Origin of the sequence: Martinezella calliandrae, assembly GCF_030272695.1 — a bacterium.
Lineage (GTDB): Bacteria > Pseudomonadota > Alphaproteobacteria > Rhizobiales > Rhizobiaceae > Rhizobium > Rhizobium calliandrae.
This window is the reverse complement of the sequence record NZ_JARFYN010000045.1, coordinates 1-57,390: the sequence shown is the minus strand read 5'-3', so window position 1 is coordinate 57,390 and position 57,390 is coordinate 1. Positions and strand designations below refer to the sequence as shown.

45 protein-coding genes and 5 pseudogenes are annotated in these 57,390 nt (G+C 57.6%); 41 read left to right on the top strand and 9 right to left on the bottom strand.

The window, feature by feature from the left end; translation table 11 throughout:
- The first annotated feature begins 203 nt into the window (after window positions 1–203).
- The 13 genes and pseudogenes from PY650_RS26800 to PY650_RS26740 all read left to right on the top strand — a co-directional run bounded on the left by PY650_RS26800 (window position 204) and on the right by PY650_RS26740 (window position 13,855).
- Window positions 204–1,397, top strand: a complete 1,194-nt coding sequence (locus PY650_RS26800; protein ID WP_285882623.1) for a hypothetical protein — start codon at window positions 204–206, stop codon at window positions 1,395–1,397.
- Between the two features lie 23 nt (window positions 1,398–1,420).
- A pseudogene (locus tag PY650_RS26795) lies at window positions 1,421–1,657 on the top strand (helix-turn-helix domain-containing protein); the annotation flags it as partial.
- Window positions 1,658–1,755: 98 nt separating this feature from the next.
- Entirely contained in the window at window positions 1,756–2,928 is a 1,173-nt protein-coding gene (locus tag PY650_RS26790) for a M48 family metalloprotease (RefSeq protein ID WP_285882622.1), read from the top strand.
- A 144-nt stretch (window positions 2,929–3,072) separates the two neighbouring features.
- The gene (locus PY650_RS26785) at window positions 3,073–3,510 is read left to right on the top strand and encodes a DUF6932 family protein (RefSeq protein ID WP_285882621.1); all 438 of its coding nucleotides are present in this window, start codon (window positions 3,073–3,075) and stop codon (window positions 3,508–3,510) included.
- On the top strand, window positions 3,507–4,949 hold the full coding sequence (locus tag PY650_RS26780; RefSeq protein ID WP_285882620.1) for an XRE family transcriptional regulator: 1,443 nt from the start codon (window positions 3,507–3,509) through the stop codon (window positions 4,947–4,949). The genes PY650_RS26785 and PY650_RS26780 overlap by 4 nt, the downstream gene beginning before the upstream one ends.
- Window positions 4,950–4,959: 10 nt before the next feature.
- Window positions 4,960–5,562 carry a DUF4186 family protein gene (locus PY650_RS26775; RefSeq protein WP_285882618.1) on the top strand — a complete coding sequence of 201 codons (603 nt, stop codon included), beginning with the start codon at window positions 4,960–4,962 and terminating at the stop codon, window positions 5,560–5,562.
- A complete protein-coding gene (locus PY650_RS26770) occupies window positions 5,559–6,599 on the top strand; it encodes a radical SAM family protein (protein WP_285882617.1) in 1,041 nt (346 codons plus the stop codon). The genes PY650_RS26775 and PY650_RS26770 overlap by 4 nt, the downstream gene beginning before the upstream one ends.
- A gap of 2 nt (window positions 6,600–6,601) precedes the next feature.
- Window positions 6,602–7,936 (top strand): hypothetical protein, encoded by a 1,335-nt coding sequence (locus PY650_RS26765; protein ID WP_285882616.1) that lies wholly within the window; start codon window positions 6,602–6,604, stop codon window positions 7,934–7,936.
- A gap of 430 nt (window positions 7,937–8,366) precedes the next feature.
- Window positions 8,367–8,909 carry an AAA family ATPase gene (locus PY650_RS26760; protein ID WP_490390932.1) on the top strand — a complete coding sequence of 181 codons (543 nt, stop codon included), beginning with the start codon at window positions 8,367–8,369 and terminating at the stop codon, window positions 8,907–8,909.
- Window positions 8,906–10,168: a DUF763 domain-containing protein gene (locus tag PY650_RS26755; protein ID WP_285882627.1), complete on the top strand. Its 1,263-nt coding sequence runs from the start codon at window positions 8,906–8,908 to the stop codon at window positions 10,166–10,168. Before PY650_RS26760 ends, PY650_RS26755 begins: the two co-directional genes overlap by 4 nt.
- A gap of 470 nt (window positions 10,169–10,638) precedes the next feature.
- Entirely contained in the window at window positions 10,639–11,826 is a 1,188-nt protein-coding gene (locus tag PY650_RS26750) for a DUF262 domain-containing protein (RefSeq protein ID WP_285882614.1), read from the top strand.
- On the top strand, window positions 11,823–12,911 hold the full coding sequence (locus tag PY650_RS26745; RefSeq protein ID WP_285882612.1) for an AAA family ATPase: 1,089 nt from the start codon (window positions 11,823–11,825) through the stop codon (window positions 12,909–12,911). The genes PY650_RS26750 and PY650_RS26745 overlap by 4 nt, the downstream gene beginning before the upstream one ends.
- Window positions 12,908–13,855: a hypothetical protein gene (locus PY650_RS26740; protein ID WP_285882611.1), complete on the top strand. Its 948-nt coding sequence runs from the start codon at window positions 12,908–12,910 to the stop codon at window positions 13,853–13,855. Before PY650_RS26745 ends, PY650_RS26740 begins: the two co-directional genes overlap by 4 nt.
- Before the next feature lie 309 nt (window positions 13,856–14,164).
- Here PY650_RS26740 and PY650_RS26735 read toward each other — a convergent pair.
- Window positions 14,165–14,281: pseudogene (locus PY650_RS26735) on the bottom strand (transposase); the annotation flags it as partial.
- An 89-nt stretch (window positions 14,282–14,370) separates the two neighbouring features.
- On the opposite strand from PY650_RS26735, the gene PY650_RS26730 reads away from it, so the two are divergent.
- Window positions 14,371–15,927, top strand: coding sequence for an ISL3 family transposase (locus PY650_RS26730; RefSeq protein ID WP_285882610.1), 1,557 nt, complete (start codon window positions 14,371–14,373; stop codon window positions 15,925–15,927).
- A gap of 51 nt (window positions 15,928–15,978) precedes the next feature.
- Here PY650_RS26730 and PY650_RS26725 read toward each other — a convergent pair.
- Window positions 15,979–16,122: pseudogene (locus tag PY650_RS26725) on the bottom strand (IS5-like element ISNeu3 family transposase); the annotation flags it as partial.
- A 1,025-nt stretch (window positions 16,123–17,147) separates the two neighbouring features.
- Here PY650_RS26725 and PY650_RS26720 point away from each other — a divergent pair.
- A complete protein-coding gene (locus PY650_RS26720; protein WP_285882609.1) occupies window positions 17,148–19,217 on the top strand; it encodes an NERD domain-containing protein in 2,070 nt (689 codons plus the stop codon).
- A 67-nt stretch (window positions 19,218–19,284) separates the two neighbouring features.
- Window positions 19,285–20,487, top strand: a complete 1,203-nt coding sequence (locus PY650_RS26715) for a hypothetical protein (RefSeq protein ID WP_285882607.1) — start codon at window positions 19,285–19,287, stop codon at window positions 20,485–20,487.
- A 188-nt stretch (window positions 20,488–20,675) separates the two neighbouring features.
- Here PY650_RS26715 and PY650_RS26710 read toward each other — a convergent pair whose 3' ends face one another.
- The gene (locus PY650_RS26710; protein WP_285882606.1) at window positions 20,676–21,029 is read right to left on the bottom strand and encodes a hypothetical protein; all 354 of its coding nucleotides are present in this window, start codon (window positions 21,027–21,029) and stop codon (window positions 20,676–20,678) included.
- A gap of 208 nt (window positions 21,030–21,237) precedes the next feature.
- On the opposite strand from PY650_RS26710, the pseudogene PY650_RS26705 reads away from it, so the two are divergent.
- A pseudogene (locus PY650_RS26705) lies at window positions 21,238–21,465 on the top strand (SOS response-associated peptidase family protein); the annotation flags it as partial.
- Here PY650_RS26705 and dinB read toward each other — a convergent pair.
- Window positions 21,462–22,502, bottom strand: coding sequence for a DNA polymerase IV (gene dinB, locus PY650_RS26700; RefSeq protein WP_285882626.1), 1,041 nt, complete (start codon window positions 22,500–22,502; stop codon window positions 21,462–21,464). The pseudogene PY650_RS26705 and the gene dinB overlap by 4 nt on opposite strands.
- Before the next feature lie 422 nt (window positions 22,503–22,924).
- Here dinB and PY650_RS26695 point away from each other — a divergent pair, with 422 nt between their 5' ends.
- From PY650_RS26695 to PY650_RS26665, 7 genes are all read left to right on the top strand, one after another.
- Window positions 22,925–23,686: an ImuA family protein gene (locus PY650_RS26695; RefSeq protein ID WP_285882605.1), complete on the top strand. Its 762-nt coding sequence runs from the start codon at window positions 22,925–22,927 to the stop codon at window positions 23,684–23,686.
- On the top strand, window positions 23,601–25,124 hold the full coding sequence (locus PY650_RS26690; protein WP_285882604.1) for a Y-family DNA polymerase: 1,524 nt from the start codon (window positions 23,601–23,603) through the stop codon (window positions 25,122–25,124). Before PY650_RS26695 ends, PY650_RS26690 begins: the two co-directional genes overlap by 86 nt.
- Window positions 25,121–28,390 carry an error-prone DNA polymerase gene (locus PY650_RS26685; RefSeq protein WP_285882603.1) on the top strand — a complete coding sequence of 1,090 codons (3,270 nt, stop codon included), beginning with the start codon at window positions 25,121–25,123 and terminating at the stop codon, window positions 28,388–28,390. The genes PY650_RS26690 and PY650_RS26685 overlap by 4 nt, the downstream gene beginning before the upstream one ends.
- A gap of 411 nt (window positions 28,391–28,801) precedes the next feature.
- Complete coding sequence (locus tag PY650_RS26680) at window positions 28,802–30,349, top strand: hypothetical protein (protein WP_285882602.1); 1,548 nt, start codon at window positions 28,802–28,804, stop codon at window positions 30,347–30,349.
- Window positions 30,350–30,358: 9 nt separating this feature from the next.
- A complete protein-coding gene (locus PY650_RS26675; RefSeq protein ID WP_285882601.1) occupies window positions 30,359–31,417 on the top strand; it encodes a caspase family protein in 1,059 nt (352 codons plus the stop codon).
- Window positions 31,404–33,185, top strand: coding sequence for a hypothetical protein (locus PY650_RS26670; RefSeq protein WP_285882600.1), 1,782 nt, complete (start codon window positions 31,404–31,406; stop codon window positions 33,183–33,185). Before PY650_RS26675 ends, PY650_RS26670 begins: the two co-directional genes overlap by 14 nt.
- A gap of 162 nt (window positions 33,186–33,347) precedes the next feature.
- Window positions 33,348–34,106 (top strand): hypothetical protein, encoded by a 759-nt coding sequence (locus PY650_RS26665; protein ID WP_285882599.1) that lies wholly within the window; start codon window positions 33,348–33,350, stop codon window positions 34,104–34,106.
- A gap of 1,022 nt (window positions 34,107–35,128) precedes the next feature.
- On the opposite strand, the gene add is transcribed toward PY650_RS26665, so the two are convergent.
- Window positions 35,129–36,058, bottom strand: coding sequence for an adenosine deaminase (gene add / locus PY650_RS26660; protein WP_285882598.1), 930 nt, complete (start codon window positions 36,056–36,058; stop codon window positions 35,129–35,131).
- A 12-nt stretch (window positions 36,059–36,070) separates the two neighbouring features.
- Here add and PY650_RS26655 point away from each other — a divergent pair, with 12 nt between their 5' ends.
- The 3 genes and pseudogenes from PY650_RS26655 to PY650_RS26650 all read left to right on the top strand — a co-directional run bounded on the left by PY650_RS26655 (window position 36,071) and on the right by PY650_RS26650 (window position 38,861).
- On the top strand, window positions 36,071–36,475 hold the full coding sequence (locus PY650_RS26655) for a Maf family protein (protein WP_285882597.1): 405 nt from the start codon (window positions 36,071–36,073) through the stop codon (window positions 36,473–36,475).
- Window positions 36,445–36,762 (top strand): non-canonical purine NTP pyrophosphatase, encoded by a 318-nt coding sequence (locus tag PY650_RS37480; RefSeq protein WP_432761591.1) that lies wholly within the window; start codon window positions 36,445–36,447, stop codon window positions 36,760–36,762. Before PY650_RS26655 ends, PY650_RS37480 begins: the two co-directional genes overlap by 31 nt.
- A gap of 1,161 nt (window positions 36,763–37,923) precedes the next feature.
- Window positions 37,924–38,861: pseudogene (locus PY650_RS26650) on the top strand (hypothetical protein).
- Here the strand turns inward: PY650_RS26650 and PY650_RS37475 are convergent.
- The gene (locus PY650_RS37475) at window positions 38,809–39,072 is read right to left on the bottom strand and encodes a hypothetical protein (RefSeq protein WP_432761590.1); all 264 of its coding nucleotides are present in this window, start codon (window positions 39,070–39,072) and stop codon (window positions 38,809–38,811) included. The pseudogene PY650_RS26650 and the gene PY650_RS37475 overlap by 53 nt on opposite strands.
- 23 nt (window positions 39,073–39,095) lie before the next feature.
- Complete coding sequence (locus PY650_RS26640; protein WP_285882595.1) at window positions 39,096–39,467, bottom strand: phage portal family protein; 372 nt, start codon at window positions 39,465–39,467, stop codon at window positions 39,096–39,098.
- Between the two features lie 400 nt (window positions 39,468–39,867).
- Between PY650_RS26640 and PY650_RS26635 the strand changes: the two genes are divergently transcribed.
- From PY650_RS26635 to PY650_RS26600, 8 genes are read left to right on the top strand one after another with little or no spacing between them, the layout of a single operon-like run.
- A complete protein-coding gene (locus PY650_RS26635; RefSeq protein WP_285882594.1) occupies window positions 39,868–41,256 on the top strand; it encodes an ABC transporter substrate-binding protein in 1,389 nt (462 codons plus the stop codon).
- A gap of 57 nt (window positions 41,257–41,313) precedes the next feature.
- Entirely contained in the window at window positions 41,314–42,270 is a 957-nt protein-coding gene (locus tag PY650_RS26630; protein WP_285882592.1) for a carbohydrate ABC transporter permease, read from the top strand.
- Window positions 42,271–42,281: 11 nt separating this feature from the next.
- Window positions 42,282–43,142 carry a carbohydrate ABC transporter permease gene (locus tag PY650_RS26625; protein ID WP_285882591.1) on the top strand — a complete coding sequence of 287 codons (861 nt, stop codon included), beginning with the start codon at window positions 42,282–42,284 and terminating at the stop codon, window positions 43,140–43,142.
- A complete protein-coding gene (locus PY650_RS26620) occupies window positions 43,139–44,080 on the top strand; it encodes a ribokinase (RefSeq protein ID WP_285882590.1) in 942 nt (313 codons plus the stop codon). Before PY650_RS26625 ends, PY650_RS26620 begins: the two co-directional genes overlap by 4 nt.
- Complete coding sequence (locus tag PY650_RS26615; RefSeq protein ID WP_285882589.1) at window positions 44,077–44,850, top strand: SDR family NAD(P)-dependent oxidoreductase; 774 nt, start codon at window positions 44,077–44,079, stop codon at window positions 44,848–44,850. Before PY650_RS26620 ends, PY650_RS26615 begins: the two co-directional genes overlap by 4 nt.
- Window positions 44,843–45,637, top strand: a complete 795-nt coding sequence (locus PY650_RS26610) for an HAD-IIA family hydrolase (protein ID WP_285882588.1) — start codon at window positions 44,843–44,845, stop codon at window positions 45,635–45,637. Before PY650_RS26615 ends, PY650_RS26610 begins: the two co-directional genes overlap by 8 nt.
- A 33-nt stretch (window positions 45,638–45,670) precedes the next feature.
- Window positions 45,671–46,786, top strand: coding sequence for an ABC transporter ATP-binding protein (locus PY650_RS26605; protein ID WP_285882587.1), 1,116 nt, complete (start codon window positions 45,671–45,673; stop codon window positions 46,784–46,786).
- Between the two features lie 59 nt (window positions 46,787–46,845).
- A complete protein-coding gene (locus PY650_RS26600) occupies window positions 46,846–48,600 on the top strand; it encodes a phosphoenolpyruvate hydrolase family protein (protein ID WP_285882625.1) in 1,755 nt (584 codons plus the stop codon).
- On the opposite strand, the gene PY650_RS26595 is transcribed toward PY650_RS26600, so the two are convergent.
- Window positions 48,597–49,301, bottom strand: coding sequence for a hypothetical protein (locus PY650_RS26595; RefSeq protein ID WP_285882586.1), 705 nt, complete (start codon window positions 49,299–49,301; stop codon window positions 48,597–48,599). The genes PY650_RS26600 and PY650_RS26595 overlap by 4 nt on opposite strands.
- Before the next feature lie 82 nt (window positions 49,302–49,383).
- Between PY650_RS26595 and PY650_RS26590 the strand changes: the two genes are divergently transcribed.
- From PY650_RS26590 to grpE, 6 genes are all read left to right on the top strand, one after another.
- A complete protein-coding gene (locus tag PY650_RS26590) occupies window positions 49,384–50,568 on the top strand; it encodes a Tm-1-like ATP-binding domain-containing protein (protein WP_285882585.1) in 1,185 nt (394 codons plus the stop codon).
- Window positions 50,555–51,382, top strand: coding sequence for a phosphoenolpyruvate hydrolase family protein (locus PY650_RS26585; protein WP_285882584.1), 828 nt, complete (start codon window positions 50,555–50,557; stop codon window positions 51,380–51,382). The genes PY650_RS26590 and PY650_RS26585 overlap by 14 nt, the downstream gene beginning before the upstream one ends.
- A gap of 36 nt (window positions 51,383–51,418) precedes the next feature.
- On the top strand, window positions 51,419–53,155 hold the full coding sequence (locus tag PY650_RS26580) for an FAD-dependent oxidoreductase (protein ID WP_285882583.1): 1,737 nt from the start codon (window positions 51,419–51,421) through the stop codon (window positions 53,153–53,155).
- Window positions 53,156–53,983: 828 nt separating this feature from the next.
- A complete protein-coding gene (locus PY650_RS26575) occupies window positions 53,984–55,573 on the top strand; it encodes an amidophosphoribosyltransferase (RefSeq protein WP_285882582.1) in 1,590 nt (529 codons plus the stop codon).
- A 9-nt stretch (window positions 55,574–55,582) separates the two neighbouring features.
- Window positions 55,583–56,263 (top strand): HAD family hydrolase, encoded by a 681-nt coding sequence (locus tag PY650_RS26570; protein WP_285882581.1) that lies wholly within the window; start codon window positions 55,583–55,585, stop codon window positions 56,261–56,263.
- A 113-nt stretch (window positions 56,264–56,376) separates the two neighbouring features.
- Window positions 56,377–57,015: a nucleotide exchange factor GrpE gene (gene grpE / locus PY650_RS26565; RefSeq protein WP_285882624.1), complete on the top strand. Its 639-nt coding sequence runs from the start codon at window positions 56,377–56,379 to the stop codon at window positions 57,013–57,015.
- 9 nt (window positions 57,016–57,024) lie between these two features.
- Here grpE and PY650_RS26560 read toward each other — a convergent pair whose 3' ends face one another.
- A complete protein-coding gene (locus PY650_RS26560; RefSeq protein WP_285882580.1) occupies window positions 57,025–57,324 on the bottom strand; it encodes a DoxX family protein in 300 nt (99 codons plus the stop codon).
- Between the last annotated feature and the right edge of the window lie 66 nt (window positions 57,325–57,390).

Here is a 57,390-nt window from a genome sequence, read left to right as displayed (position 1 = left end):
GCCGCACATGTAGAGTTCGAGCTGATCGCGTTCCTTACGGCCGAGCATCGGAAGGCTCCAGAGAATCAACGATAACTCAATTGAATCAGATACATGAGATTTTTTCAACAGCCCCTTACTGAAACCCTGCCACCAAATCGGCCACACGTACCTTGCCGAATTGATAACTCCACGGCAGCATAAGAAAAACTGGAGGGAGCATCATGAAACGTAAGATCGTGCATTGTATCGCAGCCTCTCTCATATCATTCGCCGGGATCGCGGCGGCTGCCGAAAATGAAATTCAGCTCGGTGATGCGCAGCGCATCACTGACCTCTATTCTTTCCCGAATAATTGCAGCAATGTTTGCTACCGCTCATGGTCCCTTGAGCACACTGTCGAGCACTATCTCAATGACTCCCTAAGACGTGACGGGTTTTCGTCGACCACGGCCACTGTCTCTATGGAAAATGGGAGCTATATCGCAAAGTTGACTGGGCCTGAACCGATCGGTTTCGTAGATCGGTATGAGGCGTTTCTCGGGTTGGGCGACGTTGCGCTGGCGTTGGCACGCGGTTTCAATAGCGCTGGCAAATGGCGCTACGACTGGCGCTTCCTCCTGCCGCTCGGCCTCCCGATGCTGAACAACCGCTCGCTGGAAGTCATGGACTTTCCGCCGCTCACGCTCGTTCTTGAGAAGCAGGACTATCTCAACTCGAACACGACCAACCGATGGACAAGCCTGCTTGGTGAGAACGGAATTCCGAAGAGCGACTATGAGCTCTACGGCGCAATCCTTGATGTGGTGCCTGTCGCAGCACCTGCAGGTGATGGGCAACGTTTGGACGAGTCCGGAATTTACAATGGCACATTCGATACCTACGGGGTACCGCTGCTTAACCTTTGGACAAAAACGGCAAATGCACCAGAGGCGAAGCCGATCATGGCACTCGGGTCTCCGATGCGAAGCTGGTTCAAGCGCCTCTTCAACGTCAATCTCGGGATTCTCGACGTGAAGCAGATTAAGCTTCCGGACGGGCGCACCGCCAATATCATGGGAACCAATCATCCGAGCTACTTCTTCTACGCTGCGAACAAATTCACCGATGGGCCCGACAAGGACGAAAAGAACTTTGCGCTTGGTCTTGAGGTGATGAAGCAAGACATTGTCGCCGCCTGCTGGCAGGCGGAGATGGGCAAGGCTCCTGCTTCCGATCCCATGGCTATGAAGGCGACCTGCACCGCGAGGTGGGCGGGAGCCGATAAGCGGCTCTGCGTGCTCGTCGAAATGCAGGCTTACCGCAAGACCGAGGATGAGGCGACGCAGTTCTGCGAGCAGCGCACATTCCCAAGCCCCTTCACGCCTTCGCGGGCTGAGCTGAATAACGTTGAAGCGGAATTCAACGCCCTGCAATAAGCCGGCGGCCCCCGATTTGGCCTCAGGAGCATGACCGATTGGCGCTCGCAAAGCAGATGGAGCGCCCCCGGTCGGCCGGCGCTCGACGTCAAATCTGGCGGGCCTGATCGAACTGGTGATGTCTCGGCCGCTGGTCTCGGCCGACATGATCGCCGAGACACTCAAGGTGACGCCGCGGGCGGCGCTGAGGATGGTCGAGGAGCTTGGGTTGCGCGAGATGACGGGGGAGGGGGAGGTTTCGGGCATGGGGCATTCTGTGAGCACCAAGGATGCCAACCGTCTCTCAACGAGTGTTCTTGCGTAGCGAGGAAGATAAATCAGCCAAACAAGTCGGAAAAGTTGTTTGGTGAGGAGCACAATGAAGGGCGGGAGAGTGGAACATTCGAATAAGGTTGCTGCCGTTGACCTGTGGAAACAGATGTTGGACCGGGCGCGGAAGAACGATTGGTCTGCATTTGATGATCCGGACCATTTACCGAGTGATACTGAGAGGGCAGCACGCGTGGAGGCCTTTCAAGCCGCCGGTTGGAGAGCCGACGAGATTGCGGCTATGCAAAGCCGGACACACGAGCGTGCATTGGACGCCCCGGTCACCAGCCCCGGTGTAAGTCGGCATTCCGAGGTGATGTTGGCCCGCGTGGTTGATGCACTGCTCTCCGGGTTATCGCCGGCGCAACATGCTGTCGCGCAAAGCGCACATTTTGTGGTGGAGCCTAAATCGGGACCACTAATTTCTAAAATCAACGTGGTGATGACCGATCAATCCATAATTGCGATGGGTACGCATTTCACGCGGTTTTGCGGTCTGGTCGCTAGGGCATATGTGCGAACCTGCAACCTCCTGCCGTTTGAGACGGGTATTGGCTACAACGAGAAGGGACTTCGACAGCAACTACGACGCAGGCCTGATCTGGTGAGATACTGGTGGCGAATTTTCACTTCTTATGCGCTGACCGGCACGCACATTTTGACGGATTTTCGGCCGTCGACCCGAGAAGAAGTGCTCCTAATGGAACAAATGGCAATTGCGATGGAGATATTTGGCCTTGCGCATGAGCTCGGACATCATTGTCTGGATCATGGAAGGAGCTTGGAAGGTCAGCTCTCGCCGAAGGAAGAAGAGTTCGAAGCCGATCTGTTTGCTGTAAAACTTTGTGAGAAGATCGAAGCCACTGTCGCTTACAAGGCGATTCAGGGATTTGAACTGCAAAATCCTTATCTCTGGACCGGGGCCGGGGGAGTGCTCCTTTTGGGCGCCATTGAGCTGTTTCGAAAGGTGAAAGAGAAGATCTTTCACAACCCTCGTTTCGATACTCATCCTGATTTCCTAGATCGGGCGAACAAAATCATGCACCGTCATATACTCGACGTGGGATTACACCAGTCGACGGTCGACTTTTGCAGTTCCGCGATGAATGTTCTCCGATGCATAATGTTGGAATTGGAGCCGATCATGGAGGTTTGGCCATTCCACGAATTCGCGTCGCGGATGCCCGACGACTGGGAGATCGCCCAAGAGCGACCTTACTGATATCGCGCCCTAAGCCGATTTTCAGCACTGACCTTATGACGAGCCACATACTAACATTTTCGGGGATTTGTCGCCTGCCGAGCTCGGAGCTTTGCGGAGCGGACCCGGATTGACACTCGCGGAACACAACGATATTGTTGTGTCATGTTTCCACCGATCGACTCATCGACTGGTTATCTTCCCCCAGGTGTCCACCAGGCCACTTGGCAAGAAGTGCAGCTCTATTTCTCAGGCAATGAACAACGCCGACGTCTTATAGCTGGCCTCGGTGCGGCGCTTAAGAATTTGTCGACTGCCGGCTGCAGGATTGTGTTGTTAGACGGCAGCTTCATTTCACAGAAGGAACTTCCCAGTGACTATGACGGTGCTTGGGATACGACCGGCGTGAACCCGGATCTTCTCGATCCCGTCCTCCTGGACTTCAAGGACCAACGCGCAGCGATGAAGTTCAAATATGGCGGTGAGCTCTTCCCGGCATCTTGGCAAGCTGCTCCAGGAGTAACCTATAGGGAGTTTTTTCAAAGTGATCGCAATGGCGTGCCGAAGGGCGTGGTGGAATTGAATCTAAGGAGTCTGCCATGATCACCAACGAACGGCAGTTTAAGATTACCCGCTCGCAGGCTGAGAAGTTTAAGAAGGCGCTGACCGAGTTTTCCCTTCAGGGCAGAGCGGGAGTCCATCCGCGTCTTGTACAGGCTGAACGAGACGCGCTTGAGAGCCAGATCGCCGATCTGGAGCGGGAGCTTGACGAGTATGAGAGCCTGAAGGCTTCGGATCTTTCGGTGATCACCCTCGATTCGTTCGAAGGGTTGGCCGAGGGCCTCATCAAAGCACGTATTGCATCGGGCCTTAGCCAGAAGGACCTCGCTGATCGGCTCAATCTTAAGGAGCAGCAAATCCAACGTTATGAAGCGGATCGATACAGCTCGGCAAGTCTGCAGAGACTGCAGGACGTCGCGAACGCAATTGGCGTGAGAATCCGCAATGACATCCTGTTGCCGTTGCCTGCGATTTCTGTCGACAGCCTCTTCGCGAAATTGCGTCAGGTCGGTCTTGATCGCGATTTTGTCCTTACGCGGTTGCTGCCGCCGGCGGACAATGCCCGCTTGTCGGGAGAGGTTAAGGTTGAGGATCAAGGCCAAATCCTGCAGAAGGCCAGTGAAGTTCTGCAGCGGATATTCGGCTGGACACGGGAAAATCTGCTCGGGGCCTCTGCGCTACAGGCGCCCCACCTTGCGGCCGCCCAGGCGCGCTTCAAGATGCCTGCAAACCGGTCTCAAAGAACTACGACAGCTTACGCTGCCTACGCACACTATCTTGCGGTGACAGTGATGCGTTCTTGTGCAGATCTTCCCAGTGGGCAGATCCCGCTGGACCCCGGCGTATTTCGCGAATCGGTGATTAAGGCGTATGGCGAGTTCGAGCTTCGGTCTGCGCTTCACTATGCATGGGACCTTGGCGTCCCGGTGTTGCCGCTTCGCGACCGAGGTACATTTCACGGTGCATGCTGGCGTTACGATTACCGCAACGTCGTCGTCTTGAAGCAAACCTCGCGTCATGAGGCGCGCTGGCTTTTCGATCTCTTGCACGAACTCTTTCATGCTGGTCAGCAGCCTGATGCGCCCACTTTGGAAGTTATCGAGGCGGATGAGACGTCGGCCGAACGACGAAACTCTGACGAGGAGATCGCCGCGAGCCAGTTTGCAGGTGACGCAAGCCTGAACAACCAAGCGGAAGAATTGGCGCAGGCTTGTGTCGAGGCAGCTCGTAATTCGGTACCGAGACTGAAGACCGTCGTTCCGGAAATCGCCGCGGAATACGGTGTCAGTGTCGGCGCCTTGGCAAACTACCTGGCCTTTCGGCTTTCCTGGCAGGGCATCAACTGGTGGGGTGCTGCAGCCAATCTCCAGTCGGATGACAGTGATCCTTGGGTGACCGCGCGAGACGTGTTCCTTGAAAGATTCCCCGCCAAGGTTGAAAGTGAAATAGATCGCAATTTGCTTGAACGCATCCTGCATTGAGGAGTCTTCGATGAGCGAATTCAAGAAACCCGAGCCGCTTAAAATCAGCTGCACTGCTGTTGATTGCGACAACGACCTTCACTGCTTCAAGCAGCTTAAGAAAATGTCGGATGAGCAACGAGGAAAATGTCGAGCGTGCGAGGCCGATCTCGTCGATTGGTCGCGTTTGAAGCGGCGAGACCTTGGCGATGCGGCACATACTTTCGAGGCTCTGCAGCACGAGCTCATCCGACATCACTTCTTCCACAAGGAGATCGACGAGGGTGCTGATCGCCATGCTCGCAGAAAGGGGCGGCTGGCGTTGTTCGAGGCCGTTCGGGCGCGCCTCGAAAAGTATCTCGCTCCAGCAGAGCCAGCCCGAGATGGCCGTCAGACTCCGATGAGTGGGAACGCCATTTTTTATGCGCAACACGCTACGGCAACTTGCTGCCGGACATGCTTGGAATACTGGCATGCCATTCCAAAAGGTAGGCCGCTCACAGAAGAAGAACTGACCTATTGTCAGGCGCTCATCGAAATGTTTCTGAATAAGCGCCTGCCGGGGCTGAGCGCATCCCCAACGAAGGTCCCACCTCGGAGCCGGGCAACTGCGGAGGCAGCGGCCCTCCTATGACGCCAGCTCTTCCTGTTAAGCCGATCGACACCGAAAAATTCGCCGAGCGACTGCGTGCTCGCGCGATCAATGTTCAGGAACGAAAGATCCTGATTTCGCGCTTGTCCGGATCGGATCAGGAAGTAGATCTTACCGCGCCGACGAACTGCGACGGCTACGGCCGGATCCGCCACTTCAAGTTCCAGACGTCGGAGAATTGGCCACCAAATCCTCTGCCGATCATCCCGGCCTGCTCTGCGCTTGGTATCGTCGAGCCGCCGGCGATGATGACCGCTCAGGTCTTTCAGAACGCCGCATGCGCCTGGCGCTGTTGGTATTGCTTCGTTCCCGATGCACTCCTCAAAGCCGATCTCGCTCGCTCGTCATGGTTCTCCGCTGACGAGCTCGTCAAGCTTTACGCTGAAATTCCCGAACGGCCGACCGTCATCGACCTCTCCGGAGGTTCGCCAGACCTCGTTCCCGAGTGGACGCCGTGGATGATGAGGGCGCTAAAGGATCGCGGCCTTGATCAGTCAACCTACCTTTGGACCGATGACAATCTGAGCACGACATATCTTTTCGACAAGCTGACCACGGACGACCTAGCGCTCCTGCGCAGCTATCGAAATTATGGACGTGTCTGCTGCTTCAAGGGCTTCGATCCCTATTCGTTCGCATTCAACACCAAAGCCGCTGAGAGTGATTTTGCCAATCAGTTTGCCATCATGCGGCGGCTGCTCGACCTTGGCCTCGATCTCTATGGATACGTAACCCTAACCTCGCCTCGTGGTCAGGGTGTGGCGGCCGGAGTTCGCAGCCTCGTCGACCGGCTTCAGGAACTCGATCCTCATCTGCCGCTCAGAACAATTCCACTCGAGATACGAGTTTTTTCGCCGGTCGGTGCGCGGCTCGCCGCAAATGACGAGCGCCAAATAAGTTTGGCTGTCCAGCAGGACGCGATCGCAGCATGGAATGAGGAAATAGAGAAGCGCTTCAACGTTGAAATGCGAGCGCTTCCGATTGCGTCTGTGCCCTTGGAGATACGAGGAGTTCGCTGACAATGACGCGGGTTTGGGCAAGTGCTGATTTCGAACAGCGAATTGACGAGCGAGTACTCGCCCTATCGTGCCAGCCAGCCTTGACTTTTCACGCCCTGCTGAATGCGCTTCCAAGCGTCTATCCCACGGTGGTGCTTCAATCGATCAGCAGGCTATCCGAGAGCGGTCTGATTGACCCGAACATGGTAGGTGCCTTGCAGACCCAGGCAAGCGTTCGGGACGATACCATGCGTGTCACTCGCACGATGCTTCCCCTGCCGCATCCGGTCGAATATGAATGGAGATTTTGTCCGGATACATCGCAGCATCTTCTGGAAGTCGCCGATGAAATGGCGTGTACCGGGACTCCTATTATTTTGTTTGGGACGCCTGGCGTTGCTGTCGAAGCGCTCCATCTTCCGATCAATCGCAGGCTCATCTTCATCGGTGAGAACAACTCTGTCACCCAGAGGCTCAAGGCGTTGAATGATGCTGCGGAGCAGGCATTGAATCTCCAATTTTGCGCGTCGCCCTATCCGCAAATGGGGGCAGGGGCCGTTATTGTGGATCCCCCTTGGTACTTGGATTTCGTCAAGCCCATGCTCGCAATCGCGGCCCATACAGTCGGCGTGGGTGGTCTCGTGTTCATCAGTTTGCCCCCAGAGGGTGTGAGACCATCCGCAGCCGAAGATCAGGCAACACTGATCCGACGCGCGGGCCGGCTTGGACTGCGCTTGCATTCGGTGAAGCCCCTTTCCCTTCACTACGAGACACCATTCTTTGAGCAAAACGCTCTATCTGCCGCCGGGATAGGCGCCGCGAGACGGTGGCGCCGCGGTGATCTCTTCATCTTCGAGAAGGTTCGGATAGCTACGACCGATTCCAGTCTTTTCGTCTCCCGCAAGCGTGAATGGAGTGAGTTCACGATCGGCCGGATGCGTCTTTTTGTGCGGCGAAGCGCTCCGGCGCGCTGCTCCTCGGCGCTCAGTTCGCTGGTCGAGGGAGACATCTTGCCGACGGTGAGCCGACGAGATCCGCAACGGCGAAATTCGTCGGTGGTAACGTCAGGAAATCGTTTCTTTGCGTCAAGCAATCCGGAGCTCGTCGCCGAGGCGGCTTTGTCACTGTGCAAAAGCGAATTTAACGGTGGTTCTCGACAGCCTTTGTGGAGTAACAACATCGAGGCTGCGGAGGTCGAGCGTATTGCGGACGTTCTGAAGAGGCTTTCGGACCAGGAGGCAGCGGAAGAGCGCGCGACGTTGCCTTCGTCGCCTTTCTCCGAGGGCCTCACATGCAAATACGGTTCGACCAACTTCTCAAAAGGACTGCCGGAAGTTCGTTCTGGGCCGACTACATGAGGTCGGCGAGCAATGACCCATTTCTCTGCGGGGTTCATTTAGCCGTATTTTCTCAGCCCTATCTGGACTTGGTTCTGAACGGCGAAAAGAAGATTGAGTCCCGCTTCAGCCGCAATCGGTGTGCACCGTTCGATGAGGTCCTGGAAGGCGATATCATCCTCCTCAAAGAGGTCGCTGGCCCAATATGCGGCGTCGCACTGGCGAGCCGCATATGGTATTTCGATCTTGAGAACGAACCGATTGGCTCGATCAGGCAGACATACGGCAGCGCTATTCTCGCAGCTGACGAATTCTGGTCAGAAAAAGAAACGTCGTCTTTCGCCACGCTCATCGAACTCGAAAACCCCTCAGCGATAGAGCCGCTCCCATTCGACAAGCGGGATCGCCGTGGCTGGGTCTCGCTTCGCCCCCGACAGCTGGAGCTATTTTGATGGCATTGGTCGTCTGTTTCTCCGGCAAAATCGGAAGCGGAAAGTCTTCGGTTATCGCGTCGGTAGGCGACAAACTTCAATGGAAACGAACAGGGTTTGGCCAATACCTCCGCGCGGAAATCCTCAAAGTAGGCGGTGACCCAAATTCCCGGGAGGCGCTCCAAGACGTGGGACAGCGTCTCGTGGAATCAGATCCTGACGGCTTTTGCCGCGCGGTACTCGAGTTTGTCGACTACCGCGCCAGTGAGGATTTGCTCGTTGACGGCATACGGCATGTCGACATCTTCAGTCGGCTAGAGCAGATTGTGTCGCCGGCTGCGGCAAGGCTAATCCATCTGTCCGTGAGTGAGGACGTTCAGCGCCGCCGAGTGCAATCTCGTGCGGATGCTGCGGATCTTGACCGTGCAGGCGCCCATGTCGTCGAAGCAGATCTTGCGCAAAGCCTTCCGGATCGCGCTCATGCCGTCATCGACGCCGAGGCGCCATTCGAACAGGTGGTTGAAGCTTGCCTTAGCCAGATCAACGGTTGGATCGCATCATGACCCAACGGACGGGCAGCGCGGACCTGCCTCTCCACGGTGGTCGGGTTCCCGCATGGCTTGGCGAGCGGATGACCCGCCTTGGGACGATAATAGCGGAGGCTATCGTTCTCCACTATGGGCGCGACGAGTTTCTTCGCCGGCTTTCCCATCCCTTCTGGTTCCAATCATTCGGCGCTGTTATGGGTATGGACTGGCACTCTTCGGGGATAACGACGAGCGTTCTCGGAGCGCTCAAGCGAGGCTTATCCGCTCGGGGGGACGACCTCGGCATATACGTCTGTGGTGGACGCGGCGCTCAGTCTCGAAAGACACCCTCAGAACTGCTTGCAATTGCCGACCGCACCGGTTTCGATGGTAATCGGCTCGCGTCCACAAGCCGCCTCGTTGCCAAGGTGGACAGTGCAGCAGTCCAGGACGGCTTCGACCTTTACTTGCACGGTTTCATTACGACGACCGACGGAAACTGGGTCGTCGTCCAGCAAGGGATGAATGGTGAGCGACGCCAGGCAAGGCGATATCACTGGCACTCAGAGGGTTTGAAAAGCTTTCTGAATTCCCCTCACGCCGCAATTGAGGGACGTGAACAGGGACTGATCATGAATCTCGCCGATACAAGGGCGAGTACCTCGAGGGACGCACAGCTCGAGCTCCTGGACAAACTTGGTCCCGACAAAATAGCTGATGAGTTCTACAAAATAACAGGGGAAGATCGGCCGCGTCCGATGATGGTCGAGCCCCAGTTGTCTCTGCCCCATCTGGTGATGCCGATGCGGCACGATGTTCGAGAGTGTGATGTAAACATGGGGCGGTTGCATGGCAATCTTGCGGCTGCAGCCGACCGCGGGCCGAAGGACTTTGCAGATCTGCTGCTCACCCCGAATGTTGGCCCCCGAACCGTAAGTGCCCTGGCGATGGTTGCCGAAGTCATTCATGGGGCGCCCTGCCGCTTTTCTGATCCAGCTCGCTTCTCCCTTGCCCACGGTGGAAAGGATCGGCACCCTTATCCCGTTCCAATTAAAATCTACGATGAGACAATCCGAGTGATGAAATCGGCGGTGAAGAAGGGGCGGCTAGGCCAGCATGAAGAATTGCTTGCCATAAAGCGTCTTGACGACCAGGCCCGACAATTGGAGCGCTACGTGACAGGGCCTGATCTCAAAGAAATCATCGCGGGTGAATTCCGGCATTCGGCTGAGTTTGGAGGTCGGTCCATATTTGGACATGAAGTCGATCTCGAACCAAAAGTTTGTGAAGAGTAGAGCCACGATCGGCGTGAGCATCGATCTTGAAGTCCTTGTCCGACGAGTTTTCACTATCCCGGATCGGGGCATCCCCTCATCGCCATAAGTGGCCTGCTGCTATCCATTGGGGGACCACCAAATGACCAGGCGCTTTGGTCGACGGCGGATAGACAGATTGTGTGCGATCGTATTGCCTTCGACAAAAGCATGGTTGCGCTCGCTGCATCGATAGTGGCAACCTCCAGCTTTCGAATTCGAAACTGAACGCTGCACGAGGTCGAGGTAGATGTAAGCGAGGAGACCGATTAGACTACCGGCCCGGTCTGGAGCGCGTTCATTTCAGTCAGGTCAAGGTCACATCGGGCTGCTTTGGAATAATTTGCAAATTTCTGCAGTGCGGCAAGAGTGGTGGTTTTGCCGAGGGTAGCCTTTATCTTGTAGGATGCACTAATCCAGAATACAAAGTCTTACCAATTGAGAAGAGAATTATGAGCGCAGCGCAGCCCGAAAACGCCAACGATTTGTTTGCCCCGTTGACGACCCAATTTGAGGTTGCCGTCGAGCCGGAGGAAACGGAGACTGAGGGCGTGAAGCCCTGGGATCCGAAACAGATTCGTATCACGACAAAGAACTTCACGATTCGGGAAATCTACAGTCAGATTGAACAGGACGAACTCGATTTGGCGCCCGATTTCCAGAGAAGCTTTGTCTGGAAAGACCGCCAACAGATCAGATTGATCGAGTCGATTTTGCTCGGTATTCCATTGCCGGCATTTTATTTCAATCAGGACAAACACGGCGCCCACCAAGTCATTGATGGCGTTCAGCGGCTAACAACCGTCAAGCTCTTTATGTCTAATTCCCTGTCACTTCACGATACGCACCTTGAATATCTGAAGGATCTCGAGGGACTAACGTATGATACTTTGGAGGCTCCTGTTCGGAGACGATTTGCTAGCACGCAGATTGTTGCGCATGTGATTGAGCCGCAAACTCCGGACGAAGTTAAGTATGACATCTTTAACAGGGTGAATACCGGGGGCAGCCCGTTGACTGCTCAGGAGATTCGCCACTGTATGAGCAAAACAATCTCTCGCGACTTCTTGAAATCGCTCGTCGAGCGCGACAGCTTTGACAGGGCGACAACCTTTACCTTCTGGACGAAAGATCAGGCGGGGGTATTGGTCCGAGACAATCAGAGAATGGCCGATCGTGAGATGGCGCTCAGATTTTGTGCGTTTCGATCCGTGCCAATCGCGGAATATGAAAAGGCCGCCAGTCTTGATGGCTTTCTGCTTGATTTCACGCGTCAGATAGATGCGGCCCGAGCGGACCTCCTGTCGCCCGTGAATCTATTTGCGCTCGAGGCTGCATTCGAGCGGTCAATGCAGAACTGTGCCGCCATTCTTGAAGAAGCAGCTTTCCGCCGCTGGCCACCGAGTGCGTTGAGACGCGGCCCGATAAACCGCGCAATTTTTGAGGCCCAGGCGCTAGCTTTGGCTGAGTATGATATCCAGCAGCTGTTACCTCATAAGAGCGAGATCGTTACCGCTTTCCGGTCCCTATTTGACGACCCCAACTACGACAGTGCGGTTCGAGCGGGAACGGGTGATGTTCGAAAAATTGAGCGTCGTCTAAATATGACCCGGGAGCGCGTCGAGGCGATCGTAGGATGATCACCTCACTCTCGATTCGCGATTTTAAAAGGTTCAAATCAGAAACTCTGACATTTCGGCCGCTCACAGTTTTAGCGGGGCAAAACGGTTCGGGAAAAACGTCGACCATTCACGCGTTATTGCTTGCTGTGGCAGCGAGCCAGCGCGGCGACGGGATCGCCGAATTAAATGGCCCATTCGGCCTTGAGCTTGGATGGTTTGAGAGCCTGATCAACAGAAACGCAGCGGATAGCTACTTCTCTGTAGAGATTGAGCAAACCGGAGGGCAAAGGGCTTCGTGGACGTTTGAGGAAGGAGACACCGAACTCTATGCGTCCGTGACTCTTCCTTTTACGGGGGGCGAGACGTTTTCTCATGGCTCCGCGTCACGATTTCAGTACCTTGGTGCCGAGCGACTGGGACCCCGGATCGTGCAGTCGTCCGCCGCCCTACCCCGGGACAAGCTTCAGGTAGGTTGGCAGGGACAATACACGGCTCAGGTGATTGAGAAATTGGGGACGCAAATCGTTGAGCATGGGCGGCTCTTCCCCTCGGATGAAGAAATTCCGCCTTTGTTGAAGGCCCAGGCGGAGCAGTGGCTGTCGGCTATCGTACGGCCGGTCCAAATCGACACGTCCACCTTCCCTGACACCGGGGTCGCGAGTATAGCGTTTAGGGTGCCGGGCGGCGAGTTCGTAAGGCCTACCAATATGGGCTTCGGCGTAACTTACGCACTTCCTATCGTTGTGGCCGCTTTGACCGCCGCTGACGGTGGGCTGTTGATCGTCGAGAATCCCGAAGCACATCTCCATCCGGCAGGTCAGTCAGCGGTGGGAATTTTTCTTGCAAGGATGGCGAGCGCTGGGGTCCAGATCGTGTTGGAAACGCATTCGGATCATGTATTGAATGGCATTAGACGTGCAATCGGTGAGCAACAAATTCTGAAGTCCGAGAGCGGAATCGTTCATTTCTTTGAAGATCCAGACCTACCGGCACAGCCACTTGTTTTCACTCCATCAGGCGGGTTTTCAGATTGGCCGCCCGGCTTCTTTGACCAATATCAACTTGACGTAGCACGCCTGAACCGGGTCCGAAGATCGCGATGACGATACGCTTCGTTCTGGACGAAAGGTCGCTAAGCCTGGATGGCCTTGCCCCGTCCGACGGCATTGAGGTGCTCGAACAGTTTCTTGATCGGATCGACGATGCTGCCCTCGACCGTCGGGAAGTACTTTATTCCAGTGAGTTTTTTGAGACACCGATCCTTGGCGAGCTGACCTTTTGGGATCTTTGCGACGCCACGTCCCCAATCGTCCTCCCAAAGGAAATGCAAGAGCGAGCAGCAGCGGCATTTGGCACTCTAGCACGCTGGGACGAAGGCGAGGATTGGCCGGCCGATTTTAACGTGTCAGTTAATGGCCAAGCTTTCCAAAGTCGTCCGTCGGTAGCCTGGGCGCACTTCCGTAACTCGAATCCCCAGACAGAGATCATCGCCTGTATATCTTCTTCGACACGAGGCCCTACGGGCCTTCATGAGGTTCTGAACAGTACGGTTACTCGGCCGGTATGGTTTGTGGAAACCGATCGGCATTCCGAACTCTTCTACAGATGGGTTGGCTCCGAACATACTGGTTCGCCGGCGGCGTTGGCTGAGCTTGCATCGGCGTCGTTCAAGAATTTGAAATTTGTGGGAGATTGCTGGACCGGAATTCGGACAATGACGGGGCAATATCGCGATTTGGTACGAGTGATCGTTCAGCACTTGGGTGGCTTGTCGGACGAAGGGCGGCGTATTTTCAGCGGATCTTGGCAACACGTCCCAGCCGAGTTCGGATCGCTAGGGATAGAAATTTCAGACGAGAATGGCGGCACAAAGCAAAATGCGCAGGCACGTCGCGAGCGTCGTATCGTAGTCGATGGCAATGAGCGCTATTTCTGGTGGCACACCAAGCTTGAGCCGCATCAGAATCGGATTCATATCTCACCCGACGACGTTCCGACCGGGGGAAAGATCGTAGTGGGCATCTTCTGCCATCATCTAACGATATAAATTTGAAGTGCACGGCTTTCCAATGGCGCCGATAGGCGCATATTTGGCCGAATGAGTATCTCGCAGATGGCTTCAGCATAAGCCATGTTGTCGATTTGCGCTCGATTTAGATCCACTTTTGCGTTTTTTCGACGGGACCCGGTTCCATTCGAAGTAACCGCGTCTAACCAATCACTTGAGTTGCTGTGGGGTATGCATCCGAGGAGGGCCGCCTTGCTGAGAAGTGAGGCGAACTGGATGATCTGTCTATATGGACGTCAATATAGACAGTGTGAGAACCGTGGATTTAACGCTAGAGAAGCGGCCGCAAGTTAGCGTTTCGAACACCCGCTCCCACACGCCCGCATGACACCAGCGGCTAAAGTGTTTATGCACCGTTTTCCATTTGCCGTAGCGCTCCGGCAGGTCGCGCCAATGCGCGCCGGAGTGTGTTCCGGCGTGCAAATTTGGCTCTGACTCACTTTTGATGAAATCAAGTGCTGGCTGATGGAGGTTTCACACAAGGAATCAACACCATGGGCCATTCGCTCCGACCGTCGACGATCGTCCCTCGCGGCTTTATAGTCGACAATACAGCTATTGATGACGACGTAATGTTGATCGCAGTCCGGTCGGCGCGCAAAGCAAGCCTTTGCCCGATCTGTGGAACAAGGTCGGAACGAATCCACAGTCGATATCAACGACGTCTGGCTGACCTGCCCTTGGTGGGAAAGCCCGTTCGGCTTGTCATTGAAGCGCGCCGGTTCCACTGCGATGCAGTGTTGTGCGGCCGGAGAATCTTCGCCGAGCGCTTCGAGGGGGACATTCTCGCGCCTTCGGCGCGGCGAACCGCCAGGCTCGACCACATAGTCCATCATCTCGGGCTTGCACTGGGTGGCAGGCCAGCGGCGACCTTTGCCAAGAGGCTGATGTTGCCGGTAAGCAACGATACGCTGCTGCGCGTCGTGCGGCGGCGCGGCAGTCCGCGCTTTGTCCCGCCGACCGTGATCGGGATCGACGATTGGGCGTGGCGACGTAACCAACGCTATGGGACCATCATCTGCGATCTGGAACGGCGCAAAACCATTGCTCTCCTGCCAGATCGGGAGCCATCGACGGCCCAGGCTTGGCTTTCGGACCAACCCCAGATCAGCATCGTAGCTCGCGACCGCGGCGGTGGTTACGCGACGGCTGCAGTCAGGGCGTTGCCACACGCCACCCAGGTCGCTGACCGCTGGCACTTAATGGAAAACGCCAGCCGGGCATTCCTCGATGCGGTGCGCAAATCCATGCGCCAGATCCGAACCGCGATCGGAGCCGCCACGATCAACCCCGAGCTGCTGACGGCCGCCGAGCGGATCCAATACGAGGGATATCTTCGCCGTGAAGACACCAACGCCGCTATTCTCGACATGGCCAAGTCCGGAGCAACAATCAAGGAGATCGTACGCCGGACCGGATACAGTCGCGGCCTTGTCCGACGCGTACTGCGTGGTCAACGTTCGGATGTCTTCCGCGTCCGTGAGAACTCGCTCGAACTCTACCTGCCCTGGCTTGACGCTCAATGGACGGCCGGGCACCGGAATGGAACGGAGCTGTGGCGGCAACTCAAGAGCCAAGGGTTCCGCGGCTGTCTTCGCGTTGTCACCGAGTGGGCCACACGCCGTCGAAAAGCAGAAAAGGTCGATGCGGGCGCGTTGAGCCGAGCGCCTTCGGCCAGGACCATCGCGCGTCTTATGACCATCGGTCGCGACGACCTCTCCAAATCTGAGACCGTGACGGTTGCGGCGATTGAGGGCGGCGTGCCGTTACTCGTTGAGGCGCGGGAAGCCATCGCCGCCTTCCAGGCGATGATCCGCAAGAAATCACTCGCTGATCTCGATCCATGGTTGGAGAGAGCCCGAACGGGTTTGGTAGCCTCCTTCGCCAACGGCGTCATTAAAGACCGTGCAGCCGTCAGCGCCGCGATTACTTCGCCATGGTCGAACGGCCAGACGGAGGGGCAGATCACCAAGCTCAAACTTGTGAAACGCCAGATGTACGGCCGCGGAAAAATTGATCTCCTCCAAGCCCGCGTCATCGGCGCGGGATAAAATCCATCACCACCAAAACTGCGTCAGAGCCAAATTTGGAAGCCGATTGACACCGGAGCGCAAAACCCAAAGGCAACCGTTGATGAACAGGCGGTTATCCGCGCCGCTTCGTCCCGGATCGCCAATCTTCCCGGGCAACAGGGATGCTATCTTCAGCCATTGAGCTTCGCTCAACTCATATCGCCTAACCGCCATGACCGGCCTCCGTGATCAACACGGTGCCCTATGAATCAGCAATCAAGCGATTTGGGAATGAATGTCGATTGGTCCTAGTCCTGCATGTGCGGCTAATACACGCCTCCTGCGAGTTTCAGCTCGCTTCCTGGGCAGCCGCAGCGATACCGTCATCGACCGCCAAGCGCCTCCGACGCCTGCTGACTTGACACAGGCGCAGGCTACGCCAGTAGCTTGTTGCCGATTCCTTTAGTTTAAGTCCGGAGCACGAAGAACGCTGATGTCCACTGACCGAGCGCGAGAAAACCGACGACTTCGCCATTCTCGTTTCACGCGGTCGGGGCCAATCTTCACAAAAAACCTGAGACACGGTGTCGAGTTTCAGCGGGATTTGCTCCATTTCCATTCCGCGTTGAACCGCTTAAAGCAACTCAAGGGTTTCATTTGACAAGGTTACTTCTAATCGACCCTGGTCACGTCAAAACGCAGAAGTGGATAAAATTCTGGCGGAAATCGACAGTCGGGTCGCGCAGCGTCCTAATATGCGTTGAAAAACAAGTCTCCCCGGTGCGGAGGTAGAGGGGTCATTAATTGGAATCCTTTCAAGGCGAAAAAGCTGGTCCGATGCGTGCCTGAGGCCACATTGTGATCAACGCGCTCAACGGCTGCTTCGCGCCCGCAAAGCGGACGATCAGGCTCAAATCAACGCTGCCTAAACGCGGATGAATCTCACTCCAATTGGCTCACAGCCATCAGATAGTTCGAATCTCGCCCGGCACGCCACCTTTCTGTCAAGTATATTTTCTTTTGCAGATAATAAAATTTGCCGTGTGGGCCGATGCGCGTGCTTGGACGATTTCAAATATCCAATATTTCTTCACATATCATCTTCGGAAGACGAAATATTTGCCTTATCTGCTTCGCTTATCCTCGCCGGACTGCACTTCGCCCTTCAGCCCTGGTGAGTGTGTAGGTCGAGCGATTGAATGAATTTGAGAATTGTTCCATTATAGACGCCGAAGCTGCCGGGCCCGGAAGGCACTTATTTGACCAGCGATGGGGATAACCTGAAGCAACAGATCTTCATCGGTGACGCAGTCACCAATGGATCGGATCAGCACGTCCTTATTGCCGTAGCGGAGTATTTGGAAAAGGCGGGTGCCAGGGCGCTTATTTTCGCCAACCTCAACCTGGGCGGCAGGCAAATAGACACAATCGTTGTAACCGAACAACTGGTGCTTGTTCTTGAGGCGAAGGGCTACCGGCGGCCGCTCCGCGGCGGCGCAAATGGCCACTGGCAAGTCCGCGTTGCTGGCGGCGAGTGGAAGAGCACTCGAAACGCTTACCATCAAGCGAGCGGCGCGGCCCTTGCACTTCGCGATACGATGCGTGCGTTTGACGGCGCGGAAGTTCCCTACCTCGACACGGCGGTTGTCTTTGACCCGGCCATACCGGCAGGCTCTGAACTGACCAGCGACTTCAAGGTAAAGCTTCTCGGGCTTGCCGATCTCTCCGCGGAGCTGGCCCAGACTAGCAAGAATCCCTGGTCACTTGATCGATGGACGCAGTTCGCGCGGCACCTTCGCCTCGTGGCCGTCGGAGATGCGGCGGCCGCGTGCGATCCCTCCCTTGCCCGAAGCGAAACGTTGCTTGGAGACTACAGCGCCGGAGTTGCTCGGCTTTACCAGCCCCTGACCCTCGATGCAGTCACCTCGTCGTGGACCGCCGGGGGCGAACCAATCTCATCCGATGAACTCACGCGGCGCATCGCATCTGGACGTGACGCCTGTCTCATCGGCCCGTCGGGCTGCGGGAAGAGCCTCGGAGCGTACGTCGTGGCGCTAAGGTTTGCGGCTACGGGCGGGATACCGCTTGTGGTTGCAGCCAAGAACTTCGTTGGATCGATGAGCACCTTGCTCGACGGTGAAACCCAGCTCATCGCTGATACGGCTGCCCGGGAGGTTGTTGCAGCAGCGAAGCAGCTAAATCGTCCACTCCTACTCGTCATCGACGGGTTCAACGAGTGCTCCGAGCCACTTCGCGTTGCGCTCCTTCGCCGGATCGCCGCCTTCGGTCGCCGTTACGAAGCCCATCTGGTAATCACAAGCCAAAACGTGCCGGAGCGCGCGGACCTTCTCAGTCTTGATACTTTCGACGTTCCTCGGCCAAGCTTGGAGTTGAAGCTATCAATCGCAACTCAAGCCTCTGGTGCTCCACAGCTACCGGCAGGCGCGACGGAGCTGTTGAGCGCCGTCGAAAGTTGCCTTGAAGCTCGGCTCGTTGGCCAGCTCGGCGACAAATCCGGCACCGCTAGCCGCTTCGACCTATTTGACCGGTTCGTGCGGGCCCGATTGGGAGATCAAGCCACGGCGGGCGTGGCTCGGCTTTCAGTGATCGCTCGATGGATGATGGACCGGATCACATTCAGCTTTGCGCTCCGCGAACTTGAGCGGACTGGCGAGAGGGCGGACCGGTCGGTGGACGATCGGCTGCTCTCTTCAAAGTTGCTATCGCTGCGCGGCGATAGAGTGAGCTTTGGTCACGACCTATTTCTCGACGCCTACGCCGCCGAGGCCGTCGTGCGCGAAGCTGGTGGAAGCGCGAGTGCCATTCTAACTTCTCTTGCTGAGCCACGGCACAAACCCCGGAAGGAACTTATTCTCGGCGCGATCACCGACCCACTCTTATTAGAGCAGGTGCTGGCCGGGCTCGAAGATGCCGAGTTGATCCTTGCCTGTCTCGTTGGTCGCTGTGGGCGGGCAGCGCGGGATTGGGCTGAAGCTCTAGCGGAAGTGGTTTTTGGCCTGATTGCCGTTGAGATAGATACGGCTCGCCTCGAGCTCGGTGAAGGCCACATGTGGAAGGTGGGTTTTGAGCCATCGAATGTGGTCTGGACGCGCCAGCAGCGTGCCGTATTGCATGCACTCCCCTCTCGCATAGCCGGAGACGTCTATGTTGAGCGGCTCGTCGAGCTTGCGGGCCGTTTCGATAAGCGGCTTGTCGATGAAACGTTCCGGCTTAGGGAGGAAGCAGCGGCGCATAAAATCGCCGTTCGCACTGGCGCGTTCGCTGCGGCTTACGTCAATCAGACGTCGGAAGCACTCGGCATTACCTAACATTGCGAGCCGGATGCACTCGGGGCTCGTCCATTGGCCAACTCGTGATGACGCGCTCGGCGATCGCTTGATCGGGCTGATGGGCAATCCTGATTCGACCTATGGCCAAGTCTTCATTCTGCTGACGATGCTTCGTCACCACGGAACATTCGGTAGTCAGGTGGCCATCATCATCGGCGCACTCTTGGACCGGGTGTGGCGCGGCGCTCCGTACCATCTAAAGCTTGATCTGATCGACACGGCGGGTTGGTGCTGGCGCGCAGAAGATCCCGAGCGTGAGGCGCTGATCCTGAAACTCGATTCTCTTCCAAAAGACCAGCATGTCTTCATTTCAACGACGATCCTCGAGGCCCTTCAGCATCTCGGTGCGCTCGACGAAGGCACCACGCAGCACAAAGCAGTAGTGAGGGCTGAAATCGCCGAGTGTTTGGCACATCAAGATGATCCAGACGCTTGCTCGCGTGCCTTTGGCATCTACAGCGCGTGCATGGATCATCCCTATTCGGAAGCATATGCGGAAGTTTTCAATACCCTGCCGACCAGCGAGCGAGCACAGATGTTCACGATGGCCGCGCGCGGTGCCGACAGCAACGCTTTCTTCGTCGTGATGCTCATTACTGACATTGCCGGACTGTCGGATGCGGCCGTGACCGGCGAACTGGCGCGCTTTCTCACTCCGCCTGACAAAGACAGCTTCAACCTTAGCGACCCGATCCAAACCTTCACTCTTGCCCATCTCGCCTTTGCGAGCGGTGCTCTGCCATTGCCTTCGACCGGCTCGACGGCGTCGATGCAGGAGAACCTGACGTGGACCGCAATCGGCGAAGTCCTCTACTGGATGAATCGCGCTGATTTCACGCTGGAAGTGCGGCAGCGCGCAAGCGCTTCAGCGATGACTGCAGTAATGGCGAATGTTTCCGGCAATGCCATCAACGCGATGCGTTTGATTGAGCAAGCACATGTTGAGGGATGGACGCGACCGGCCGGGCTGCCACCATTCAATCATTCGGCAGCTTCACTGATGCCAGCGGTAGGAATCAAGCTCGCCAAAGAAGCGTTGGACAAACCTGAAACTCTGACCGGCACCTTCAAGTTCTACGACATTCAGGAACGCACCGCCGATCTGGCCTTCGCGCTTGCATTGATCGGTCGGTACAGCACGACGGCCGACATCGCGTATCTGCGCAATTTCATTGCCGACAAGAGTCTTGGGACGTCGGCGATCTCCGCCATTCGCGGCATCGAAGAGCGGCTCGTTGCTGTCGCCTGATGGATGCCCTTCAGCGAACGGTAAGCGACGCCTTGTCGGTCGACCCGATGGACGCCCGTTGGAAAAGGATCTGCTACGGACCTCAAAGCAAGGTCAGTCCGAGCAGCTACCTGTGATGACTTTACGTCCACGCCTGCACTCCCGACCGCTATACGTCCGCAAGTGTCTACGCGAGAATCCTAAACGTCCTATCGCTTGCGGAAGCACCATCTCAGGCGCTCGAAAAGGGTTGGCCCTTTATACTCTGCGATCTCTGCGTAGTAGTACGGGTGCCTCTCATCCAATTGCTTTTGCTCGCCGTAGAACAGCCTCTCGTAAGGCTCCCCACGGAAATCGAAATGACAGTAGAGGTGTGGTTTGTTGTAGTACTCGTCGCCATTCGAATTGAAGGACTCGATCCCTTCGTATGGGACAGCACCCAGTAGCATTACCTTGATTGCCTCCGGCGGCGGATTGGCGGCGTATTCCTTCCAGCCGTTTCCTTCATTGTTCACATAGGTCCATCGCAGGCCCAAAAGCACGCCTCGATCATAGGTGCCCATGAGGCCGACCCGAAACCATGAGGAAATGCGTTTCTCATTTTCGTTGATGTCGGGGTACTCATCGACGCGGGCAACGTCATGAACGATGACGTCGGAAAGGTATTTTTCTTTTGCGGCCTGTAGGAAATGGGCTTTGAAAACGGGCAGCCATTTGTCGCGTAGCGCGATTTTTTCTTCCGGCGTCAGCCCACGTCCCTTTTTGCCGAGTCCGGTGGCAGAGGATTGGCCGGAGGCCTATGCCATGCTGACCATCGAGGCGAACGCCGATATCGCGCCGTTCCACGATAGGCAGATGGCGGTGCTGACACGGGACCAACGCATGGCCTGGCTGGACGGTCTTCTCCCTGAAGAGGAAATCCTGCGGCCGCTGCCAGCGCGGACCTTCCGGATCAAGCGTCACGCCGGTGCGCCTGCCCAGCCGACGCTGGCGCTCTAAAGCGCCAACCGCAACTGCGGCTCCGCTGCGGAGGTGCTCCGTTCCAGTGAGGACAGCGAGACGCCGAGCAGGCGAATACCCTTTCGGGGCGGAAAGATAGGCACCAGCAGCAGGCTGACGATCTCCTCCAGGTCGGCGATTGCCGGCAGCGGTGCGGGAACGGTCTTGCTGCGGGTGATCTGGGCGAAGTCAGAATATTTGACCTTCAAAGTCACCGTCTTGGCGCCGATGCCATTGGCCTCACAATAATCCCAGACCTTTTCGATCAGCGGCTGAAGCCTTTCACGGGCCGGGTCGTAGGCATGGAGATCTTGTGAGAAGGTATCCTCGGCGCCGACGGATTTGCGCACCCGGTTCGGCTTGACTTGACGCTCGTCGATGCCACGGGCAATGCCATAAAAATAGGGTCCCGACTTCCCGAAATACTCGGCCAGCAACTCAAGGGTCTGTTGCTTGAGATCGGCACCGGTGTCGATCCCTAGCCGATGCATCTTTTCGGCCGTCGCGGGGCCGACCCCATGGAATTTCTTGACGGGGAGGGCCTCGACGAAGGACGGCCCATTCTTCGGCGTGATGACCGCCTGGCCGTTGGGCTTGTTGAGGTCGCTCGCCATTTTGGCGAGGAACTTGTTATAGGAAATCCCCGCCGAGGCATTGAGGCCGGTGACTTGCTTGATCCTCGCGCGGATCTCCAGCGCGATCTCGGTGGCGATGTCCATGCCCTTGAGATTTTCGGTGACATCGAGATAGGCCTCGTCGAGCGAGAGCGGCTCGATCAGCGGAGTGTATTCAGCGAAGATCTCGCGGATCTGCTGCGACACCGCCTTGTAGACATCGAAGCGTGGCGGCACGAAGATCAGCTCCGGACATTTGCGCTTGGCGGTCACCGACGGCATCGCGGAGTGGACCCCGTATTTGCGCGCCTCGTAGCTCGCCGCCGCGACCACGCCGCGTGCGGCCGGATAGCCGACGGCCACAGGTTTGCCTCGAAGCTCGGGATTGTCGCGCTGTTCGACAGAGGCATAGAAGGCGTCCATGTCTATATGGATAATTTTACGCACGCGATGGCCGGGCGAGGGGACGACGTCCACCTCGCTCCTATATTCGCCTTCGTACAGCTGCGCGCTCAGCATCCAAATCCCTTCAACCGGCCTTATCTATCCTATCCAAACCTGCGCCAGAAATGAGCAGCAGTAACCGAACGAACCGGGCACCGCGATCGATCCGCCTTACTGTCGCCGATAAAAATCCTGCAAGCACGTCGCAAGATATTCGCTTTTCTATCCCGCTGTATTTGTAAGCGAATCAAAAAAATACGCGGACCGGCATTCAAGTCTAATGATCGATACATGAAGAAGAGTCGCTTGGCGGTTGATTGACTCCTTTTCAAAGTAAGAACAAATAGGGAACATATCAACAGTTTCCATCGTTGCAAAGCCCGAAGGAGGTGGCATTTCGCATGCGTGACCACGCCGTCAACCCCGTCATCGCCGAGCTGCGCGAGCGCATCGAACGGCTGGAGGGAGGGACGATTCAGAGTCGCGCGGTGCTTCCTTTTGGCGTCCCGGCGATCGACGGCCACCTGCCGGGAGGAGGGTTGGTCCTCGGCGCCCTGCATGAGGTGGCCGGCGGCGGCAATGGAGCGATCGACGGCGCTGCCGCCGCATCCTTCGCCGCCGGAATCGCCGCCCGCACCAAGGGCAAGGTGCTCTGGTGCATGACGCGTGCCGATCTCTTCGCGCCGGCGCTGGCCCAAGTCGGCCTGCCGCCCGGCCGTGTCATCTACGTGGAAGCGGGCGACGAGAAGGCACTGCTTTCCTGCATCGAGGAGGGATTGCGCCATGGCGGACTGGGTGCTGTTGTCGGTGAGCTCGCGCGGCTGTCAATGACTGCCTCTCGCCGACTGCAGCTCGCCGCCGAAGGCTCCGGCACGATCGGCATCGCCATCCGCCGCTGGCGGCGCCAGGCGGAAGCGTCCGATTTCGGGCAGCCGACCGCCTCGGCCACCCGCTGGCGGGTCTCGGTGCTGCCCTCGACGCCGCTGCCGGTACCTGGCGTCGGCCGCGCTCGCTGGCTGCTTGAACTCATCCGCGCCCGCGCGGGTGAAAGTGCTGATTTCGAAGTGGAGGCATGTGATGCCAAGGGTCGTATCGCTCTTCCTTCCGACGTGGCCGACGGATCGCCTCAGAAGGAAATTGGGCGACGCTTCGCCACCGCCTGAGACGCCGCTCATCCTGATCGGCCGCCAGCAGAGGCGCCGGAGCGTGGTCGCCGTCGACCGCGCCGCCCAGGCCGCAGGCTTGCGCGTCGGCATGCCGGCCACCAAGGCGCAGGCGCTTGTGTCCGGGCTTGTGGTCATGGATGCCGATCCAGGCGCCGACCTCGAGGCGCTCGAACGTTTGGCGCTCTGGGCGCTGCAGTGCTATGCGCCGATCGTTGCCGCCGATCCGCCCGATGGCCTGGTGATCGATACGACCGGCGCCGATCATCTGCATGGCGGCGAGGAGCTGATGCTGTCCGGCATGGTCAATCGCTTCTTTCACTCCGGCATTGCCGCGCGTGCGGCCGTGGCCGACACCTGGGGTGCGGCGCATGCGGTCGCCCGATATCGGGCCGATCCGACACTTGTCGTTCCGCCGGCCGCGCAGGCGAACGGCCTGCATGCTCTGCCGATCGCAGCACTTCGTCTCGATAGTGCCATCACCGACGGTCTTCGGGCTCTCGGTTTCAAGACAATCGGCGACATTGCCGGCCAGCCGCGCGCGCCGCTTGCGCTTCGGTTCGGGCCTGAGCTCGGCCGCCGGATCGACCAGGCCATGGGACGCGTTGCGGAGCCCATCGATCCCCTGCGCACGCCCGACCTTATCGAGGTGCGCCGCGCCTTCGGCGAGCCGATCGGCGCCGCTGAGACGATCGCGCGCTACACGGCCAGGCTGGTCGATCAGCTCTGTCACTCGCTTGAAGAAAGGGGGCTTGGCATCCGTCGGCTCGATCTCTTGTTTCAACGGGTCGACAACACCTACCAGGCGATCCGCGCCGGCACGGCGACGCCGGTTCGCGACGTCAAGCGGCTGACGCGTCTCCTCACCGACCGGATCGAAACCATCGATCCCGGCTTTGGCATCGAGATCATGTCGCTGACGGCCACCATCGCCGAGCCGCTGGTGGCGCGGCAAGTCATCTCTTCGCTCGTCGAAGAACCGGAGGCCGATGTGTCCGGGCTGATCGACATAATCGGCAACCGCATCGGCGAGCGGCGGCTTTTTCGCGTGGCACCTCTTGCCAGCGACGTGCCCGAACGCTCCACCACCCGCGTGGCGCCGATGACCCCTGATAGTGGCGAGACTTGGCCGAGCCACTGGCCGCGCCCCACCCGGCTGCTGCCGTATCCCGAGCCGATCGAGACCATGGCGCTGCTGCCGGATCATCCGCCGGTCCATTTCACCTGGCGCGGCGTGCGCCGGCGCGTCAGGCGGGCCGACGGCCCGGAGCGGGTGTTCGGCGAATGGTGGAAGCGCGATGCCGAGCTTGCTGCGGTGCGCGACTATTTCCAGGTCGAGGACGACGCCGGCGAGCGCTACTGGATTTTTCGCGCCGGCGACGGCGAGCACGGTGAGACCGGCAGCCAGAAATGGTTCCTGCACGGGATATTCGGATGACGGAAAGCGCGCGCTATGCCGAGCTGCAGGTGACCTCGCATTTTTCCTTTCTGCGAGGCGCCTCGTCTTGTGAGGAACTGTTCGCGCAGGCCGCCGAACCCGGCATCGAAGCGCTGGCGATCGTCGATCGCAATTCGCTGGCCGGCATCGTGCGCGCCCACCAGGCGGCCAAGGACACCGGCATTCGTCTGATTGTCGGCTGCCGCCTCGATCTGACCGACGGCATTTCCGTACTCGTCTATCCGACCGACCGGCCGGCCTATGCCCGGCTCTGCCGCCTGCTGTCGCTCTGCAAGAAGCGCGCCGGCAAGGCAAAATGCCAGCTTGGCTGGGCCGATCTCGTCGCCTACGGCGAGGGCCTGATCGCCGTCCTCATTCCGGATGAAGCCGACGAGGCCTGCGCACTCAGCCTGCGCCGCCTGCGCGAAGCCTTCGGCGACCGTGGCTGTCTGGCGCTCACCCTCCGCCGCCGGCCGAATGACCAGCTGCGGCTCCATGAGCTCTCGAACATGGCCGCCGCCGCCCGCGTGCCAACCGTCGTGACGAATGATGTGCTGTTTCATGTGCCGGAGCGGCGCATCCTGCAGGATGTCGTCACCTGCATTCGTCACAACATCACCATCGATGACGCCGGTTTTCGGAGGGAACGGCACGCCGATCGCTATCTGAAGCCACCGGAGGAGATGGCGCGGCTGTTCAATCGTTATCCGGAGGCGCTCGCCCGCACCATCGAAATCATGGAGCGTTGTCGCTTCTCGCTCGACGAACTCGCCTATCAATATCCGGAGGAACGCTCGCATACGGAACTGACGCCGCAGCAGACGCTTGAACAGCTCACCTGGGAAGGGGCGGCGGCACGCTATCCGGAAGGCTTGCCGAAAAAGGTGAGGGCAAACATCGAGCACGAGCTGCGGCTGATCGAAAAGCTCGAATACGCGCCGTATTTCCTGACGGTGAATTCGATCGTCCGTTTTGCCCGATCACGCGACATTCTTTGCCAGGGCAGGGGATCGGCTGCCAACTCCGCCGTCTGCTATGTGCTCGGCATCACCTCGATCGATCCCGACCGCAACGATCTGCTCTTCGAGCGCTTCGTCTCCGAGGAGCGGCGCGAGCCGCCCGACATTGATGTCGATTTCGAGCACGAGCGGCGCGAGATCGTCATGCAATGGGTGTTCGAAACCTATGGCCGCGATCATGCCGCCCTCTGCTCGACCGTCATTCGCTATCGCTCGAAGGGTGCGGTGCGCGACGTGGGCAAGGCTTTGGGCCTGCCGGAGGATATGACGAAGATGCTCTCGTCCGGGGTCTGGGGCTGGGGCGAGGATGTCGGCGAAAAGCACGCCGAAGAGCTCAACCTCAACCTCTCCGACCGGCGCCTGCGCCTGACGCTGGACCTTGCCCGCCAGCTGATGGGAGCGCCTCGTCACCTGTCGCAGCATCCCGGTGGATTCGTGCTTACCCGCGACCGCCTCGACGAGCTGGTGCCGATCGAGCCGGCGGCGATGGTCGACCGGCAGGTGATCGAATGGGACAAGGACGATATCGACATCCTGAAATTCATGAAGGTCGATTGCCTGGCATTGGGAATGCTCTCCTGCATGAAGCGCGGCTTCGATTTGCTCACCGAGCACAAGGGTATCGATCTCGATCTCGCGACCATCCCGGCCGAGGATCCACGCACCTATGCGATGATCAGGAAGGCCGACACGCTCGGCACCTTCCAGATTGAGAGCCGGGCGCAGATGTCGATGTTGCCCAGGATCAAGCCGCGCACTTTCTACGATCTCGTGATTGAGGTGGCGATCGTCCGCCCCGGTCCGATCCAGGGCGACATGGTGCATCCCTATCTCCGGCGGCGGGAGGGTAAGGAAACGGTCGACTATCCGAAGCCGGAACTGGAAAAGGTGCTCGGCAAGACGCTCGGCGTGCCGCTCTTCCAGGAACAGGCGATGCGGGTCGCGATCGAATGCACAGGATTCACCGCCGGCGAGGCCGATCAGCTGCGCCGCGCCATGGCCACTTTCAAGCACACCGGCGGCGTATCGAAGTTCGGCCAGAAGCTGATATCAGGCATGGTGGCCAACGGCTACGAGCCGGAAATTGCGGAAAAGACCTTCAAGCAGCTTGAGGGCTTCGGCAGCTACGGCTTTCCGGAAAGCCATGCCGCCTCCTTCGCTTTGATCGCTTATGCCTCCTCCTGGCTGAAATGCTGGCATCCGGACGTGTTCTGCTGCGCGCTGCTCAACGCCCAGCCGATGGGCTTTTACGCGCCGGCCCAAATCGTCCGGGATGCCCGCAATCACGGTGTCGAGGTTCGCCCTGTCTGCGTCAATGCAAGCCGCTGGGATTGCACGCTCGAGCCGACGGAGGATGACGGCCGCTTCGCCGTGCGGCTCGGCATGCGTATGGTCAGGGGCCTTGCCAATGCAGATGCCGCTGCGATTGTCGCGGTGCGGGCCGATCGGTCGTTCGCCTCGGTCGATGATCTCTGGCGCCGCGCGCGCGCGTCGGCGGCCTCGCTCGTCGAACTCGCAGAGGCTGATGCCTTCCAGCCGTCGCTCGGTCTGGCCCGGCGCAAGGCGTTGTGGGCGATCAAACCGCTCAGGGACGAACCGCTGCCGCTCTTTGCCGCCGTATCCGCCCGGGAAGAAACCACCGTCGCTGAAATCAACGAGCCGGTGGTGGCGCTCAAGCCGATGACCTCGGGCGGGGAAGTGGTCGCCGACTATAGCCATGTCGGATTGACGCTCCGCGATCACCCGCTGTCCTTCCTGCGGGAGGATCTCAGGCGTCGCCGTATCGTCAACTGCGCCGAGGCAATGCAGGCCCGCGATGGAAAATGGTTGGAGGCTGCCGGCCTTGTGCTCGTCCGCCAGCGCCCCGGTTCCGCCAAGGGCGTGCTCTTCATCACCATCGAGGACGAAACTGGGATTGCCAATCTCGTTGTCTGGGCAAAAGTCTTCGAGAAATACCGCCGCGTCGTGCTCGGCGCCGGCATGCTCGGGGTCTATGGCCGCATCCAGAGGGAAGGGGATGTCGTACACCTCGTCGCCCACCGGCTGGCCGACCTCACGGACGAATTGGCGAGCGTCGGCGAACGGGATGCTGCCTTTCCGCTGCCGCATGGGCGCGGCGACGAATTTCATCATGGGGCGCCGAGGCCCGATCCGCGCGGGATACCGAAGGGGCCGAAACCGCGCGATATCATCGACCCCTATCTGCATCTCGATGAGATCAGGGTGAAGACGCGGGATTTCAGGTGAGGAATGACGGGGTCGTGGGTTCGATTCCTATCAAGGCGCCGGGCTGCAAAATTGCTGGGTCTCGGGTTCCAGCCACTTCACCCCGAAATCTACGAAAGAAGAAAATAGCCAGCTTGACCGCTACCTCGTCGGGTGTCGTTTTCGATTGCAGAGGGTAGCCGCCAGTCTTTTGCAGCATGGCGAACCGACGGTCGCCCCGTTCCGGCCCGGCGAAATAGCACACGCTTAGGCCGCCGACCGTTAGGCGCACGATGAGCGATCGATCCCATCTGCGTTAGGCTGGGCGGTCCATTCGTTCATCCGATCGACTGAGCCTCGAATAAGTAATAGGAACAAACAGCCCCTCCTATTCAAGACGCTCGACTCAAAATCGACCCCGCGATTCACGCCGAATAGTGTCGTATTCAAGAGGTGTACAACTCACCACCTCCAGACAAGTTAAGGGCGAGCTCTCTTGCGAAAACACACCAATACAGTACAGTGAAGGTAAGGTCGGAGTTCTTGCTGGGGAGTAGGGGATTGTCTGAGCTTTGCGCCTTGAATTTTGTAAATGTCGGTCCGAAAGGAACCTTCAAGGAGAGCGGCGACCTCAAAACGAGCCCGCAAGACATCGACGCCATCTTTTCTTATCTAGAGCAAGCCAAGTCGACGAAGCTCGTGGTCCATTTCCACGGAGGACTGATTTCTGAAGCCTCGGGTGCGGCGACAGCTTTGAAAATGGCACAGGTCTACTCAAAAGCGGGCGCCCATCCCGTTACATTCATCTGGGAGACCGGCCTACTCGAGACCGTGTCCCGTAACGTCTTACAGATCGGCGAAACCAAGCTATTCCAGACGCTCCTGAAATATCTTCTGCGCCAGTTGGCCAAGCGATTTGGCGTTGACCTTGGTGGTCGGGGCGCCGTTGGCGAGGTGAGCGACGAAGATGTCAAGCGGCAGCTCGCGGAGAGCGATCCATTTAGTGACAAGGAAGCCGTTGTCCGGGCAAAAGCCGAGTCTTTGAACGAAGCGGATTTGCAGCAGCTCCGTACGGACATGGAACTGGATATTCAGAACGATTTGGAAACTGACGATGCTGTGGGAGGCGTGACTGCGCCACCACCGGACGAGAAGAAACTGATGAAACCGGCGCTGAGTGACAATCTGAGGGACGAGGCAGGCCGAGGGTTTTCGATTGCAGGAGTAGCAATCCTCGTGGCGAAGGTTGCCGTACAGGTCGTACGCCGATTCATGAAGGGACGCGATCATGGCTTGTACACCACCGTTGTCGAGGAGATCTTGCGCGCGCTCTATCTGGCAGACTTTGGTGCTTGGACATGGGGTGGCATGAAAACCGTCGCATCGGCAATGTGGTTGCCGAACACCGAGCCGCTCGGGGAAGACGCCTATCCCGGCAGCTACTTTATGCTTAAACTTTCAGCATACCAGCAAGCCAATCCCGACGTTGTCGTCGATCTGGTCGGTCATAGCGCCGGCTCTATTGCGATATGCAACCTCTTCGCCGCGCTCGAACGGCAAAAAGTCGCCCTTCGCATTCGCAACGTCATTTTCCTGGCTCCTGCTTGCCTGAGCCGATTGATGTATTCCGAAATTGTCAGCAAACCAGCACGGTTCGAACGTTTTCGCGTTTTTACGATGACTGACGAAAATGAACAGAAGGACCAGCTCGTTCCCAAGTTCTATAATAAGTCGCTCCTTTACTTCATCTCTGGCGTGCTGGAAGACGAGCCGGACACGCCCATCGCCGGCATGCAGCGTTTCTGGACGGGCAAACCGCCCTTCATCGATCCATTTCTTCTGGACTCGACCGCTTGGCTTGGCGACCCCGGAGCGCGGCGGTCCGTGCTATCGATTGCGGCAGAAGGAGGCGACGGCTTTCTCAGTTCTGCTCTACGCCACGGCGACTTCGATGATGATCCACCAACCCTCGCAAGTTTGCGAGCCATCGTGAGCGCGTGAGGTCGGACCATGCCAGAACAGAACAAAGATTTTGCTTTGGTCGTCGGCTTCAATCACTACCCTTTCTACGCCGATGGCGGCAATCTCAGGGGTGCGATCGCCGATGCATGTAAGTTCGCGGATTGGCTTAAGGACAAACAGTCTGGAGGCGGCCTTCCGGATGCGAACTGCAAATTGATCACCTCCACCGGCGACCCCTTGGCGCCGGATGTTCAGCAAATCGAGGATGCACTCGTAGAGATCTGGCAGCTCGCTAATGCCGTCGGCGGCGGTCGACGCTTCTACCTGTTTTTCAGTGGCCACGGTCATTCATTCGACACCGTTGGCCAACAGCTCCCCGATGTCGCACTCTGCCTTCCGCGTTGGTCGCGCGAGCTGCCAAACAAATCCATCAGCGCCAATCATCTGATGGGCTGGGTCCAGCGCTGCATGCCTTTTTCCGAAATTGTCATGTTCTTCGATTGCTGTCGGTCACGGATTCTCAAGTCCCGCGCGCAAGATACCGCCGGCGGCTGTCCGACGGCCAGAGAAGGGTACCAGGATACAAAAATTGTCAGCATCTTCGCGGCTGAGCATGAGCAGAGAGCCTTCGAAGGCGCTCAGGACGCCGACACCGAGGTGCGGGGCTATTTCACTACAGCACTTCTCGCCGGACTGAAAGGCGCAGCCGCCCCTGCCGGAGAAGACATCACCCAGTTCGCACTCTGGGATTATCTGCAGGCCGAAGTACCCAGGCTTGCAAAGGTGGACGGCCGCCAGCAAGTCCCCAAAAGGGGGATGCAGCTACCACCGGAGCGACTTGTCTTCGGTTCTCCCTCTCCGCTCGGGCCAGCGCCTGGGCCAGCAGCGGCGGCGAGTAATTTCGAGATAAGGTTCAAAGGCTGGAGAAACGGCTCGATCCGCCTTCGTGATGCAGACAGCAAAGTCCTCCGCGAAGGTCCGGCATCGAGCGGACCATGGCCGGTCATGTTCAAGTATGAGGTGAACCTCCTCGAGCACGTGGAGACCGGCGATACCATGTCGATATTCTTCCGCCCGGGAATGGAGGGCCAGCATGCCACCTTCTGAAAGCGATAGCGCAACGTCCCAAGAACAGCAACGTTTTCCCTTCGCGATCACCGCGGTTGCACCCGATGGCAGCGGCAATTGGGACTATGACTGCCGAATAACGATCTTCGACGGTAGAAACCGGATACAGGGCGGTGGAAACGGCCGGGTAAATCTCGATTTGCGCAAAGGGCTCTACGTCGTCCGTCTGGTCTCGGCAGGATCAATGACCGAGAAAGTCATCGTGCACGAAGGTCCGACGGACCTGGACATAAAAGGACCAGTGCGTAGCTCGGCTTTGCCTGCTTCCGACACGAGGGATCACCACGAATACTACATCGGGCCTGCGCGCCAATTCAGCAGAGAATCGACCACGGACGCGCCCCCATCGAGCGCCGGATCCTGCCGCTTGATGATCATGTTCCGAACGCGCGATATGGAAGAGAACGGGGCTTTCGCCGGCGTCGACCTTGGAAGTCTGCAGACTCCCGATGGAGATGTCGTCACGAGTTTCCAGGACGAGGATTTGGCCCGCGATCCAGGGGCCGGTTGGGCGATTTTCTCGGCATGCCTGAAGCCTGGGCCATATCTACTTATCAATGAGGAGAATGCCGATCAGATCGTCATGCCGATCCATCTGTTCAGTGGATGGGACAACCTGATGTTTGTTCCGGTCGACATGACGAGAGGTGGCGGAAGAGAGGAAAAGTCTCCTCGGGTCAATCTGTCCCGCGCGAGTCTCGACATGGTGGCGCACGATCGGGGTTTCGAGCCCGACGACGGCTTCAGCCAGAAGATCGATGCATCCGTCCAGGTTCTTGGAAAGCGCTTCGGCGCGATTCCCGAAAACATACGCACGGCAGCAATCAACGGGAAATTCGACCATCCGTTGGCCGGGCTGATCGGAGCCTGCGCGCATTTCCTCCGCGATGAGCCGGATCCGAATCTCGAAGCTGCGATGCTGCGGAACCTGTGGTCTCTCATGCCGGGATCACCCGACGTGATCGGCTTGTTCTTCCTGTCCCTACGGAGGAAGGACTCGCAGCGCCCCACCGATCTCGCCGCCCTTCTCGCTGCAGCTGAAGCGGCCTTCGGCAAGAGCATTGCGGCGTTGCTACCACTCGCCACGCCGCCGATGTTGCGGCCCACTTTGGATGCAATTATTGCGCTGAGTCAGGAACTGCCCGATCTGATCGCGGCGCGGTCCTGGCTGGAAACCGCATCGATCAGCGACTATGCTGCGGGTCCCTGGGGCGTCTTCGACGGAAGCCCGATGGTCTCGCTCGTCGTGTCAGCACAAAGGTCGGTGCAAGCTCCCCTCAGCCACCAAAAGCTTTACCCGATCGTCAAATCGGTATTTTCCCTGACGCTCGATCTCGCGCGCCGGGCGGATTGGGCGATAAGCAAGGATGCGACAATTAAATCCATCGCAGAATCTCCTCTGGCCCTCGAACTCGGCCGGACACAGCTCGGGGCCAAACTTCAGGAGCTTCAAGTTCAGTTCTTTCCGGACCTGATCGGTGCAAACGATACGGTTTCAGACGTGGTTTCGAAAATTCGAGATCAGAGCGACAATATCATGCATATCGGCGTCAGCTCGAGTCTGCCGCAATGGCTTCTCGATATGGCGCAAGATGTCGTCGCGCAAGAAGACATCGATTCGATGGCTCGCGATCTTGCACGCCGCGCCCAGGTGCCGATCCGTGTCGCGGCCTCGGCATTGCAACTTGCCAAGGGATCCAAGTCGACGTCGGACGGAACTGCTCCTACCTTGGAAGCCGGCGCCTGAGGATCTCGCCCATAGTACCCGCCCAAGAGCAGTCTCTTAGGCAGCGGTGGTATCGCTGCGCGGTCGATCGTCGCTAAGAGTTCAGAAAGAAGGCATATTTTGAAGAATAGTCCGTAGCTGCGATGATATTGGCGGATGCACTATCCAAATGGAGATGCGGATATGGAGTTCTCGTCTATTGCTTTCCTAGGAGGTGCAGTTGTCGCGCTTGCATCGATTTATTTCCTAATCCGTCGTGTAAGAGAACATCATTCGGCGCATGTGTTCGGTCTTTGGTGCGTATTCTCATTTTCATTTGTGATTGCGTCCGGATTGTTCGCCTTTATCTATGTTGAAGTAATATTGTATAGAGCTTCGTCGCTTGGAGGCGCTCCTGGAAGCGTGATTCTATTTATTTTCAATGCGGCGCTGGATGTACGAGAAGAGTTTTACCTGATCTCGGCCATAGGTGCTGTGCTGATCCTGCCTCAACTGATCGCCTATTGTATCGCGGGAATCTTCGGCTGCGCCCGTTTCCCTGGAGTACTCGTATGGATCGATGAGTTCATTGCGTGGACCCTGATCAAGTTCTTCGTCGTACTTGGGGGAATCTTGGGCGCCCAAGCGATCTTCGCACTCTATGGCCATCCGTACCGTGTTCCCGCCGAGATTCCATCGCGGCTCTTCTATATGGGGCTTTTTACCGCTCTTTCGTTCCTGATCTTCTTTTTCATCACGGCCAGAGAAACCGTCATATCGCATGTCAAGCAGTTGCGGCTTTCGACCTGGCTCGGAAAAGTCCACGCTCACATGACAAGACATGCGGGACACCAAGAGGAGGCGGATGGATCTTTGGACGACGCGATTTTCGAGTATGTCGAAAAACGGCTGGTCGAGCGCCTCGACAACAGAATGAGGAAGGCCGAGGAGGCCCCAAGATAAGGCTCATCATTCGAGGTTACTCGAGCGGCAGCTGATATTCAACGAGTGCAAATCTATTCAGGTCGGGTCGCACCCACAGATGCATCTCCGTCGTGAGGGTCTACTGTCATGACAAACAACTGGAGAAATATTATCATCCGCACTGCGTTACTCGGATTGTTGGTGTGTACGAGGTTGCTGACATGTTCGGCATCGGCGACCGCTCAGGAGCGATCGGTGACACTCATTTCAGCTGACAAGGTTCGGGTAAAAATAACATCCGACTCGCCGACGCTACCGGTTAGTATCGATGCGCGATCTGTGACAGCATTGGTCGACGGTGGACCGGTCGGGTTTTGTGACGGACAGAACTACACCGGGACCTGTTTCGCAATTCGAAACAAGCGCGTTTTTTGTGAACTTTCGTACTGCTTTGACGGGGCGCCTGATTGGAGGAACCGGATTCGATCCGTCAAATTTGGATCACAATAAAAGCTCCAAAGGAGCCTGCTGACCGCGCAGTGATAGATTACCCGCCCTGCCGAGCGCGCCATGCGAACTACCGATCCCGGAGATGGGGGCCGTCGATCCTGGTCGATGGGATCCTCCGGATCTCGATCGAAAGTGGCCCATCGATCTGGATGCTCTCAAGGGTCGAGCTTTAGACACTCCCGTTTGAAACGCTTCTGGCCTACTTCCATGCGGCCGCTGATCGACGGGAAAATAGCGAGGTCGACGGTTCGATTCTCATCAAGGCGGTCACCTTGCAAAAGTTATAGCAGACGTTGACCGATCATTGGTTGCATTTGGCAAGACGAGCACAGTCACTCGCCTGTAGATATACGACCGCAGCACGATGGGATTCTTGTGACTCATGCGACCTTGCCAAGCAAAGTTGTAGCCCGCGGGCATCACCTGCCGATCTGGTGGGGTTTGCCGTAAGAATCGTATGAAGCTCTCGCCCTGTCGCCACCGACCAAGCTGAATCGTCACCTCGCATTCCCATCGTCAATAGCAACTAAAGAAAAATTTCTTCCGCAACATCAGACGGGAGTATTTGGCGGGTACATGGATCGCAGTCGGGCTTTTGTGGCGTCGTCACAGAATGCCGCGCCGATGGCATCGTAAGTTATAGCGCGTCCGGTTTCGCGCAACGCTTCGATCGCTCTCGAATATTCTCCCCCGATATTGGTCTCAAAAAATGGGGGATCGTCGGTTCCAAGGGCAATCAGACATCCTGCCTCACGAAGCCTTCGAATAGGATGATCCGCGAGGCTGTGGTAAAGCCCAAGAGCGAGATTGCTGGAAAGGCAAACTTCAAGAGGTATGCGGGTATCGGCCAACTGCTTAAGTACGGCCTCGGACTCGGCCGCCCGAACGCCGTGGCCAACCCGGCTTAACCCCAGTTTCTCGATCGCTTCCACTACGGTGTCCGCGCCGAGATGCTCGCCGGCGTGCGCGGTTGCGAGCAGCCCTTCCGAACGCGCGATCCGGAAGGCCTCCGCGAATTCCCCGACGGCGAATTTGCGTTCGTCGCCTGTCAGGCCGAAACCGACGAGGATTTCATTCCTGCGGGCCACCGCAATGCGTGCGGCGTTCAGCGCCGGATCGGGTCCCAAATGCCTCACAGCGGTCGCTATCATTCGGCAATCGATCCCGTGAAGCTCGAATGCCTGATCCCGAGCGGCCGAGATTGCAAAGAGCTGATCTTCGAATGGGACCCCGGTTCGCATTAAGTCGGGCGGAGACAGCATGAACTCGACATACGTTGCGCCGATTAGTGCCGAACCTCTCAGGTAATCGTATGCGACTTCTTCTAGATCGCGTGCGGTTAGTATAACCGAGGTCAGGCGGTCGTAAGTCTCAAGGAAAGACGTGAAATCGCGCCAGCCGTACCCGCGAGCTTGGAGGGTACCCGCCGGCACCGCCACACCATTGCGCGCTGCGAGTTCTGCGATTTTTGGGGGGCGCATTGTACCCCGCAAATGAACGTGCAAATCAAGCATAGACTCTATAAGTCGAATTTAATATCAGAAGTTGCGGTGACTTATGGCGCGATCAATCCGAAGAAACCGTTAATGAAGATACGTTTTCTCTCCAAAAACCCTCACAAGATCGCGGAGGCGACGAAGATACTCGGCCCGACTGGCGTCGAGGTTATCCCGGTGAATCTCGCGATCGACGAATTGCAATCCAATGATACAGAATGGATCGTGAGGGACAAGGCGCTTCGGCGTTCGAAAAACTGGGCCATCCGCTCTTCATTGAACAGACCGGGCTTTTTTGAGCCGTCTCCATGGCTTTTCGGGCGGGTTGACCCAGGTCTTCTGGGACACCGTCAAAGCGGCCCGCATGTGCGATTTTTGGGTCCGGCGCGGACACGGGCGTAGTTGCCAGGACGCGGATAGGTTACTGCGACGGCCGGAGGGTCCATCAATTTGAGGGCGAAATCGCTCGGAATATCGCACCGGAGCCCAGAGGCGATCGTGCATTTCAGTGGGACTGCGTCTTCATTCCGGAAGGCCACGGCCAAACCTTCGCCGAAATGGGTGAGAGAAAGAGCGAAATATCGATGCGTCGCCGCGTTCCGCCCCACTCCGGGCGAGCCGGGCGACCCAACGACACCAATGCTGGATCTGATAATCCTTGTCATAGGAGCCTTCGAGGCTTTGGCTAAGTGCTGTATCGAGAGTCGCACGAGCGCGTTTAGTGTCGCCGATTTCGATCCAATTCCTAGCGAGTAAACACAATTCAGTTAGCCGCTCTTCCAACTCCCACGAGGCATCTATGGACGCTTTAATTTCGTCCAAATGCCGGTAAGTGCGCGCCACATCCCCATCGATACGATATGCGAACATAACAACTTGGCGGCGACTCGTCGCCGGCAAGGATATGTGACCGGGCGGCAAAGCCTGGTACCATTCACTCACGAATGCCGATATCATCGCTTCAAAGACCGAACGGCCGTGGGCCTCGGCGGCAGACAATAGGTTTTGGTAGAGAACGTTCAATGCATGGCCGATAATATACCAATTATGCCAGTTGAATGGCTCACGCGAATCCCGCCTGCGAAAGGTAATGACCGGTGCAATCCTGTGCAGAAAGATGCACTTGAAGATACTGGTCTTTCGGCAATTGCCTCACCCTATAAAGTCGCGATGACAACGAGCAAGCGCTGAAATAGTACCAGGCCTTCGTCTCGATCTTTCTCGGGAAAAGGGATAGTTGTCGGCTCAAGCGCGCGGCCATCGCGCGCGCCTGGCGAAACAAGGGTTCGAAGGGCCTGAAGGCATGCGAGCCCGGATCGCGAAGCTCTCTGACTGTGAGGGGTGAGCGGCAAAGCTCCAGATAGTCTTCCGCCCGATCTGACAAAGCGGGTATTTGGGAGAGAATATCGGCAAAGGTGGCTGCCTCTTGAATCGACTGGTGGCCAGGGGGAGCGCTTCAAGGACCGCGTGCATGGCTGAGATTGGATCTCCAACTGTCGAGATGCCGTCTACGAACAATCGAGCAGATCGAAATGCTAAACGCAGTAGAACTTTTTGGCCAATCGCGGATTGGCCGAGCAATGTCGCCAACTCAGCATAGGTGACCTCGCTCCGCGCATCCTGAATGCCAATTCCAAGCTGTGTCAGGAGCTCGATCTGGGCAGCCTCGTCTGCCTTGGGGTCATCAGTGCGCGGCGGCCAATCAGGATGAGACTCTGCGGCGGGGGTGTGACGTAGGGAGGGCGTAGCCCGACTGGAGTTACATCCCCGGCGCGGCGCAATTTTTCGGCGTCTCATGATCGCGGTCGGCCCGCTACGGTGGCGGTTTTCTGGAATGGAGAACCACCTTTGTGCCGGGTCGCCATGTAACCGATCATCAGATGAGATTATTCATGAAGTACCGACAAACGCATTCTGTTGAGGTCGCCGCCGCGAAGGCGTCGATCAGCCGGGCGACGGCTTTCCGTATGGAGAAAGAGCAGCGCCTCCCGTCGCAAAACAAACCGCCGCGCGGTCGGCGTCGCCCCGATCCGCTTGAGCATATCTTTGATGCAGAGGTCGTTCCACTCCTCAAGGCCGCTCCCGGCATTCGTGCTGTTGCCGTTTACGACGAGATGCTGCGGCGTCATCCGGAACTGCCCGAAGGCATTCGCCGCACGCTTGAGCGGCGCGCCCGCATCTGCAGGCGCTTCCCGATCGCCGCACCACCGACTTCGAAGAGGTGGTCGTCACCGTGTCGCGCACCGGCGGCTTCGCCTTGCGCAAGGTCTTCTACACCGTCCCCTCGCGTTTGATCGGCCACCGGCCGCGTGTGCGTCTTTTTGACGATCGCCTCGACGTCTTCATCGGCGGCACGCATCTACTGACCTTGCCACGAGGTCGCGCGCATGCGAGTGGCAAGCACGATCAGGTCGTCAACTATCACCACGTCATCCACTCTCTGCGCAAAAAGCCGATGGCGCTTCTCAACCTCGTCTATCGCGACAAGCTCTTCCCCCGGCCGGAATATCGAAGGGCTTTCGACGCTCTCATCGAGCAGCTATCTGACCGGCAGGCTTGCAAGATCACCGTCGAACTGCTGGCGCTGGCGCACCATCGCGGCTGCGAGCGTGAACTGGCCGAGGAGCTTGCCAGAACGCTCGACGCCCACAAACTGCCTGACCTGGTGGCTTTGAGAACGGCCTTCGGCCCGGACCCCGATCAGTTGCCGACCGTTCATGTGCAGCTCGCATCGCTCAATGGCTATGAAGCCCTGATGGGGGCTGCCTACGCGGGAGAGGCAGCATGAAGAACGTCCACAACACCATCAACGAAGCCCGCCTCGGCATCATGCTGAATGAGCTCCGGTTGCCCAATGGACGCAAGCATCGTGCCACCAACGCTCGGCCTTCTTCCGCCGAGGAGTTGAATGTCGAGCCCTCGCGAATACCGACGGTGGACGGCAAGACTCCGAACGCGCGGTAGATGTCGAAAGCTGACCATTTCCGGCTGCTTAGCACCTCAGAGTCAGCCGCAGAGAAGGTCAATGGCGGGAATTCGCGCCTCCAGACAGCACGATTATCGAATTGGTATTCGCTGCTCCGACAAACTTCTCCTTCAAGCCGGCGCAAATCCGGTTCGCGTCTGCGTCGGGAAGGTCAGTCTCGTACGAGAGGATGCCGGCCGAGCGGAAGCTATTTTCAGCCGCCTGGCCAGCGTTCGCTTCCTGGCTAACCGCTATGCCCATGGACATTGCGGCGAGAGAAATAGACGGAAAAGGGAATGCCGCGCTCGCGCCAATCGCAACGACAGCAACGAGCGACATTGCCAAGACCAGTCGCTGAAAGAGCGTCAACCGAACCCACCTCACAGAGTCTTTTCCATAAGTGTTCATTTGTGTCGAGATTTCGCCCAACTTTGCATTTCATCGCAACCCTGCCGGGATGTCGATATCGCACATTCGTCAATGGGTTCTCTGCCACTGAATGGATCAGCCTCAAATGCAAATCTGGGTCAAAGCGTTGTAAAACATTCTCACCTCCGATCGAAAAATTTATGACTATGTCGGCACGCATCGGCTGAGGAATATGGGCGTTGCTTGCTCCGGCGACTTGGACACTGCAACCGCCGTCTCGAAATGGTTCGCTGCTCTAGGCTGGCGACTGGCGGAACCCCGTCATTTACCCAGTTTTACCCAAACCTCTGACGACTCTCGTATCTGCCTCTTCTTCGCTTGGATAATCATACGTCCGGCGAACCCGGGATTGGAGAGGGCGAGCCGAGATCAATCTGGCTGAGTGCCGAGGGAGGAGAGAATGACCAATATATTGAGTGCCGCGCGTAGCAGTGCGGTACGCACTGCAAGTGGTGTTGTACTTGCGTCCATACTGATGGCAACGACAGGTGTCGTTTCGTCTGCCGCTGCCGCCGACAAAATAAACTGGCGCCAGTTTGAAGGAACGACCATCACCTGGGCCTACGACATTCATCCCTATGCCGACGCGCTGGCTGCGAAACTGCCCGAATTCGAAAAGCTGACCGGCATCAAGGTTGTGCCGGAACTTTACCCCGACGATTCATACTGGAACAAGCTGACGCTCCAATTGACGACGAAGTCTCCGGCGTGGGATGTCGTTGGAACCGGGATTCAGCCTGCTTGGGACTTCGCTCCTGGTGGTGCGCTCGAGCCATTAGACAATTATTTGAACGATCCGAAGCTGACCGATGCCAGCTACGACTATAACGATTTTTTCCCCTCGCTTCGCAAAGCGCTGACATGGAAGATGCAAGATGGCCAGATCGCGTCAGGTCAGGGCGGTAACGTGTGGGCAATCCCACATGCGTTCGAAAACATCCAGCTCTTCTACCGCAAGGACATTCTAGACAAATACAAGATCGCTGTGCCGACGACTCCGCCGGAGATGGCTGCCGCCTGCGACAAGCTGAAGGCGGCCGATCCCTCCATTACGCCGCTCGGCGTTCGTGGTGTCCGGTTCTGGAGCAGCATTCATACGGCGGCCGTTTCGATTGCGAGCTCTTATGGGGTAAAGGACTTCACCAACAAGGACGGCAAGCTGGACACCGGCCTGGACTCGCCTGAATCGATCGCCTTCCACAAAGACTATGTAGACATGATCAAGAAGTGCGCGGCACCGTCCTTTGCCAACGATAACTGGTACCAGGTCGTCGATGGCATTTCGTCCGGCCGCACCGCTATGGCGATCGACTCCAACATGTTCGGTTTTTGGAATGACGTTGCCGGCCAGCCGGCCTCGGGCAAAATCGCTTTCGCTCCGCCTCTCCATGCGCCGAATGCCAAAAACTTCGAATCCAACATCTGGATCTGGTCGCTTGCGATGAATTCTGCATCGCAGAAGAAGGGAGCCGCGTGGTTGTTCATTCAATGGGCAACGTCGAAAGACGTTGTGCTTGCAGGTGCCGTCTCCGGCAAGCTCGTTAACCCGCCGCGGACCTCGGCCTGGAACGACAAAGCCTGGCTTGACTATGCATCCAAGCCCGAATTCAACAATTTCGTCGAGAGCTTCAAGACGACGCAGGATCGCGCTACGCTGGCCTTTACCGCGCGTGTCGGTTTTGGCGAGGCGATGAATGCTTGGGCGGTTGCCATGCAGAAAATGGTCAACGGTGACGACGTGGAAACGACGCTGAAGGCACTGGCCAAAGAAATTCGCGCGGGGCTATGAGCCAAGAAGGCGGCAGCTTGCGGCTACCGCCTTTCGTTACCACGGATGGAGACCTCAATGACAGCTCATGTTTCGGAGACAGCGATAGCTGTTCGAACCAGCGCTCACGAAAAAGCGCTACAGACCGAAAAATCTGAAGGCCCGGCCCAACAGATTGACTGGTTCAGTTTGGTCGTAATCGCTCCAGCCGTTTTGATCCTGCTTGGCTTCCTTCTTCTGTTTTTCTACGGCGTCTATCAGTCACTGACAGACCTTCGTCTTGGCCGGCCAATCGTGCGTTTCGTGGGTCTTGCGAACTACGCCGCGCTGATGAATACCGCTGACTTCTGGAACAACGTCAGGGTGACGGTGACCTATGCCTTGTCTGCCGTGTTGCTGCAGGCGCTGTTGGGCCTGGCGATCGCAAAGCTCTTTGCATCCGGTGTTTTGCTCGCACGTTGGCTGAGACCAATCATCCTGCTGCCTCTTGTTCTTCCGCCTATGAGCGTTGCCCTCATGTGGACAACGATGATGAACCCGCAAAGCGGTGTCCTGAACTATCTGCTCTCGCTTGTTGGCCTTGGGCCGTTCGCATGGATTGCAGATCCGGCGACCGCATTGGTATCGGTCATCCTGATCGATGTCTGGACCTACACGCCCTTCTTCGCGCTCATCATCTTCGCAGGGCTCCAGGGCATTACAGACGACATCCGTGAGGCGGCTCGCATCAACGGCGCAAAAGGCTGGGCAACTTTCTGGCGGATCGAACTGCCGCTTGTCGCTCCGTACATTCTGATCGCTGCGGTTTTCCGGCTGATCGAGTCTTTCAACCAGTTCGACATCATTTTCGGTACGACGCAGGGCGGTCCGGGCGATGCCACGGCGGCGCTGTCGGTCCAAGGCTACATAACCGCATTCCAGAACATGACCTTTGGTCGAGGCGCTGCCTTGATGGTCGTTAACTGGCTGATTGTTCTGATCGGCGCGTTCCTGACGGTCCAGGCTTGGCAGGCCGTCCGCCGCCGGGTGAACTGAGGGAGGGAACAATGGAATTTACACGCTCACCGATCACCACGGTTATCGTCAACGCACTCGTTCTGCTCTGCGCCTTCATTCTTGCGTTCCCGCTCGTCTGGATCCTGATGATGTCGCTCAAGGCCCAAAACGAGGTCATGGCATGGCCGCCAACATTCATCTTCACTCCGACGTTGGAGAACTTCCGGGTTCTTTTCGATGTCGCCCAAGCGGGAGCGACCAGCTACGGGACCATCAAGGTTGATTTTCTCAGTCCGATCATCAACAGCGTCGTCGTGGCGCTCGGAGCTGTCGTGGTGTCGTTGATTGCAGGCGTCCCGGCGGGATACGTGCTTGCTCGACGTGAGATCCCCTTCAAAGAAGACATTGCCTTCTTCATCCTGGGTTTCCGCTTCGCCCCGCTCCTGCTCGTGGTCATCCCGCTTTTCAGTCTGTTCCAGTCGCTTGGCCTCTACGATACCTACCTCGGCATGATCTGGGTGTACCAGGTGATCACATTGCCGATGATCGTCTGGCTTACGCGTTCGTATGTTGAGGATATTCCCAAGGACATCGAAGAAGCAGCCGCGATCGACGGTGCAAAACCGTTTCGGATCGTTCTTCACATCGTCCTGCCGCTCCTCAAAACGGGCCTTATCGGCGCCTCTCTACTCGTCTTCCTGCTCGCCTGGCACAATTTTGCACTCGGCCTGATGCTGAGTTCGACCAAGGCGCCGGTGACTGTCGCACTTCTGAAGCTCCTCAATCCGGGCGTTCAGTTCTACCCCGTCATGGCGGCGGGTCTGGTCGTCACGATGATCGTTCCCGTCATCCTCATCATCGTCGGGCAACAGCATCTCGAGCGCGGCCTTACTTTCGGAGCGGTCAAGTGAGATCGGCACCCCTAATCTTCTTTGGTACGACGAATCTCGATCTATGCTTCAACGTCGAGCGGCTTCCTACGCTGGGCGAGAGCCTTATCGGGTTGCTTGTCCGGCATCCAGGCGGAAAGGGTGCAAACCAGGCGGTCGCTGCGGCCAGGCTGGGGTTGAAACCGAAGCTCTTCTCCCGCCTTGGCGATGACGAGGCCAGTGGTCATCTAATGCTGTCACTCGCAAATGCGGGTGTCGATACAAGCGTGGTTCAGATTGCCCAGGCAGAGGTGTCCGGCTCGGCGCTGGTCATGGTGGGCGATGATGGCGGCAACATGATCGTCATCGACCCGGGCGCCAACGCAAATGTCACGCCTGAACTGATCAACAAGGCGGCTGCCCAAATCGAACCAAACTCGATCGTCGTAGCGGAGATGGGACTGCCAATCGAGGCCTTGGAGCAACTTTTCTCACTAAAAGCTCAGCTCGGGTTCCGGCTCATATTCAATCCTGCGCCTGTGAGACCAGGATTGTCGCGGGCCGCATGGTCGGCGGTCGACGTCGTTACCCCAAATGAGTCGGAAGCCTACGAGCTCACGGGAATAGAAATCGACAGTCAGGAGGCAGCTGCTAAAGCTGCCCAAGTCCTGCTCGCGCTTGGGCCGAAGGCAGTGCTCATCACGCTCGGAGAACGCGGCGCCTTCTACGCTGATGGGGAGCAGACATTTCTTGTCCCGGCCTTTCCGGTCGTCGTGGTAGACACGACGGCGGCGGGCGACGCCTTCAACGGTGGCTTTGCTGCTGCGCTTGCAAGAGATGTTCCTGTTCGCGAGGCCGTCCGCCAGGCAATGGCCGTCGCTGCGCTTTGCGTCACTCGACGCGGCGCCCAGGCGTCGATGCCGACCGCGGCGGAGGTCGATGAATTCCTCTATCACAAAACTTTATTGGAGATCCGATGACGTCCCCTCTTTTCTCAATGCCAGGCAATACCGTTCTCGTAACCGGGGCGGGCGGCGGAATTGGAGCAGCCATCGTGGCTGCCTTCCTGTCAAGCCGCGCAAACGTGATCGCCACCGATGCCAATGAGGACGCTTTAGGGCGTGCCCTCGCCAAGGTGGAAGGCGGTGAGAACGCCGTCACCATGTCGATGGATGTCACCAGCGAAAAGGACATCGAGCGCGTCATGGATGCCGTCGCTGAACGCTTTGGCCATCTCGACGCACTCGTGAACAACGCCGGCATCAAATCGGCGGAATCCTTGCTGTCGGGCGACAAGGCCAAGATCGATCGTACCATGGAAATCAATTCCGGGGCGGTCCTCCTTTGCTCGAAGCTTGTCGTACACCGCTTCATGAAGGAGAGTGGCGGCCGCATTGTTAACATCGGGTCCTCGCTGTCTTCGCAAGGCGCCGTGTTCAACTATCAGGCGGGCGGCGCGGATTACTGCTTTTCCAAGGCGGTCGTCCATGATCTTACGAAGCTGCTCGCCTACGAGTGCGCTCCCTTCGGTATCAACGTAAACGGCGTCGCGCCGGGCATCATTGATACCCCGATGCACGGCCGTCCGCGCGAAGAGACGGAAGCGCGCCATGCCGGCCGCATCCCTCTTGGCCGTGTCGGCTCGCCTGGAGACGTCGCGGGGGTTGCGGTCTTCCTCGCAAGCCCTGCATCTGCCTACATCACCGGGCAGATCGTGCATGTAAACGGCGGGATGTTGATGAATGGTTGAGATCTCGCATGCCCTTGATTGGCCGCTCGTGCAGGGCGTCATTTCCGACCTGGACGGTGTGGTTTACCGCGGCAAGACAGCCATTCAAGATGCGGTCGAGACCTTCCAGGTTTGGCGCGCGGCGGGAATCCCTTATTGCTTCGTCACCAATAACTCGACCCATTCGGCCAGGGATGTCGTTGCCAAGTTGAATGGCTTTGGCCTGGATGTCACCGAGGACAACGTCGTCACATCGGCTGTAACAGCGGCTCAGTTGATACGCGAAAAACATCCTGCCGGAACACGCGTCTATGTGATCGGCGCGCCATCGCTCAGGCAAGCGATCACGGACGCGGAACTCGAAATCACAGATGAAAAGCCGGCTGTCGTGATCATGGGGCTGGATCGGGAAATTACCCATGAAAAGCTGCGTATCGCTGTTGACGCAATCCTGAGGGGAGCCTTGTTGATGGGTACCAACCCGGACCTGCTGCTCCCTACGCCGACCGGCTTCGAGCCTGGCGCGGGGGCGATCCTGACCGCAGTTGCGGCGGCTGCGCGTGTTAAGCCCGTCATTGTTGGCAAGCCCGAGGTCCATATGATCGAAGCTGCGCTGACGCGGCTCGGAACCGACAGGGTGTCGACACTGATGATCGGCGACCAGATACCAACCGATATTCAGGCAGGAAAACGGGCCGGGCTCTGTTCCGTTCTTGTGACGACCGGCGTGCCGCCGGTCGATGATCCGTCGCTGCAGCCACCTGATTTTGTCATATCCAGTCTGAAGCAAATACCGTCGGCGCGCTGAAACGGCGCCCGGAGATGACAATGGGAGGAAAAAATGGCTGAAGTCCGTCTCGAAGGAATCCAGAAGGCTTATGGTGCCGTTGGCATTCTGCATGATATCGACCTTGACATCGCCCACGGCGAGTTTGTGGTATTTGTGGGGCCATCTGGTTCCGGTAAATCAACGCTTTTGCGTATGATTGGAGGCCTGGAAAAGATATCCGGCGGAACGTTGAAGATCGACAACAAGGTGGTCAACTCGGTCGATGCCGCTGACCGCAATCTCGGCATGGTGTTTCAGAGCTACGCGCTTTATCCGCATCTGACCGTCCGTGACAATCTGGCATTCCCGCTTCGGATGGCAAAGTTGGGTAGGGACCAGATTGCAGCTAAAGTGCGCGATGCGGCAGCGCTGTTGCAGATCGAGCATCTTCTCGATCGCAAGCCGAAGCAGCTTTCCGGTGGCCAAAGGCAGCGTGTTGCAATAGGTCGCGCGATCGTTCGTGAGCCCAAGGTATTCCTGTTCGATGAGCCGCTTTCCAATCTCGATACTGAGCTGCGGGTCCAGATGCGCGTCCAAATCGCCAAGCTCCATCGTCAGCTCGGGAATACTATGATCTATGTTACCCATGACCAGGTCGAGGCAATGACCATGGCAGACAAGATCGTCGTTTTGAAGGATGGCCATATCGAACAGGTCGGCAGCCCTCATGATCTTTACCACCGACCGGCAACACAATTCGTCGCAGGCTTTATTGGGTCGCCACGAATGAATTTCCTGCCCTGCAAGCTGAAGGCCAAGGAAGAGGGGCGCGGAGAAATTGAGCTTAGAGATGGATTGTCCAGCTGGCTTCCTGTGCAGGCAGAGGTGGTTGGCCCTGGAACCCCACTGACGCTGGGGATTCGTCCCGATGATTTCTTGGCACCATCAGGCCGCCCCGGCGAATTGATCGTGGAGATCGATGTCGACTTCGTAGAACACCTCGGGAGCGCAACCTACCTTTATGGGACTGCGCTAGGAGAGCATATTGTGGCCCGTTCGCCCAATGGTCACTTCCATTCCGGAAGAGGAGGGCGCGTTGCACTTGTGGTTGCGGCGTCCGACTGTCACGTGTTTACTTCGGAGGGAAAGGCTTTGCCGCGTCTGGAGGCACCGAAAAGCTGGAGTTGATTATCGCTTCCCGATGCATGATCCTGCCGGAAGCACAAAATTCATGAAGTGAGACGACCATTTCCGGGATCCGGCAGTTTCTGAGCAATTCTCGATCGTTCATGCTGGGAGCCGCGATCGGCTCAGGCATGACGGCGCGCGCCGCTGAGCGCGCCGGAGCCGATTTCGTCCTGGCGCTGAATGCAGGTCGTTTTCGCGCAATGGGCGGCTCTTCGCCGGCGTCGGTTCTTCCCATAAGAGACAGCAACGCTTTCGTCGCGAGCTTCGGCCGCTCTGAAATCCTTCGGAGCACCCGGCTTCCGGTGTTCTTCGGCGCCTGCACCTTCGATCCCCGGCTCGATCTCGACGACTTCCTGGACAAGCTTAAACGGTGGGGTTTTGCAGGGGTCACAAATTTCCCCTCCGTCATCCATTTGGATGAGCACCGACGGAGCGTCCTCGAAAGTTGCGGGCTCGGATATGCCCGTGAAGTCGAGCTGCTGGTCAAGGCGGCACGACGCGGCCTCATGACGATTGCCTACACGCGGACGCAGGCGGAGGCCCGGCGGATGGTCGAAGCGGGCGTCGAAGCGATCAGCATGAACTTCAACCTAAACCCGGCGGAGACGGGCTTATCGTCTTCCTCGATCGGCCTTGCGGAATTGGCTGCGCGCACGCGCGACATCGCACGCACCGTTCACGCGGTTGATCGCAATGTCGTTTGTCTGCTCGGAGGAGGTCCCATCACCAAACCCGAAGAACTGATGGATGTCTGCCGCGAAACCGGCACGCAGGGTTTCATTGGTGGATCGTCACTCGATCGCGTCCCCCTCGAGACGTCGGTTCTTGAGATGACCTCGGGCTTCAAGACCATCAACGTGCTGCGGGAAAAGGTCGATCTGCTCGAGCGGCAGTTGCAGCTCAACGGTTACCAGCATGGCATCGTCGCGCGCTCAGCTTCCATGAACAATGCGCTGGACGCGGCCAAGCGTCTGGCAAGTGGTACGAATCCTGTCCTCATTGTTGGTGAGCCAGGCACCGGCAAGCGGCGCGTTGCGTCGCTTGTCCATTCACTGGGCGCGCATAAGCATCGCAAGCCGGTCATTTTTCCCTGCCGACCATCTCCCAGAAATCAGAATACCGTCGCCCTCTTCGGGTTGGAAGCGGATAGGGATACACGGCGTCGCATCTCCGTATTGGAAACCGCAGCGGGCACCTCACTCATTCTTCTCCACGTGAACGATCTTTCCGTAGAGAGTCAGGAACAGCTGGCAGACTTTTTGGAAACCGGTACGTTTACTGCATTCAATGGCATGGTCTCGACACACTCGGACGCGAAAATTATCGCGTCCTGCACCGTGCTGCCAGGCGGCGAAGATGGCTCATTGCCGTTGACGGCGCGGCTGCGGTCCGTTTTTGCCGGGCTGGAAATCAGCCTGCCGCCATTGCGAGACCGCCTTGAAGATCTGCCCGCGCTCGTTCATCACTTCACGGTGGAAGCGAAGGGAGATGCAGGAACTGTGCCTTTGGCAATTGGGAATTCAGCTTTCCTCGCGCTTGCCAGCCATCACTGGCCAGGAAATGTTCGGGAACTGAGGCAAGTCGTCGAGCAACTGGCCACATTACCACCGAACCTTCAAATCACAGCGGATCGTCTGGAGCCGATCATCGGCATCAAGGCCGTCCCGAAGGAAACGGTGCGGCTTTCCGAACGTGAGTGGATCGTCGAAGCTTTACGACGCAATAAGCTGCATCGCGGCAAGACGGCTCAGGCGCTCGGCCTCTCGCGCAAAACCCTGTACAACAAGATCCGGAAACTCAAGATCCTGAATTAGCAGGCCGTCCCATCAAACGCTTCACCGGCCGGGGAAACCGGTGCAGGCTTCAACGACCAAAGGGAGGCCGGGAAGAAACCGGCGTCAACGAGGGGCTCTAGGTCCATCCGTGCAGCGAGACGCCGCGATAGAGCGTCGGGAGGGAAATAGATCATCCCGTCCAGAAGGTCTGCCAAGCGATTGTTCACATCGGCCATTTCCATCCTGGATGATCCGGTGTGTACGATCCCGAGCCCATTGTCGTGAAACCACTTCATACGATCGATTTCTAGTGTGTTGCTAGCCCCGGCTGACCCGGCTGATTGGACTCCTTCCACTAGCGATGCCGGCGGGAAATTCACGACGCCCGCGAAACCCTTGTCCTTGAGTAAGTCGGCAAGATCTTCCCACAGCGTAAAAGGGTCGATCATCAAAACAGCGGCGTAGCAGCGGCTTCTGGCCGAAGCCATATCGCTTAGCGCCCTGAAGAGTTCCGCATTCCAGTCCACTACCGGCAGAGTCGCCATTGCGATCGGATAGGCCGGGGGTAGGGCTCGAAGCGAAGGTGCAAATATGCAGACGTCGGTCTTTCCCGCGCCTGCCATCGCAAGCTGCCCGACGTGATCAACAATCGTCCACATACCCATTTTTACCCAACTCTCGTGTGGCGCGCGATTTGGCACGGCGACCGTCTCTTCTAAAACTGGCTCAAAATCGCTCAAAGCACGAGCGCGCACAAGGGAGGGCGGTTATGAAACGTGTATGCCGAACGGCGCCCATTCAGTGCCAACGGGGGAAAGCGTCGTGAGCCAGTCAAAGCGCGGAAAGGACGCGGTGGCGATCGTCGCGACCATGGATACCAAGCAGGCAGAAGCATCTTACGTGTCGGATATCATACGCGCCAGCGGCAGGGGCGTCGTGTCGGTCGATGTCGGTACATCCAGCGTCGCCGCCACAAGGTCGGCGGACCCGGCGGCACTCCTTGCCGATATCGGCCGCCGCGCCTGCGCTTCCGTTAACGTGCTTTTCGCAGAGGGTCGCATATCGGCGGTAATCGGTATTGCTGGCGGGAAAGGAAGCGGAGTATTCGGTGAAGTGGTCGCCGATCTTCCCTTCGGCTTCCCCAAGCTTCTTGTTTCAAGCGCACGGCCGGCGCTGCTTGCCGAACTCGCTGCCAAAAGCGACATCCTTCTGTATCCCACCCTTGTCGATCTTTTCGGTGTTAATGGCTTCACTGCAAGGATCCTGACCAACGCCGCACACGCGATCGCGGCCATGCAATACAAGCCGCACGGCCACGAGCGGCGAGAAATAGTCGCGATCACGGCATTCGGAGTAACAACGCCAGCAGTAAATCAGTGCGTGCGTCTTCTATCCGAGAAAAACATTGAGGCGATCGTCTTTCCCGCGAACGGCTCTGGTGGCCGAAAGATGGAAGCGTTGATCGATGCGGGTGAATTCGATGCGGTTCTCGACCTGACGACGACGGAACTCGCGGATGATCTCTCCGGTGGTATGGCAAGCGCAGGCCCGGATCGTCTAACGGCAGCCGGTCGCAGAGGCATTCCGCAACTGATCGCACCCGGCGCCGTCGACATGGTGAACTTCGGTATTGCCTCCAGTGTGCCGGAACGGTTCTCGAAAAGAAAATTCTACTCGCATACACCCTACACAACGTTGATGCGGACGACGCCGGCGGAGACCTTCGAAATCGGTCGCCGCACCGGGCTGAAGCTCGCTGCAGCAAAAGGAGTCGCTTGTGTCCTTTGGCCCTCTGAAGGGGTCTCCGACTATGATCGCCATGGCGCGGTCTTTTACGATCCCGAGGCAAATGCAGCCTGGCTATCAGGGCTGAGAAGCACGTTGCCTCCTTCGGTCATCGTCCAGGAAATTCCCTGTCACATCAACGATCCAGCATTCGCGGCGGCCGCGGTCGGCTGGATTCTTCAAAACATCGAAGAAGAGGTCGTCCCCGATGAAAATGTTTGAGCGTTCGGAAATCCTGGCTGCGATCAGCGAACAGACGTCAAAAGGAAATCCCATTCTTGCCGCTGGCAGCAGCTGCGGTCTCGTTGCCAAGTGTGCCGCTCTTGGTGGAGCTGATATGCTGGTTGTCTACAGTACCGGCTTGTCGCGGCTGATGGGACTTCCTACCAGCCGGATCGGCGATTCCAACGCACGTACGATCGAGATGGCCGCGGAGATACGCAATGTCGTCTCGACTGTCCCTGTGGTTGGCGGCATCGAGGCATGGGACCCAATACGCCTCGACCTCGACAGGCTTCTGGATCAGTTCTGGGCGGCGGGGTACTCCGGCGTCATCAACTATCCGACGATTTCGACCATGGGAGACAGATGGCGCGACCGTCGCGGTCGCGTGGGCCTGGGCTTTGACCGGGAGGTCGAGATGATTGCGCTGGCACGCAAGAAGAACATCTTTTCTTTGGCTTATGTTGCCTCTGCGGATGACGCCGCGGCGATGACTGATGCAGGAGCGGATTGCATCGTGGCTCATGTTGGAGCGACGCGTGGCGGGCTTGCCGGCCACGAGGAGGGCCAAGCCATCCAGGAAGCCATATTGAAGATCAACAGGATCAACGATGCGGCCAGGGCGGTTCGGCCGGATGTCATCCTGCTTGCGCATGGGGGAGCAATCGCCGAGCCCGCGGATACGGCCGAGGTTTATCGGTCAACGGATTGCGTCGGCTTCGTCGGCGCCTCATCCATCGAGCGGATACCGATCGAAAGAGCGGTACAGACGGTTGCGAAGGCCTTCAAGGCCGTGCCGATAATTCGTTCCTGATCTTCACTCCAATCAAGTCGTATTCCGAGATAAAAGATGTCCATCATCGCCACTCCTGTATCCTCTGTACAATCGGTCAGCCCCGAATGGGACGCGGTCTACGACGTCATTTCCGTCGGAAGTGGCGCTGCTGGCCTGTCCGCTGCTCTGTTTGCCGCTCAGGCCGGTTTGAAGGTCCTTGTCTGCGAAAAGTCGCCGAAAATGGGCGGAACCACTGCGCTCTCTAACGGCATGATCTGGGTTCCTTATTCGCCGCAAGCCGTGGCAGCGAAAGTCGAGGACAGCATTGAAAATGCCCGAACTTATCTCAAGAACGAGCTCGGAAACTACTACCGCAATGATTTCGTCGATGCGTATCTGACCGATGGTCCGCGGGCGCTTTCCGAAATCGAGAAGGGGACGGATGTGAAGTTCACGCTTGCGTCGGCCCCCGACTACCACTCAAGCCAGGTGGGCGGTGTCGATTCAGGAAGAGCATTGAGTCCGGCTCCCTACGACGGCCGCTTGCTTGGCAAGGATTTCGACCTGGTTGGAGATCCTATCCGCGTCGTTCTCGGTGGCATGATGATATCCTCCGGCGAGGTCGGGAAGTTCCTTAATCCGCTCAAGTCGCTAGACTCGATGCGGCATGTGCTCGGCCGCGTCGGCCGTTATGCTCGAGACCGGCTACGCTATCGGCGCGGCACTGAGCTGAGCGGCGGCAATGCGCTTATTGCCCGTTTTATAACCAGCCTTCGCAAGCGCAAGGTCGACATCTGGACACAAGCGCCATTGGTTCGCCTCATCATGGAGAACGACCGTGTTACCGGCGTTGTTATCAGGCGCGATGGTCGCGACCTCCGCGTTAAGGCTAAACGCGGCGTCGTCCTGGCAACAGGCGGATTTGCACGAGACGCCAAGCTGCGAGCGGCGCTCAGCGGTGCGCACCAGCACGATGATACTCTTGCACATCCAGATGCGACCGGTGACGGGATCAAGCTTGCGACGGAACTGGGCGGTGCTATCGACAACAATGTCGCGAGCGCCGGCTTCTGGACGCCGGTTTCATTACTGCATGGCAAAAAGGGTCAAACGCAGACTGTTCCGTATGGATGGCTAGACCGCGGACGGCCTGGCGTCATTGCGATCGGTCCGAACGCGCGACGTTTCGTGAATGAATCCAATTCCTATCACGACATCTGCCTTGCGATGTTCCAGAACGGTTACCCGGTGGACAAACGGTTCTATTTCGTTTGTGACCACGAGTTCTTGAGGAAGCGAGGCATGGGCCACCTTCTTCCGTGGCCATGGACGCTCGGAACAAGATCTTACGAGCGTGTAAATTATATCCAGGTCGCAGCAACGATTGCTGACCTTGCGCGGAAGATTGGGGTGGATCCATCTGAGCTGGAAAGGACCGTGTCTGAGCACAACATTCATTCAGAAAGAGGTGTTGATCCCTACTTTCAACGCGGAGAGGCCGCTTTCAACCGTATGCTGGGTGATCCATCGGTTGGAAAGCCCAACCCGAATCTCGGTACGATAAGCAAGGGTCCGTTCGTCGCGCTGCGTATCGTAGCGGCGACCCTCGGAACCGCGACCGGGCTTGCGACCGACACTTCGGGTCGGGTTCTGAATGCTGAGGGCGTTCCAATTCGAGGGCTCTACGCGTGTGGCAACGATGCGACATCCCTTATGCGTGGCCTTTATCCCGGAGCGGGCATTACCATCGGTCCGGGAATCGTTTTCGCTTACCGGGCCGCCCGCACATTAGCAATGAACGCCCCCACGTGAGCGTCAAATATCGAAAGTGACGATTAAGCCTCTGCACAGGTACCCGCAGGGACCTCCCAAGCCCCGTGCAGAGCAGTTGACCCCGTAGTTCTTCTACGGGGTCAACTTCGGTCACCAATCGCCCACTGACGATGATTGCATCAACCGCATCGGTGCGTCCACCCGATGCTCGAGGGTAGGAGCTGGCTGATGGAAGGTGTCCCTTATGCGGAAGCCCTCGAAAGTCACGGCGGCGATATGCCGGTTCCGAGCTGCGTCGGCGCGATGCGATCGCCATGCTCACGGCTTAATTCCATCGTCGTGTCGTTCAGCCAGAGCGATCGCGCCGCTTCTTTGAACGCACAGCGCGGAATCTTAACCCAGCACCATACGGACGGCATGGTTGCAGACTTTAGGGGGAAATTTGTTCGTGTCTTGCTCGGAATGGCCCCACTTTCGCAAAAGTTGGAGCCTCCGGCAAATCCTATGCGGTTCGGAGCTTCTTGACCAACTCGCCATTCCGCTGCTTCGGTGAGCCGCCTCTCATTGGGCGCCGAAGCGTGGAAATCACGATTGACGAACCTTGCGGCGCGGCGATGGGCAAGACGAGCCGCCCCTGCTTCATCAAGCCGTTGTGCAGCTTCGAACACTCATATCAGGTGTCGGACTACGCAAGACAAAGCGTTGGATGTGCGGAGCTTCGGGAGTCGCGCCCTGGTCGGGCGAGCCGAGATTTCAGGGGCTGGCACGGTGTTTGCTTTACGAAGGCTGGCACCATTCTTCACGCTTCGGCCACTGGAAAGATGGGCTGTGATGAGCGCTGGACATTGTTAAGAGAAGAAGTGATTTATGTCAGGTATTGCGGCTGCATTCCTACCCCCTTCGACCGACTTAACGGTAACGGCCTTTGATCGGCTCAAGCAAATGGTTCCGAAACTTTCACATCGCGGACAGGCGGAGATTACTATTGCCGCTTTCATGCAAAAAGACGGACTTCGATATTCGAAAGCACCTCAATCATCGTACGATTCTCTATGTTTTCAGCACTATGAACGGGATCCTGCATTTAGGCCGCATGTGGCAATCGCCAATCTCCATAGCCGGGGTGACCGACCCAACGATTTTGGTGAGGTTGAATCAACTCCAAAGAAGCCCGGCACCAGCCGCCCCATAGCCATCGCTTTAGATGGAGCATTGGTGAACGGCGGCAAACTCAGGGCGGAGTTGCTTGCCGAAGGTCACATGCCAGCCGACGACACGGATGCTGAGCTCTTGCTCAACTTGATTGACCGGTCATTTAATCGAGACGGTCAGCTGTACGGCGCGCCCACCGACTACGAAAACACCTTTCGTGACATCGATCACCGTATCGATGGTGCGATAACATTACTTCTCCTGGACGGGGAGGGAAATCTGATTGCATATCGCAATCGGCCTGGTTTGCGGCCCTTGGAAATTATGCAATTGGACGATGGATCCTTTCTCTTTGCGTCAGAAAACTGCGCGTTTGCGGGTCTAAAGGGGGAGCTTAGGCAACTTTTACCCGGCCACATCATTAATATCGACGGAAAAACCGGATCCTGGGCTGATCATTCCCTGAGCGGCGGGCCATACAAAGCCAGACTCTGCGCCTACGAAGCCCTCTATCTAGGGAATCCGGATTCATCGATCGAAGGACAATCACATTTCCAAACTCGCTACAACATCGGGCTCGCCCTCGGTCACTTGCTTGCGCAGCGACTACAAAAAGAAAAATGCAGTGCGCCCGCAATCGTTTCCTCTATGCCGCACACAGGAGGGCCATATGCTGACGGGCTGTTCGCAGCTCTCGCTGAAAGCGGTGTGTTAGCCGAGCGCCGGGAAGTCGTCGCGACACAATTCACTCAGCGAACTCTTATTGGAGCTGCCAGTCAGCGGAAGGCACGTATCGCTGAGAAGTATCGGCTCTCGCAAACTGAGCTGACGGAACGAACTATAGTAATCGTAGATGAGGCGCTCATTCGTGGCGACACCAGTCAGGCTGTAATACGTATGCTGCTCGCCGCCGGTGCCACGGCTGTACATTGGGCGATTGGCTCACCGCCTATCGTCAGTCCGAACTACTACGGCCTCGGCATTGAAACACTCGAAGAGTTGGTATTCTGGCGTGTGTGGAAAAAATTGCCCCCCGAGCAGCGCTCGAGAACCCTGCGCTTTCACAAGATGGAGCCGGAGGCCCTCGAAACGATCGAGAGTAGTACTGCAGCGTCCATCAAAGCAGCCACGGTAACATATTTGCCATTCCCAGTTCTGGTATCGCTGCTGCCTTGCCGGCCGGACGGCTTCGATTTGTCGCCGTTTACGCTTGAAATGCCAACCGGTGCGGGACAGAAGCGAGCGGACAGAAATCTGCGTCAACTAATGGCCGATCTTCCCGATTCGGAACCAATCCACGCTTGAGGTCAGATCATGAAACCAGTTTTAGTATTTGATTGGAATGGCACACTGCTTGATGATGCCTACGCAGTGCTTCAGACGACTAACATCATCCTGAATCGGTTTGGTCACGCACCGATCAACATAGATGCGTTTCGCAAACATTGTGATGTTCCATTTTCTCTTCTTTACCGCAGGCTGGGAATGTCGGAGGACGATGTTGCGGCTGTGGACCGCGACGGTAGCGCTATCTTTCACGAAACCTATGAGCCACTCGCGGGCAAGGCTGATCTACGCGAGGGTGCCCGCGCAATCTTGGAGTTAGCGCGTCGAGAAGCAGCGTTGGCCATCATCGTAAGCAATCATATCGTCGCCCCGCTGCGCTGCCAGTTGCAACGACTCGGGATCGACAAATACATCAATGATGTACTGGCGTTCGAAAGTCGCACCACCCAATACAAATCGATGAGCAAAGGAGAGCGGCTTCGACTATACATGCAGGAAAACGACATCAAACCCGAGTCAACGTTCATAATCGGTGATATGCCGGTCGAAACAGAAATCGCACGCCAACTCGGACTTGTAAGCGTATCCATAACCGGAGGATTTGTTTCGGAGGCACGCCTGCGGGCGGCGCATCCAGACCACATGATAAACAACCATCATGAGTTGCTGCCGATCTTGCAGGGGCACGGAGGTTTTAGGACTGCCTAGTCTAACTTGGAACGATGGCCGACATCCGCCGCGAGCGCTTACCCCTTGATTTTTGGCCTCCAAACCTCGATGTCGGGTGCAAACCGAGACCAATTCGAATGACGGGAAACGCGATGAGCGACCAGGCAAAAGACGAACGCACGTCCGAAGATATGGAAGGCACCCGGGCTTCCGGCGAGCGTGCGGAAGTTGGCGGCGGCGATCACGAAGCGCTTGAGCGGCGGCTGAAGGAAAACGAGGAACTGAAGGACCGCGCGCTGCGCGTCGCGGCCGAAATGGAAAATTTGCGGCGGCGCACCACGCGCGACGTGCATGATGCGCGCACTTACGCGGTGGCCAATTTCGCACTCGACATGCTGTCGGTGTCGGACAATCTGCGCCGCGCGCTCGATGCCATTCCGGCCGAGGCCGAGGCCTCCGGCGATGCCGGCTTCAAGGCGCTGATCGAGGGCGTCGATCTCACCGAGCGCGCCATGCTTTTGGCGCTGGAACGCCACGGCGTGAAGAAGCTTGCGCCGGAGGGCGAGAAGTTTGACCCGAACTTCCACCAGGCGATGTTCGAGGTGCCTAACCCGGAGGTTCCGGCTGGCACCGTCGTCCAGGTGGTGCAGCCAGGCTATTCGATCGGCGATCGCGTGCTGCGGCCGGCCATGGTCGGTGTCGCCAAGGGTGGGCCGGAGGCAGGCGCCGGGTCGAAGGTCGAGCCAGGCCCGGTGAACGAGCTGGCCGAGAAGGTGCTTGATAGCGAATAGGGAAGCTTGCTAACGACCGCACAGCTTCGTTGTATTCACTAGGCGGTGGTGACGATCTAACGGCTTTGGATTGAAAGCGCTCACGCGCGGTGCTAATAAAGCAAGAGCGCCGATGATCTCCACAGCTGCCGTTACATAACGGAATGCCTGGCCCAATCCTATTTGCTCAAAACTCTCCACCATCATCGGCACCGAGGCCAATTTGGCTCCGGCCGCAGCAACAAAAGCCAGAGCGAGTAGAACCTGAAGGATCCAGGCGGTGATATTGGAGCTTCTGTTCGAGGCGGGATAGTTCGAAATTTGCATCATGACTTACCTTCACTTTGATGGTATAAATTTTCATCTAAGTTAAAATAGCTGACCGACATGAGCGCG

What these genes read in the sequence shown, in the direction of transcription:
- PY650_RS26775 (WP_285882618.1), top strand. Translation starts at nt 4,960, where the DNA reads ATGAGCGAATTCAAGAAACCCGAGCCGCTTAAAATCAGCTGCACTGCT.
- grpE (WP_285882624.1), top strand. Translation starts at nt 56,377, where the DNA reads ATGAGCGACCAGGCAAAAGACGAACGCACGTCCGAAGATATGGAAGGC.
- PY650_RS26740 (WP_285882611.1), top strand. Translation starts at nt 12,908, where the DNA reads ATGACGATACGCTTCGTTCTGGACGAAAGGTCGCTAAGCCTGGATGGC.
- PY650_RS26745 (WP_285882612.1), top strand. Translation starts at nt 11,823, where the DNA reads ATGATCACCTCACTCTCGATTCGCGATTTTAAAAGGTTCAAATCAGAA.
- PY650_RS26710 (WP_285882606.1), bottom strand. Translation starts at nt 21,029, where the DNA reads ATGGGCACCTATGATCGAGGCGTGCTTTTGGGCCTGCGATGGACCTAT.
- dinB (WP_285882626.1), bottom strand. Translation starts at nt 22,502, where the DNA reads ATGGACGCCTTCTATGCCTCTGTCGAACAGCGCGACAATCCCGAGCTT.
- PY650_RS26800 (WP_285882623.1), top strand. Translation starts at nt 204, where the DNA reads ATGAAACGTAAGATCGTGCATTGTATCGCAGCCTCTCTCATATCATTC.
- PY650_RS26655 (WP_285882597.1), top strand. Translation starts at nt 36,071, where the DNA reads ATGAACGTGCAAATCAAGCATAGACTCTATAAGTCGAATTTAATATCA.
- PY650_RS26750 (WP_285882614.1), top strand. Translation starts at nt 10,639, where the DNA reads ATGAGCGCAGCGCAGCCCGAAAACGCCAACGATTTGTTTGCCCCGTTG.
- PY650_RS26685 (WP_285882603.1), top strand. Translation starts at nt 25,121, where the DNA reads ATGACGGAAAGCGCGCGCTATGCCGAGCTGCAGGTGACCTCGCATTTT.
- PY650_RS26615 (WP_285882589.1), top strand. Translation starts at nt 44,077, where the DNA reads ATGACGTCCCCTCTTTTCTCAATGCCAGGCAATACCGTTCTCGTAACC.
- PY650_RS26755 (WP_285882627.1), top strand. Translation starts at nt 8,906, where the DNA reads ATGACCCAACGGACGGGCAGCGCGGACCTGCCTCTCCACGGTGGTCGG.
- PY650_RS26670 (WP_285882600.1), top strand. Translation starts at nt 31,404, where the DNA reads ATGCCACCTTCTGAAAGCGATAGCGCAACGTCCCAAGAACAGCAACGT.
- PY650_RS26770 (WP_285882617.1), top strand. Translation starts at nt 5,559, where the DNA reads ATGACGCCAGCTCTTCCTGTTAAGCCGATCGACACCGAAAAATTCGCC.
- PY650_RS26610 (WP_285882588.1), top strand. Translation starts at nt 44,843, where the DNA reads ATGGTTGAGATCTCGCATGCCCTTGATTGGCCGCTCGTGCAGGGCGTC.
- PY650_RS26780 (WP_285882620.1), top strand. Translation starts at nt 3,507, where the DNA reads ATGATCACCAACGAACGGCAGTTTAAGATTACCCGCTCGCAGGCTGAG.
- PY650_RS26765 (WP_285882616.1), top strand. Translation starts at nt 6,602, where the DNA reads ATGACGCGGGTTTGGGCAAGTGCTGATTTCGAACAGCGAATTGACGAG.
- PY650_RS26675 (WP_285882601.1), top strand. Translation starts at nt 30,359, where the DNA reads ATGCCAGAACAGAACAAAGATTTTGCTTTGGTCGTCGGCTTCAATCAC.
- PY650_RS26630 (WP_285882592.1), top strand. Translation starts at nt 41,314, where the DNA reads ATGACAGCTCATGTTTCGGAGACAGCGATAGCTGTTCGAACCAGCGCT.
- PY650_RS26585 (WP_285882584.1), top strand. Translation starts at nt 50,555, where the DNA reads ATGAAAATGTTTGAGCGTTCGGAAATCCTGGCTGCGATCAGCGAACAG.
- PY650_RS26580 (WP_285882583.1), top strand. Translation starts at nt 51,419, where the DNA reads ATGTCCATCATCGCCACTCCTGTATCCTCTGTACAATCGGTCAGCCCC.
- PY650_RS26635 (WP_285882594.1), top strand. Translation starts at nt 39,868, where the DNA reads ATGACCAATATATTGAGTGCCGCGCGTAGCAGTGCGGTACGCACTGCA.
- PY650_RS26730 (WP_285882610.1), top strand. Translation starts at nt 14,371, where the DNA reads ATGGGCCATTCGCTCCGACCGTCGACGATCGTCCCTCGCGGCTTTATA.
- PY650_RS26785 (WP_285882621.1), top strand. Translation starts at nt 3,073, where the DNA reads ATGTTTCCACCGATCGACTCATCGACTGGTTATCTTCCCCCAGGTGTC.
- PY650_RS26760 (WP_490390932.1), top strand. Translation starts at nt 8,367, where the DNA reads ATGGCATTGGTCGTCTGTTTCTCCGGCAAAATCGGAAGCGGAAAGTCT.
- PY650_RS26690 (WP_285882604.1), top strand. Translation starts at nt 23,601, where the DNA reads ATGCCAAGGGTCGTATCGCTCTTCCTTCCGACGTGGCCGACGGATCGC.
- PY650_RS26605 (WP_285882587.1), top strand. Translation starts at nt 45,671, where the DNA reads ATGGCTGAAGTCCGTCTCGAAGGAATCCAGAAGGCTTATGGTGCCGTT.
- PY650_RS26665 (WP_285882599.1), top strand. Translation starts at nt 33,348, where the DNA reads ATGGAGTTCTCGTCTATTGCTTTCCTAGGAGGTGCAGTTGTCGCGCTT.
- add (WP_285882598.1), bottom strand. Translation starts at nt 36,058, where the DNA reads ATGCGCCCCCCAAAAATCGCAGAACTCGCAGCGCGCAATGGTGTGGCG.
- PY650_RS26695 (WP_285882605.1), top strand. Translation starts at nt 22,925, where the DNA reads ATGCGTGACCACGCCGTCAACCCCGTCATCGCCGAGCTGCGCGAGCGC.
- PY650_RS26560 (WP_285882580.1), bottom strand. Translation starts at nt 57,324, where the DNA reads ATGATGCAAATTTCGAACTATCCCGCCTCGAACAGAAGCTCCAATATC.
- PY650_RS26790 (WP_285882622.1), top strand. Translation starts at nt 1,756, where the DNA reads ATGAAGGGCGGGAGAGTGGAACATTCGAATAAGGTTGCTGCCGTTGAC.
- PY650_RS26575 (WP_285882582.1), top strand. Translation starts at nt 53,984, where the DNA reads ATGTCAGGTATTGCGGCTGCATTCCTACCCCCTTCGACCGACTTAACG.
- PY650_RS26625 (WP_285882591.1), top strand. Translation starts at nt 42,282, where the DNA reads ATGGAATTTACACGCTCACCGATCACCACGGTTATCGTCAACGCACTC.
- PY650_RS26570 (WP_285882581.1), top strand. Translation starts at nt 55,583, where the DNA reads ATGAAACCAGTTTTAGTATTTGATTGGAATGGCACACTGCTTGATGAT.